Source organism: Halomonas sediminis (assembly GCF_044871105.1).
Taxonomy (GTDB): domain Bacteria; phylum Pseudomonadota; class Gammaproteobacteria; order Pseudomonadales; family Halomonadaceae; genus Vreelandella; species Vreelandella zhuhanensis.
The window spans coordinates 2,121,149-2,178,602 of the sequence record NZ_CP085246.1; the positions used below are offsets into that span (position 1 = coordinate 2,121,149).

The following is a 57,454-nucleotide window of genomic DNA, read 5'->3' on the forward strand; positions in this document are numbered from 1 at the left end:
TTATGAAAACAGAGATGTTTCTATTCGTGGCACTGAAGAGCGAGGCCTGCTGCATTGCATATTGGATATTCCAGGCCAGGCGGAGGTACATGCTATCTGCGTTCACCTTGGACTGCGCCAGACGCATCGCCTAAAGCAATTGGCGCTGCTGTGTGACTTGCTGGATTCGATACCATCAAGTGAACCGGTCATTGTCGCGGGAGATTTTAATGACTGGCGCCTGCAAGCCAATAAAGTGCTGGTCGAATGTAATATGCATGAAGCTTTCGCCTTGCACTATGGACAGTCTGCAAAAAGCTTTCCCGCACGCTGGCCTTTTTTGCGCCTCGACCGGATTTATGTCCGCAATGTCTCGGTCCGCCACGCTGAGGCACTTTACCGCAAGCCTTGGTCACATCTCTCCGATCATGTGCCGCTCATAGCAGAGATATGCCTGTGAACTTCAAATGGCAGGAAGGTAACCATGTCGAGTTATTGATTAATGGCAATCAATTCTTTCCTAGCGTATTCGATGCTATACGCACTGCCAGCCAAGAAATTCTGATCGAAACATTCATTATTTTCAACGATGAAGTCGGAAAGGCGTTGAAAAATGCCTTGCTGGAAGCCGCAGCCAGACAGGTACGAATTGAAGTGACCGTGGATGGCTACGGGACAGCGGATCTCGATGCTGCCTACATCGCGGAATTGAAGGCGGCGGGCGTCCACATGTATGCCTACGATCCGCGGCCGCGCTGGCTTGGCATGCGCACTAATCTGTTTCGCCGCCTTCATCGCAAGATTGTCGTAGTAGATGGGGAGATAGCTTATATCAGTGGGATAAACTTCGCCGCCGATCATTTGCCGGACAAGTATCCCATGGGGAAGCAAGATTATGCCGTGCGCATATGCGGCCCGATAGTGAAGGATATTCGCTCCGCTGCTAAAGCGTTGCTTATGGAGAACCCGGCGGTTCAGGAACTCCCGGAATTTGAGACGACAACCTCTACTGCTGGGGAGGCAGAGATACTAATGGCTGCTCGTGACAACACTAACCACCGCACTGATATTGAAGAACAATATATTCTGGCGATTCGTTCGGCCACTACTCGTATAGTTATCGCCAATGCCTATTTTTTCCCCAGCTATCGTATATCGCGCGAACTACGCAATGCGGTTCGTCGAGGCGTCAAGGTAACATTGATATTGCAGGGGCGACCGGACAAGCCCTGGACTCGGCAATTCTCTAGTTCGCTTTATAGCTACTTACTAAATGCCGGCATATGCATATTCGAGTACACGGAACGTCCCCTGCACGGCAAGATCGCTATCGTCGATCATGAATGGTCAACAGTGGGGTCAAGCAATCTCGATCCGCTCAGCCTATATTTGAACCTGGAAGCCAATCTTTTTATTCGCGATGCCAAGCTCAATCAAGAAATACACGAACATCTTACCGAGCTTATCGATAAGAGCTGCCAAAAAGTCACACCCAAGATGGCTGGAAAAGGACATTGGTGGCGAACCCCCTTGATGGTGGTTAGTTTCCATTTTCTGCGTCACTTTCCCACCATGATAGGATGGCACCCGGCCCATGCTTCGAAGCTTAAATCGCTACCAGTGGAGCAGCCGAAAAAAAAGCGCGAACTGCGTTGAGCCAGAATAGGCATTTATATGAGTGCACCCGCAACCCACAAGACCTACAACCGTAAGCCTTGGCGACACTGGCTCAAGCGCGGTGTGACGCTGTTTTTCTTTATTCTAGTTCCGGTCTTGCTGTTCTGGCTACTCAGAAACGTGGATTGGCCTACGGTGGTCGCAACGTTGCGAAGTTACAGCCCGCTGACACTTCTGGCCGGGCTGGGCATCACCGCCGCCAGCTTTATGGTGTTCAGCAGTTACGATCTCTTGGGCAAAGCCTATACCGGCCATAAGCTGCCGGCCAAACATGTACTTCCCCTCGCTTTCGTATGCTATGCCTTCAACCTGAACCTGGGCGCCTGGGTCGGCGGGGTGGTATTGCGTTACCGCTTGTACTCACAGCTGGGACTGGGCCTGGGAACGGTGACTCGCATCCTGAGCTTGAGCTTGATCACCAACTGGTTGGGTTATATGTTTTTGGCCGGCACAGTATTCTCCTTACGCCTGGTCCCCTTCCCGGTCAACTGGCAAATCGGCACCATGGGGTTACAACTGATTGGCTTCGGGTTGTTGGCTGCCGCCTTTGTCTATTTGGCTGCCTGTCGCTTTTCCAAACGCCGGGCTTGGAAATGGCGGCATCACGAAATCATTTTACCCTCGCTCCGGCTGGCACTGATACAGACTCTCCTGGGCGCAGTCAATTGGTCGTTGATGGCCGCACTGATCTACCTTCTGTTACCCGAGGATGTGTTTTATCCCAATATTCTCGGCATTCTGCTCATCAGTAGCATCGCGGGGGCAGTGACCCATATCCCTGCAGGCTTGGGGGTGCTTGAAGCGGTTTTTATCGCCTTACTCCAGCATCAAGTGCCCACGACCGACATACTCGCTGCGCTGATTGGTTATCGCGCCATCTACTTTCTGTTGCCCTTGGCGGTGGCTTGCATCGTCTATCTAAGATTGGAGCGCAAGGCTAAAAAGCGCCAACACGTCGATTCGAAAGCGGAAATTACTAACAGTGAAGATCGAGAAAGAGCCAAGAAAAACAGCTAGGGGCTGTTGACGTCAATAGCCCCTAGGTATCGCTCGACAAGGTAGGCCGCCCAATCCTCGGAGTCGGCAATCGGCGAGACGCCATAGTTGACTACGACCTGATCGTCTTGGGTCTCTTGAGTCATCAGTACTCCATCAGTACTCCACCACCACGTCGCCCAGCGGCTTGCTGCAGCAGGAGAGGATATAGCCCTCGGCGATATCTTCGTCGGTGATGCCGCCATTGTGCTCCATCTCGACCTGCCCCGAGGCCAGCGGTACCCGGCAAGTGCCACAGATGCCCATGCCGCAGGCCTTGGGGATATGCAGGCCGAGCTTGGCCGCCGCGGAGTGTACCGTCTCGCCAGGCTGGATGCGTACGCTTTTGCCCGAATTGACGAACTCGACGCTGAGCAAGTCGGCATAGACGATTTCCTCGGCCTCTGCTTCGGCCTGTTCGGCCAACTCCAGTACGTCCTCGCGCACGTCCAACGGCGTGGCTCCGAAGGACTCCTCATGATAGTGGCTCATATCGAAGCCATTATCGCGAAGGATACGCTTGATCGCATTCATGTACGGCGTGGGGCCGCAGCAGAAGATTTCACGCTCGAGGAAGTCCGGCGCCATGAGTTCCAGCATCGGCTGGGTCAGATATCCTCGGTAGCCAGCCCAAGCCTCGCCGATGTCGTCCTTGTGCTCGCAGACAATATGTAGCTTGAACTCGGGAATCCGCGAGAACATGTGCACCAGCTCACGATGGTAGATGACGTCGCGTGGTGCACGGGCGCTGTGGATGAACTCGACGTCGACGTTGGCGTTGGTGTCGAAGAGCCAGCGGGTCATAGACATCAGCGGCGTGATGCCGACGCCGCCGGAGAGGAATAGCACCTTGTCGGCAGGGAAGTCGATCGAGTTAAAGTTGCCCACCGGGCCGTGTACCGTCAGCTCGTCGCCGACCTTCATGGTGTCATGCAGCCAGTTGGATACCCGGCCGCCCGGCACACGCTTGACGGTGATCGAGAAACTGTAGGGGACCGACGGCGAGCTGGAGATGGTATAGGAACGCATGATCGGCTCGCCATCGATCTCCAGCTCCAAGGTCACGAACTGTCCCGGCTTGAAGAAGAACAGTATCGGCTGCTCGGCCATAAAGCAGAAAGTACGGGCGTCCCAAGTTTCTTGGATCACCTTGACACAGCGCACCGCATGGCGGCCGTTGGTCCAAGTCTGGGTCGTGACGGGGTTGAGGAAGTCCATTGTCATTATCGTGTCGCCTAGCTGCACCATGGGAGGCTCCGACCGCGGTGCCACCGCCTTGTCGTTGCGCATAATTCTGTGCCAATCGATGGTGCCCCACTTGTCTGTCAGCGACACGGGCATGCCCATGATTTCCACTCGGCGTTCCTTTTCATGATCCGAACGTCGTCCCTGCATCATCGCCTGTCGCCGGCAGATAACTCTGCCCTCGCCAGCTGATCCACACTCATCCTGCTTTTATCCAACACCGCGACTGGCGTGTGCGGCCCATCACACGATGCCATGCCTCTCACAACATCAATAATCCGCCCGATGCCGCACAAGCGGCCTGCACGAGGACGTTTTTCCATGGATCCAATTTTTCACCTCCACCTGGACGATGACTTGTCCCCGGCACGCGAGGCCACCAGTGCCATGCTTGCCAGTCGCGCGCGAAACTTCTCGCTACCTCAGCCCTTCTACAACGATGAACGGCTGTTTCGCCTGGACATGCAGGAGATCTTCGGCAAAGAGTGGCTGTTCGCTGGCATGACCTGCGAGATCCCTACCAAGGGCAACTACATGACCCTGGATATCGGCGACAACCCGGTGATCATCGTGCGCGGCAGCAACGGCGAAGTGCATGCTTTCCACAACGTCTGCCGCCACCGCGGCTCTCGGCTGTGCGTCAGCGACAAGGGCAAGGTGGCCAAGCTGGTCTGTCCCTACCATCAGTGGACCTACGAGCTGGATGGCCGCCTGCTGTTCGCCGGTGCTGACATGGGCGCGGACTTCGACCTCGCCCAGTACAGCCTCAAGCCGGTGCAGGTAAAGACCGCCGGGGGTTTCATCTTCGTCAGTCTGGCCGACCAGCCGCCGGCCATCGATGACTTCCTGGTGACCCTGGAGCACTATCTCGAGCCCTACGACATGGCCAACGTCAAGGTCGCGATGGAATCCAGTATTGTCGAGCAAGCCAACTGGAAGCTGGTGATCGAGAACAACCGCGAGTGCTATCACTGCAACGGTGCCCATCCGGAGCTGCTCAACTCGCTGCAGGAATTCGACGATACCGATGACCCTCGCGCCACGCCCGCCTACAAGGCGCTGGTGGCGAAGAAGCAGGCCGACTGGGACGACCAGCAGGTGCCCTGGCAGCTCAAGCGCTTCGACAAGCGCAACCGCCTGACCCGCACGCCACTGCTGAATGGCGTGGTATCCATGACCATGGACGGCAAACCGGGCTGCAAGAAACTGATGGGTCGGCTGCAGAGCCCTGACATGGGCTCGCTGCGCATCCTGCACCTGCCCAACTCCTGGAACCACTTCATGGGCGACCATGCCGTGGTCTTCCGGGTAATGCCGCTTGGCCCCCAGCAGACCCTGGTGACCACCAAGTGGCTGGTGCACAAGGATGCCGTGGAAGGCGTCGACTACCATACCGAGACGATGCGTCGGGTATGGGACGCCACCAACGCCCAGGACAAGCGGCTGGCCGAGGAGAACCAGCGCGGCATCAACTCGAAGGCCTACGAGCCGGGCCCCTACTCCGAGACTTACGAATTCGGGGTGATCGACTTCATCGACTGGTACAGCGAGCGGATGCAGAAGAACCTGGGACATAGTGTCCCGAGCCTGCAGATGGTCCGCGGCTGAGGCTTTCGCTATTCGCCATACCCGATGGGATTCGGACTCGCCTCGGAAACAAACGCCCCCGGCTCTCTCGAGCCGGGGGCGTCTCGGTCTAGCTCGATCCCTTTATCGCAAAGGCTGCAGGAGTAACCGCTCCAGCATCGCCCGCACCGGAGGCAGCACGATAGCGATCTTCTCACCGAGCTCCTGCATCAACTCCGGCAATCTGGGCATCCCATCTCGATATGCTTGAGCATTGCCATGCGGACGTGCATCTTGCCCTCCTCCCTAAGTAGCGTTTCGCCACGGAACTACGGTCGCGAATACACCTATAATTGTCGTAAATACATACATTTCAATAATGACAATGGACGAAGATGGCATTGTCTAACAATAACTGGAGTACCCTCAATGTTCTTTTTTCGTCCCGCTTCCATGTCTCACCACCTCCATTACAGATTCTTCCGTCCAGGACTAGGCCTTGCATTATGTATCGGCATCGCCGCCTCTGCCCAGGCGGCCACGCGTATGGATTTCTCCAATGAATACAATGCCAACTCCATCCATGCTCAAGGCGATGCCTACTTTATCGAACAGGTCAGAGAGCTCACAGATGGGGAAGTCGATATTACGCTGCACACTGGTGGCTCCTTGGGGTTCAAATCAGGCGATCACTTCTATGCGGTAGCCGACAATGCCATTCAGATTGCCGATACTCTGTCCGGCACCATGAGCGGCATTGACCCCATTTTCCTGCTCTCTTCTCTGCCGTTCGTGGTGGATGGCGTCGAGCAGGCCCATCAACTGTACGAAATCGCCCGTCCCCATTACGATACAGTCTTCGAAGACAACGACCAGATCCTGCTCTATGCCTCTCCCTGGCCGGCCAGTGGCATCTGGTCCCAAGATGCAGTGACTTCCATCGAGGCACTCGAGCAGCTAAAAATTCGCACATTCGACCGCATCGGTACCGAAACCCTGCGCAATGCTGGGGCGTCACCGGTCAGTCTGTCCTGGGCCGATGTAGTGCCACAGCTGGCCACTGGTGGCATTGAGGCGGTGCTGACATCGGCCGAAGCCGGTGCCAACGGCAGCTTCTGGGAACACCTCAATCACTTCAGCGGCATTCAGTACGCCATTCCTCTCAACATGGTGCACATGAACCGGGATGCCTTCGACGCCCTGACGCCGGCACAACAAGACGCCCTGCGCGAAGCTGCTCAACGCACGGATGAACACAACTGGCAGGCCGTTCGCGAGCGTACCGAAATCAACTATGCCACGCTCGAAGAGCACGGCATCGAGATTCACGATCCGGTTCCTGCCGAGTTCCAACAAGCGCTGGTCGATGCCGCTGCACCGGTCATCAGCGACTGGCGGGAAACCATTGGCGAGCGCGGCAAGACCATCTTCGATTCCTTCCATAACAGCAACACCCCGTGATCGGCTGGCTGACCACGTTGTCGCGAGGCTTGAATCGCCTCGCGGCAGGCATCGCCATTGCACTGATCCTGTACATGTTTGTGCATATTCTCCTCGAAATCGTCATGCGCCTGTTCGGATACTCCACCTTCATCCTCGATGAATACATCGGCTATGCGGTCGCCGCCATGACCTTCCTCGGTCTACCTTATGTACTGGAAAGGGGCGGGCTGATCCGGGTCGCCCTGGTCCTTGACCGGCTGCCATCTCGGTGGCACTGGCCGCTGGAGTTGGTGATCGCTGCCAGCACCCTGGTAGCGTTCGGCTGGCTGTCTTATTTCTGGTTTCTCAACGTAGTGCGCAGCTTTCAGCGCGGCATTACCAGCGGCACCATGGTCGAAACCCCGCTATGGCTACCCGAAAGTGCCGTTCTGATTGGCCTGTGGTTGCTGTGCCTGACACTGGTGGTCCGCAGCCTGAAACTGCTGACCCAGCGCTCACACTCGACCTACCCAATGTAAGTTACTGAGGAATCGTAATGGACATAGTATGGATTGCCGCTGGGGTCGCAGCGCTGCTATTGATGGTACTAGCGATAGGCACTTGGGTTTTCGCCGCCTTGGTGATCGTGGCGATGAGTTCGCTGTGGTTGCTGGGAGACTTCGATCTCGATCGAATCGGCCTGATTTTTTCGCGAATTCTGTACCGTGCGGGTAACAGCTGGGAACTGTCTGCTATACCGCTGTTTATCTTGATGGGCGAGCTGATCTTCCGCTCCAACGTTTCCGAACGGCTATTCAAGGGACTGACCCCTCTCACACGTTCCCTTCCCGGCGGCATACTGCACACCAATGTCTTTGGCTGCGCGCTCTTCGCCGCGGTCAGTGGCTCTAGTGCCGCCACTACGGCTACCATCGGCAAAATCACCACCCAGGAACTCGCAAGCCGGGGCTATGACCGGAACCTGTCGATCGGCTCGCTGGCCGGGGCTGGCAGCCTGGGACTGTTGATCCCACCTTCCATCGTGATGATCGTCTATGGCGTGCAGGCCGAAGTCTCGATCAGCAAGCTGTTCATGGCCGGTGTGCTGCCGGGCCTGCTGATCGCTGCGCTCTACAGCGGCTTCATCATCCTGCGCAGTATGATGAAGCCGCAGCTCGCGCCTCGCCAAGCAACAGGTGGTATCAGCCTTTGGCAAGCACTACCACTGCTAGCCCCAGTGGCTGTGCTCATCATTATCGTCATGGGGTCTATCTATTCGGGGATCGCCACCCCTTCCGAAGCCGCCGCTGTAGGTGTCGCCGCCACCTTGGGACTCCTCACCCTGGAACGTCAACTCAGCATCGCGCTACTGATCGACGCTCTCAAGGGAACCCTGATTAGTGCCACCATGGTCTGCAGCCTGCTGGTGACCGCCATGCTGCTGTCCACGGCCATGGGCTACCTGCATCTGCCAAAGGAGCTGGCTGCTTGGATTGCCGCACAGCAGTTCACGCCTATGATCCTACTAATGGCATTGGCAGTGTTCTATATCATATTGGGACTATTTCTGGACGGCATTTCGATTACTGTCATGAGCCTGCCCATCACCCTACCCATTGTGATCCTAGCCGGCTTCGATCCGCTCTGGTTTGGCGTTTTTCTGGTGATCATGGTGGAATTGGGGCAGATTACCCCTCCGGTGGGTTTTAACCTCTTCGTGCTGCAGGGTATGACTGGCGAAAGCATCGGCCGTATTGCCTGGGCCGCCTTTCCCTTCTTCTTGTTGATGTGCCTGGCCGCCGCGATGATAAGCCTGTGGCCGAGTATCGTGCTGTGGCTACCCCAGAAGCTTGCGGGCTAAGACAAGCCACTCTAACGGAGCCGGAGAGCCTTCTCTCAAACGCATAAATTCCGACAACAGGAAATTCCAGCCGCCGGAGGCTTCATCTTCGTCAGTCTGGCCGAGCAGCCAGTCATCGACGACTTCCTGGTGACCATGGAGCACTATCTCGAGACTTACGAATTCGGGGTGTTCCACTTCATCGACTGGTACAGCGAGCGGATGCAGAAGAACCTGGGACATAGCGTCCCGAGCCTGCAGATGGTCCGCGGCTAAGCCGGAACCGTTTCCGATTCAAGGCCCGCCATACTAATCGGCGGGCCTTTTTGTTTTTGTGGGTGTCCCGGCCAGTCAGGAAGGATTTATCGCCTGGGTCCTCCGCCGACGGCGTCCGGTGCCGCGCCCCGGGGCAGGGACGCGTTCGGTGGTGGCCGGCAAGGCGATGTGCTCGCTCAACAGCGGGAAGGCGTCATGGCGGTGGGGAATGGCCATGGCGGCGACGAAGTGTTCCTGGAAGCGCGGTTCGGTGGCTGTTTCCACCTTCTCCACGCGGCGTACCACCTCCTCGATCTCACGGCGCGCCTTGCGGCTCAGCAAGGCGATGCGCGCTCCCGTGCCGGCGGCGTTGCCCGCCGCGGTGACATGATCGAGCTCGCAGTCGGGAATCAGCCCCAGGATCATGGCGTACTTGATGTCGATATGGGCGCCGAAGGCCCCGGCCAGACGAATGCGGTCGACGTGGTCGACACCGAAGTGCTCCATCAGCAGGCGGATACCGGCGTAGAGCGCCGCCTTGGCCAGTTGGATGGCGCGAATGTCGGCCTGAGTGATGGCCAGGGTGCGCTCGCCCTCGTGATGCAGCACATAGGAGAAGGTGCGCCCGTCGGCCACGACCCGCTCGCTGCGCGCCGCCAGACCGCCCTGCACGACACCGTCCTGGTTGATGATGCCGGCCAGGTACATCTCGGCGATCACCTCGATGATGCCCGAGCCGCAGATGCCGGTGACCCCATAGGGCGCCACTTCCTCCTCGAAGCCAGGCTCGTCGGACCACCGCTCACCGCCGATCACCTTGTAGCGCGGCTCGAGCGTCAGCGGGTCGATGCGCACCCGCTCGATGGCACCGGAAGCCGCCCGCTGCCCACCGCTTATCTGGGCGCCCTCGAAAGCCGGCCCGGTGGGGCAGGAACAGGCCAGCAGGCGATGGCGGTTGCCCAGCACGATCTCGGCATTGGTGCCCACGTCGACCAGCAGCATCAGCTCCTCGCCCAGATAGGGGGTCTCGGAGAGGATCATCCCGGCGGCGTCCGCCCCCACGTGCCCGGCGATGCACGGCAGACCGTAGACCCGGGCGTTGGGATGAATGACCAGATCCATTTCGGTGGCCCACAGGCCGTCGATAGCCTCGTCGCTGGCCAGCGCGAAGGGCGCGCCACCCAGCTCCACCGGATTGATGCCGAACACCAGATTGTGCATGATCGGGTTGCCGACGAAGGTCGCCTCGAGGATGGCGTTCACGTGCACGTCCGCCTCGGTGGCCAGTTCCACGGTGATCTCGTTCAAGGCATCGCGCACCGCGCGCGTCAAAGCCTGGTCGCCGCCGGCGTTCATCATGATGTAGGAGACCCGGCTCATCAGGTCCTCGCCGTAGCGGATCTGCGGGTTCATGCGTCCGGCGGAGGCGACCACCTCGCCGGTCTGCAGGTTGCACAGGTGCGCAGCGATAGTCGTCGACCCTACGTCCACCGCCATGCCGTAGACCTGCGACTGGAAGCCCGGCCACACACCAATGAGGCGCCGGTCGTCGTAGACCGCCACCGTCACGCTCCAACCCCCCCCGCGCAGCGCCGGCTGCAGCTGCTGGATGACACGGATGTCGGTCTCCAGATCGGCCAGGTGCCATTCGTAGGCCAGGGCATCCTTGAGGCGGCGCAGGTCGGACGCGGACACGTGCATGTCCGGCTCCTGCACCTCCACGTAGTAGAGACGCACCATGGGGTCGAGCTCGATATCGAGCACCTCAGCGCGCTTGCGCACGATCTGGCGGTGCACCTGGCTAGAGGAGGGCACGTCGATCACGGCATTGCCGAGCAGTTGGGTCGAGCAGCTCAACCGACGTCCGTCGCGCAGCGGTCCGCGGCGCGTCTCCCAGGCCTGCTCGGTGTCGCTCTTGGCGGTCAGGTGATCCGGCCATGATTCGACCCCGTGCTTGGCGAAATGTCCCTCGCAGAGATCCACCTGGCAGCGGCCGCACAAGCCGCGCCCGCCGCACACCGAATCGATGTCGACCCCCAGCGCGCGTGCGGCCTCCAGCACCGGAGTGCCCACCGGGAAGCGCCCGCTGCGACCGGAAGGGGTGAAGACTACTAGAGCATCGTCAGCATCGGACATGGGGACCTCCGTCCGCCAGGAATTCGTTCAGGAGAGCGAAGAGCCTCGTCCGAGGCTCTTGCATTTTCCGTTGTTAATATCTTGTGGCAATCCGGCCTCAGGTGACGGCGCGCCGGCGGCGAGTCTCGCGACGACCGCGCCCCTCGACGCCGTCCGCTCCCGCCGCCGGCGGTTCGCGGAACTTCTGGATCCAGCGCATGCAATCGGGGTCGTGGCCCATCATCACGTCGGCACCCATGATCGCGGTCATGATCTCGGTGTGCAGCGGGTTGGTGATCGCCGAGGTCATGCCCGAGGCGATGGCCATGCTCATGAAGGCCGCGTTGACCCCGTTGCGGTTGGGGAGGCCGAAGCTGACGTTGGAGGCGCCGCAGGTGGTGTTGACCTTGAGCTCCTTCTGCAGGCGGTGGCAGAGGGCGAATACCTGGCGGCCGGCACTACCTACCGCGCCGATTGGCATCACTAGCGGATCGACCACCACGTCGCAGGCGGGGATGCCGTGATCGGCTGCCCGTTCGACGATCCTCTTGGCCACGGCGAAGCGCACGTCGGGGTCGTGGGAGAGGCCGGTTTCATCGTTGCTGATTGCCACCACCGCGGCGCCGTACTTCCTGACCAGCGGCAGCACCGCCTCGAGACTCTCGTCCTCGCCGGTCACCGAGTTGACCAGTGCTTTGCCCCGGTAGACGGCAAGCCCCGCCTCGAGAGCATTGATCATCGAGGAGTCGATGCACAACGGCACGTCAGTCAGTGACTGCACCAATTCGATGGTACTGGCGAGAATCGCCGGCTCGTCGGCCAGGGGAATGCCGGCATTGACGTCGAGCATGTGGGCGCCGGCGGCCAACTGGGCTTTGACATCCTGCACCACCCGGGAGAAGTCCCCGGCGGCCATTTCCGCGGCGAGCTGCTTACGCCCGGTGGGGTTGATACGCTCGCCGATGACCACGAAGGGCCGTTCGAAGCCGATGACGACTTCCTTGGTCTGCGAGCTGATGATGGTATCGGTCATGACACTTCCTCGATGCGGTTGTTGTTGTGGGTGCGGGCGCTAGCCCGCGATATCTTCCGTCTCCCGCGCCAAGGCGTCGGGGGACTCGGGATTGAGGTCGTTCGGGTTGTCGCGGCCGGGGTACCAGGGCACGCGCCCATCGAGCACGCCGGTCGACTCGATGATCTCGGCCACGCTGTGCTCCTGGCGGTAGGCCATGATATGAGCACCGCTGACACCGGGAATCTCGCGGATCTGATGGAGCAGGTCCATGCACAGGCGTTTGCCCTCCTCCTTCTGTTTCGTGGCGCCCTCGAGCCGCGCGACCACCGCGTCGGGGATGTGCACGCCGGGGACATTGTCGCGAATCCAGCGGGCGCTACGCGCCGAGGCTAGCGGGCCAATGCCTGGCAGGATAAAGACGCGATCCGGCCCCTCGAGCAGCCCCAGGTCGTTTATCTTGAGCATGAAGTCCCGCAGCCGGGGAATGTCGAAGCAGTACTGGGTCTGGATGAACTGGGCGCCAGCGGCCACTTTCTTGGCCAGCCGGTGCGGCCGCCACTCCAGGGGCGGCACGAAGGGATTCGCGGCCGCGCCGAGAAAGATCCGCGGGGGCATATCGATACGCCGTCCGCTTTCAAAGCGATGCTCGTCGCGCATGCCGCGAGCGATCTTCAGCAGCGACATGGAGTCGAGGTCGAACACCGGCTTGGCATGGGGATGATCGCCCGCCTGCACCCCGTCACCGGTCAGACACAACAGGTTGCAGGCTCCCATGGCCGCCGCACCCAGGATCTCGCCCTGCATGGCGATGCGATTACGATCGCGGCAGGAAATCTGCAGGATGGTCGCGTAACCGACCCGGGTCAGCAGCGAGCAGACCCCGACACTGGACATATGGCAGTGGGCACCGGAACCGTCGGTGGCGTTGATAGCATCGACGTAGCCGTCGAAGATCGCCGCGCGCTTGAGCACTTCCCCCGGGTCTGCGGAGTCCGGCGGGTCGATCTCGCTGGTAATCGCGAACTTGCCCGCCCGCAGCACCCGCTCGAGACGTCCCGGCGACACGTGGCCCGGCAGGATAGGCAGAGAGTAGCCCGGCACGGGTTCGTCATCGAACTTCATTTAGTGTCTCCCTCATGGAGGACCGACGTGGGTTTGTCGGCCGACTGGCGGACCACGCGCAGCCAGGAAGAGCTTCCCTTGAGGCGGGAGTCCACCGGCTGCTGTACCGCCTGGATGCGATCGCCGTACTTCATCCGGCGACTACCGGCCCAGGCTTCCACCCAGACACACTTCATCCCGGGCTTTACCTCGCAGTGACCGTCGGCGCGCACGCCGCCGCAGGGGCCGTTGCGCAGGGTCTTGGGACAGTTCATGGGACATGCCATGCCAGTGGCGCTAAGCGTGCACTGGCCGCACATCTGGCAGTCGAAGAGCAACCCCTTGACGCGCTTTTCGATAGCTTTCACCGGCGCCTCGACGCGGGCATAGCCGAGCTGGTTCCACAGCGGATGCAGCTTGATCATGACCGGTTCGAAGAGCCGATAGATGATTTCGAACATTCGGGAATGGCGAACCACCCAACGCCTCACCTTGTACATCCTCTTCCTCCTTGCCCGCTGTGCCCGTCACGTGGCAGCAGTCCTGGTTGTTGTTGTCGAACTGTCGCTGTCGCTGCGCCCACTCAGGCGGGCACAGACAGCCCCTTCTGGCGCACCAGCCGCTTGAGTTCCTCGTCGTCGAAGCGCGCCTCGAGCCGTGCCGCTTCGGCGTCGGCTTCCGCCTGCAGGTCGTCGCCGCACTCGCGCGGGGCGCTGCGCTGCCAGTCGGCCATGTACGCATCCGAGCCGCCCTTGCCGGCGCGCATGGCCGCGCGATCGATGGCGTGCTGAAAGCGTGGCGGCAGCAGCACCTTGGCGTGCTGCCGCCCCTGCTTGGCGATCACTTGGGAGGGAATGTCCCGCCAGCTGACGAGAATCAATGTGGCCATGTGACTTCCTCGCTGAGCGCGGCGTCTGTTTCGTCGGTCGTCTCCACCAGACGCATCAGGGTGGTCTCCAGGCTGCCATAGCCGGTATGGCGGTACTCGTAGTCCAGTCCCAGGCGGCAGGCGGCTCGCTGTGCCTGGGCCTCGAGGGCGAGATCACGACGCTGCGACAGATAGACGAGCCGTCGATACTGGCCGAAATAGAGGCTGGTCAGTTCGGGATGGCGCTCAATCCCCAGTTCCTGGATGACCAGCCGATTGAAGTGGCGCACCAGGAAATCGGTCAGGTAGAAGGTGCCCGGCTCCTGCTCCGACAGGGCGGCCATCACCGTTTCCCCGGCATAGACGTCGTAACAGTGCGCTCCCGGCAGCCGCTCGGCGCCGTAGGTGGCGAGGACACGATCGAGCTCCCCACCGGTGCCGCAGTCACCGTAGGCGATGAGAATACGCCCCTCGTGCGACGCCTTCGCCAGCTTGTCGCTCACCGCTGCGGGGATGCGTTCCGGCCGGTTATGGAGGTCTGCCGGCAGACACTCCAGACGCACGTCACGCCAGCCATTGGCATCGATCAAGGCCTTGATTTCCTTGCCCAGTGCACCGCAGGCAATAATCAGCACGGATGACATCGGCAGACCTCCAGGCGTCAGGCCGCACGACGCTGGGCAATAAGTTCCTTGGCCAGGTCGACGGCCATGCCGGCATCGCGACAGTAGACGTCAGCGCCTATCGCCTGGCCGAACTCCTCGTTCAGCGGGGCTCCCCCGACCATGATGATGACATCGTCGCGCAGCCCCTTCTCGACCAAAGTGTCGATGACCACCTTCATATAGGACATGGTGGTGGTAAGCAGCGCCGACATGCCGAGGATGTCGGGCTTGTGCTCTTCCAATGCGGCAAGATAGGTCTCCACCGGGATGTTGATGCCGATGTCGATCACCTCGAAACCTGCCCCTTCCATCATCATCGTCACTAGGTTCTTGCCGATATCGTGGATGTCGCCTTTGACGGTACCTATCACGATCTTGCCGACGGTCTGCGAACCGGCTTGGGCGAGGAGGGGGCGTAGCACATCCATGCCGCCTTTCATGGCGTTGGCCGCCATCAGCACTTCCGGGACGAAGAGGATACCGTCACGGAAATCAACTCCTACGATGGCCATCCCTCCCACCAAGGCTTCGTCCAGCACCCGCTTGGCACTCCAGTCCCGTTCGAGCAGGATTTCGGTCCCCTCGATCACCTCGTCACGAAGACCATTGTAAAGATCATCGTGTATCTGCTCGATAAGCTCTCCATCGTCCAGCTCGGCGAGTTCGAAATCGTCGTTATCATTGAATTGTTCGGTCATGGCAATCAGCTCCTGGTCATGTCACCCGATCGCGGTAAGGGTGAGGTTGCGAGAGCAGAGTAGGCCCACTCCCCAGGGAGCACATCCATGCAAGCGACACTTTCATGTCAAGAAACGCCATGCACCTCACTCCTTCAAACGCTTCAGATATCCCCCTTCAATATCTTGATTTGCATCATTTTTTACGGACATTTTATCTTTTTCCTGCACGGTCGCTAAGACAACGCTTGGTGTCGTCTTCAGGCATGCGCGCCGACGCCACCGGAGTACATTTCGGGGCAGTCACGACACAACAACAATTCCACAATAGAGAGATCTGCCATGTCCGCGGTGACCGAAGGAAAGAACATTCATGTACTCAAGGCCAGTTGTCAGGGCGCAATCGGTACCGTATCGCGCATCGCCACCTACCTGGCCAATCGCCACTGCTACATCATGGAAATGTCACAGTTCGACGAGATTGCCACCGGCAACTTCTATGTACGCTGCGTCTTTTCCACCTCCCCGGGGCTCACGCCGTGCTTCGATGAACTTCGGGACGAATTCGGCAACTGCGTGGCGGAACATGACGTCATGCAATGGGAGATGCACGACACCCTCACGCCCCCCAAGGTGATGATCATGGTGTCGAAATTCGACCATTGCCTCGACGACCTCCTCTATCGTCAACGCACCGGCGAGATCAAGATGGCGATACCGGCCATCGTGTCCAATCACCCGGATCTCCAGTCACTGGCGGACTGGTACGAAATCCCCTTCTTTCACCTCCCCGTCACTCCGGAAAACAAGCACGAACAGGAACGCAAGATACTGGATCTTGCCAAGGAAACCGGTACCGAACTGGTGGTACTGGCGCGCTACATGCAGATCCTCTCCCCCGCCATGTGCGAGGCATTGGCAGGCCGTGCGATCAACATCCACCACTCCTTCCTGCCAGGTTTCAAGGGCGCCAAGCCCTATCATCAGGCCTTCGAGCGTGGGGTAAAATTGATTGGGGCCACCGCCCACTACGTCACCAGCGACCTCGACGAGGGACCGATCATCGAGCAGGCGGTGGAGCGGGTCGACCACACCTACAGCCCCGCACAACTGGCGGCAGTGGGGCGCGACGCCGAGAACATGGCGCTCTCCCGTGCCGTGCGTTTCCATCTGGAGCATCGCGTCTTTACCAATGGCAACAAAACCGTGGTATTCCGCTAAAAGCCGAGGGGGCTACATGACCACCATTATCGACGGCAAGACCCAGGCCACACGTCTGCGCGAAGAGATCGGCCGCCAAGTCGGCGTGTTGCGACAGCGTGACCTGATCACCCCGGGACTCGCGGTGATTCTCGTAGGCGAGGATCCGGCCAGCCAAATCTATGTGCGAAACAAGGCGAATCAGGCACGCGAGGCGGGGATGTCCTCCTTTGAATACCGCCTCGCCGACAGTGTGCCCCAAGACAAGCTGATCGGTCTGATCGAGCGACTCAACGGGGATCCGGAAGTGCACGGCATCCTAGTGCAGCTGCCGCTTCCGCCACAGGTCAGCGAGGCCCGCGTCATCCAGGCGATCCATCCCGACAAGGACATCGACGGCTTTCACCCTATCAACGTCGGCAATGTCGCCACCGGTGGCCAAGGCATCATTCCCTGTACGCCGCTGGGCTGTTTAATGCTGCTTCGCCACCACTTGGGCGACATGAGCGGCCTGCGGGCCCTAGTGCTGGGGCGCTCGAATATCGTTGGCAAGCCCATGGCCAACCTACTACTTCAGGAAAACTGTACGGTCACGGTGGCGCACTCGCGGACCCGAGATCTCGCCAGCGAGTGCCGGCGCACCGACATTCTGGTCACCGCCGTGGGGAAAGAACGCCTGGTTACAGGCGACTGGCTCAAGCCCGGCGCCACGGTGATTGATGTCGGCATAAACCGCATCGAACAGGAGGGGCGAATGCGCCTAGTGGGCGATGTGGATTTCGCCAGCGCCTATGAGGTCGCCGGCGCCATTACTCCAGTCCCCGGCGGTGTCGGCCCGATGACCATCGCCTGCCTGCTGCTCAACACCCTGGATGCTACTTGCCGCCAGCATGGAATCACCTTTCCCGATGACATCATGTCACTGGCCTGGGGAAGCGGAGTGAGCGATGTCGGCATCGCCATGGACGCGGCCGTTGACTGACACGATTGCGCATGCCGAGATCGCAGGAGCCTGCTCCTTGGCATACTGAAGGACAAACAACGACTACACCTGGAGACTTTCCCATGAACAGCCCTACCACTCGCCGCCGCTCACGAGCCGGCGGTACACGCCGCGCCGGTCAGGACAGTGCCCCGTCGGCACCGCCCTATGCCACCCGCCAGCTTCCCTGCCTGGAAGTGCTTGATGACCAAGGTCTTACAATCATCGAACACAACGCCGATACCATCCTCGAGGAGATCGGCATCGACTTTCGCGACGACGAAGAGGCCCTGCAGATCTGGCGCGATGCCGGTGCCGATGTGCAGGGCGAGCGCGTGCGGATCCCGCGCGGCCTGTGTCGCCGGCTGATCCAGGATAGTGCCCCGCGCCAGTTCACCCAGCAGGCACGCAACCCGGCGCGCAACGTCGAGATCGGCGGCCCGCACACCGTTTTCGTGCCCGCCTACGGCTGCCCGTTCGTGTACGACATCGACCAGGGAAGGCGTTATGGAACCCTCGAGGACTTCCAGAACTTCGTCAAGCTGGCCTACCAGTCACCGAGCCTGCATCATTCCGGCGGCACCATCTGCGAGCCGGTGGATCTGCCGGTCAACAAGCGCCATTTCGACATGCTCTACGCCCACATGAAGTACTCCGACAAGTGCTTCATGGGTTCGGTGACCCATCCGGATCGCGCCCGAGACACCGTGGAAATGGCCAAGATCCTGTTCGGCGATCGCTGGATCGACGAGGACACCGGTAGGCCACGCACCTGCGTGATCAACCTGATCAATGCCAACTCGCCGATGACATTCGACGACACCATGCTGGGGGCCGCCAAGGTCTATGCGCGCAGCGACCAGGCCTGCATTGTCACCCCCTTCATCCTCGCCGGCGCCATGTCACCGGTCACCGTGGCCGGTACTGCGGCCCAGTCCCTGGCAGAGACCATGGCCGGCATGGCCTTCATCCAGCTGGTCAATCCGGGTGCCCCGGTGGTAATGGGCAGCTTCGCCAGCTCGATGTCGATGCAGTCCGGCGCGCCCACATTCGGCACGCCGGAGCCAGCGCTAGTGCTCTACGTAATGGCCAATCTGGCGCGGCGTCTCGGCGTGCCCTTCCGCTCCGGCGGCTCGCTGACAGCCTCCAAGCTTCCCGACGCCCAGGCCGCCAGCGAGAGTGCCAACACCCTGCTGCCCACCACCCTCGCCGGGGTCAACTTCGCCCTGCACTCGGCCGGCTGGCTCGAGGGGGGGCTGACCATGGGCTACGAGAAGTTCATTATGGATGCTGACCAGACCGGCATGATGCAGACCCTGCTCAAGGGGGTCGACCTCTCCGACAATGGCCAGGCAATGGATGCCATTCGCGAGGTCGGGCCCGGCAAGCACTACCTGGGCTGTAACCACACCCAGACCAACTTCAAGAATGCCTTCTACCTCTCGCCCATCACCGACAACAACAGCTTCGAGCAGTGGGACGCCGACGGTCGGCTGGACATGGCACAACGCGCCAATGCCCGCTGGAAGAAGCTGCTGGCCGAGTACCAGGCGCCACCCCTGGACCCGGCCGTCGATGAGGCCCTGCTGGCCTATATCGCGCAGCGCAAGGCTGCCTTCCCGGATTCCAATATCTGACCGAACCCACCTCCATCCTGGAGGCGTCCATCCATGTTCTGTTGCTGGGAATGGTGGCCTTCCAGGGTCACCGTTCGCCGTGATCTAACCCGGTCACAGCGCGGCGGTCCCCGACAGGATAGTCGGGCCGGATGAACAGGCGCCCCTCGATGCCTTCGGCACGGGCGGCGCAGCGGATCGCCGGCTGCTTCTCCAGTTCCTCCAGTAATGCCACCAGCCGCGGCCACGCCTTCCAGGGGAGCTCGCGGCAGGCGTCATTCACGGGATAGAGCTGCATCCAGCGGATAAGACAGCCTAGGTAGGGGTCCAGAACGCTGGGGCCTCCAGGCAGCAGCCAGGGTCCCTGGCAGTGTCCAGCCCGGGCCTCCAGCAGCGTCAGATGCTCCTGAAGGCGGTGACGCACGGTCCGACGCAGGCTGCCAGCCTCGTCGGGATTGGCCGCGTAACGTCCCGTGTAGAAGCACAGGCGCAGCTCCGCGTGCAGGGTATTGGAGAGGAAGAACAGCCAGGCCAGCCGAGCGGCACGCTCGTCGTCCGGTACCACGTCGGCGGGGTGATGTTCGTCGAGATGCAGCAGGATCGCCCCGGTCTCGAACAGCGTCAGGGCTCGGGCCTCGTCCTCCAGAACGGGCAGCAGTCCCTGGGGGTTGAGGCGGCGAAAGTCGGGGGCGTCGAGTTCGCCGGCCGCCCTGTCCACCCGCTGGGCGGAATAGGGGATACCCCGGATTTCCAGCACCATGCGCACCACTAGGTTGGCGCTGTCCGGGGAGTAGTAGAGCCGATAGCGTGGCGGGGCGTTCAGCCCCGCTACTCCTTTCATGCCCGGCCCAGTGCCGAGCACCCGCTAGGTCTCGATCGCCGTCCGGCTTAGACGGCGACGCTGCCGTGGGGGTCGATGACGAATTTCTTGGCCGCGCCGCCGTCGAAGTCGGCGTAGCCCTGCGGGGCTTCGTCCAGGGTGATCACTTGGACGTTGACCGCATCGGCAATATTGACCTTGCCGAACAGGATCGCCTGCATCAGCGGGCGATGGTATTGCATCACCGGGCACTGGCCGGTATGGAAGGAATGCGATTTGGCCCAGCCGAGGCCGAATTGCATGCTCAACGCGCCCTGCTTGGCGGCTTCGTCGGTAGCGCCCGGGTCTTCGGTCACGTACAGGCCTGGGATGCCGATCTGGCCGCCGGCACGGGTCAGTTGCATCGCCGAGTTGAGTACGGTGGCGGGGGCTTCCTTGCCATGGTTGCAACCACAGGCATGGGCTTCGAAACCGACGCAATCGACGAAGCAATCGACTTCACGCTCGCCGAGGATCACCTCCAGCTTGTCGGCCATGTCACCTTCCTGGGTCAGGTCAAGGGTTTCGCAACCGAAGCTGCGGGCCTGGGCCAGACGCTCTTCGATCATGTCGCCGACGATGACACAGGCGGCCCCCAGCAACTGGGCAGAGACCGCCGCTGCCAGGCCCACGGGGCCGGCGCCGGCGATATAGACAGTACTGCCCGGCCCCACTCCGGCGGTGACGCAGCCGTGGAAGCCGGTAGGAAAGATGTCGGACAGCAGGGTCAGATCACGGATCTTCTCCATGGCCTGGTCGGCGTCCGGGAATTTCAGCAGGTTGAAGTCGGCGTAGGGCACCATGACGTACTCGGTCTGACCGCCGCCCCAGCCGCCCATGTCGACATAGCCGTAGGCCGCGCCAGGCCGTGCCGGATTGACGTTGAGGCAGATGCCAGTGCGGCCCTCCTTGCAGTTGCGGCAGCGGCCACAGGCGATGTTGAACGGTACCGAGACCAAGTCGCCCGGCTGGATGAATTCGACATCGCGGCCGCACTCGACCACCAGGCCGGTGATCTCGTGGCCCAACACCAAGCCTGGCTCCGCGGTGGTGCGACCGCGCACCATGTGCTGATCGCTGCCGCAGATATTGGTGGTGACGACTTTCAGGATCACGCCGTGGTCGCATTTGCGATTGCCGAGGGCAAGTTCCGGATAGGCGATGGATTCGACGGCGACTTTACCCGGGCCCTTGTAGACGACTCCGCGGTTGGCTGCACTCATGGCTGATTCCTCGATATTGTTGTAACGAATTGCGTTGTGGCGTGGTGGATACTTTCGCTGCTCCAGCCTATACCTTCCTCGCCCGCCGACTTACCCCAAAGAGGCACTCACGTATCCGTGAAAGACATTTTTGTCATCTTCCTGACGGGCTTCACCGATGCCAACGTCTCGCATCGCCCCCTGATGGCGGAGATCTCTCATGCGAAAGCCCCGGCACTGTGGCCGGGGCTCGTACGTTGCAGTGGATCAAGGCGTGGCAGGTAGTCCTAACGCAGGACGCCCTCTTCCTTGAGTAGCTTGAGGATCGCCTCGGCGCCCTGCTCCGGCGTGACATCGGTGAGCAGCTGCCCGCCGCCCCCCTCGGCCTTGGCCGCAGCGGCCTTGAAGCGGTCACGGGCCGAGCCGGCCTTGATGATCTTGAGGCGTTTGGGTCGCTTGCGCGCCGGCATGAGTGTCCACTCGCCCAGGGCCTTGTCCATCACCGCTACTTCGGCGCAGGACTCCAAGCGGGCGCGACGTGCCGGGCCGAAGGCGCTCTGGCGCGCCATGGGCGCGGCACCATCCACGGTGATGATCGCCGGCAGCCGTACTTGAAGGCGTCGCCGCTGGCCCCGAGGCAGGGCCTGCAGCAGAGTCGCCACGCCGTCCTCGATGCCTTCCACCTCGGCCAGGCCATTGACTAACGGCCACCCCAGATACTCGGCCAGAGCATAAGGCAGCAGCCCCGAGCCCTCACCACGCTCGGCACGCGAACCAGCGATCACCAGCTGTGGTGGCGCCGCGGCGAGCCGCTGGGCCAAGGCTGGAACCACATCGGCCCCCTCCGGCTGCTCCACCCGGGTCAGGCGGTCCAATCCCATCCCCAGATACCCCCGCAGGGCCTCCTCGCTACCGTCATCCGCAGGGCCGGCATGCAGCAGGCGCACTCGGGCACCCGGCAGTGTCAGCGCCACCTCGACGCCACGGGCGTCCTGGTCGGCACGGCGTGCCCGGCCGGTAACCGGATGACGGCCCACCGACACCAGCACCGCCACTTCGATCTCTCGTGAATCAGGCTGCATCGCGACGTACTCCTCCGTGTTGTTCCGCTCGCTGTTGTTCTACTTGTTCGACCAGGGCGGCGAGGATCTCGGCGGCGTCGCCGATCACCGCCAAGTCGGCGCGCTTGATCATGTCGCAGCCGGGGTCGCGGTTGATGGTCACCACCTTGTCGCAGCGCTGGATGCCCTGCAGGTGTTGGATAGCCCCCGAAATGCCCACCGCCATATACACCCGGGCGGTGACCCAAGTGCCGGTGGCACCCACCTGACGGTCGCGGGCCATGAAGCCGTCATCCACCGCCACCCGGGAGGCCCCTTCCGTGGCCGCCAGCACCGTGGCGGCATGATGGAAGCCATCCCAATTCTTGACGCCGTTGCCGCCGGAGAGGATGAACTCCGCCTCGGCTAGGGCCACCCCGGCGGGGTCCACCGCCACTTGCCCCAGATCCTCGATACGCGAGAGGATCCTGGGCGGCTCGATAGTTAGCGACAACGGCTCGGCGGAGTGCCGGGTCTCGGCCACCGGCTCGGCGCACTCAGCCAAGGCCAGGGCGACCCGCGGCAGGGGACGCTGGATATCCAGGCTCTCTGCTGCACCGCGGGCGGTACAGCGCCAGCCCAGCGGCGCCTCGCCATCAGCCTCGATCTGCCAGACCCCAGTGGCGGGGCGCTCGTCCAGGCGCAGCGCCAGGCGACGTCCCAGGTCGGCGCCACCCAGCGGCGAGTCGGGCAACAGCCAGTGGTGCGGGGCGAAGTCCCGCTCCACCGCCGCCAGTACCGCCAGCCGTGCCTCGGGCGAGAAGCCGGTGAAAGCCGCGTCCTCGAGGTGCAGCAGGCGGTCGATGCCGGCCTCACCCAGAGTGCTGTCCTTGTGCTCGCCGAAGATCACCGCCAGCACCGCGCCGGGCCGCCCGGGATCGGCGTCGGCCAGCTGTCGGGCCAAGCCCAGCAGGTCGCGGTCGTGGCCCGACAGCCGGCCACCGGTCATGTCCGGCACCACCGCCACCAGGAAAGCGGGATCCTCGATGGTCACCGCCCGGCGACTATCCTGGGCTGCCTGACGGCCTTGTCCCGGGGCCTGGCCACCCTGCTGGATACCGCTGCGATCGATACGCTTCACGCCCTTGGGTCCGATGAAGCCGATGGCATGGGGATTCCGGCGAATTACCCCATTGGGCCCCAGCCACTCGCTGGCGGCCCCGCCACCGCCGATTCCACCCAGTGCAGCAAGTACATTGGCATGCTCGGAATGCAGGCGGTTGCGGGCGATCCACTCACGGCGCGGATCGCGACGAATGCTATCGTTCATGTTCTCTCTCACGGGCAGAACTCCTCAACAGCAGGCTGACGTGGCCGGGACTCGGCCGGGGCGGCGGGCCGCTCCACCAAGGCCTCGGCCACAAACTCGGCGATATCACGCACCTCCGCGCTGGCGTCCACTACCCCTTCAAACATAGCGGTGCACTGGGGACAACCCACCGCCACCAGCTCGGCACCGGTCTCCTTGACGTCGTTCATACGCATATCGGGGATCCGCTGCTTGCCGGGGATATCGGTGATGGGGGCCCCGCCGCCGCCGCCACAGCAGCGCGAGCGGGAACCGGAGCGCTCCATCTCGGCCACCTGGATACCCAGCGCTCGGAGCACCCGACGCGGCGCCTCGTATTCGCCGTTATAACGGCCTAGGTAGCAGGGGTCGTGATAGGTGACACTGCCGCCCTTCCAGGGCGAGAAGGTCAGTCGGTCGGTGTCATATAGCTCCGCGATAAAAGTGCTGTGGTGACGCACTTCATAGTCGCCGCCCAGCTCGCCGTACTCGTTGCCCAGCACGTGGAAGCTGTGGGGATCACAGGTGACGATGCGCTGGAAGCGGTACTTGGCCAGGGTGGCAATATTGCGCTTAGCCAGCGACTGGAAGGTGGCCTCGTCACCCAGGCGCCGCGCCACGTCGCCACTGTCACGCTCCTCGTTGCCGAGCACGGCGAAGTCCACCTGGGCAGCGCGCAGTACTTTCACCAACGCCCTGAGTGTGCGCTGATTGCGCATATCGAAGGCGCCGTCACCCAGCCACAGCAGCACCTCGGCCTGCTTGACGTCGGCCATCAGCGGCAGGTCGAGATCCGCCGCCCAGTGCAGCCGTGAGCCGGGATCGAAACCGCCGGGATTGTCGGTGGCGATCAGGTTGCCGAGCACCTCGGCACCCTTGTTGGGCGTATTACCATGCTCCAAGGTCAGGAAACGGCGCATGTCGACGATGGCGTCGACATGCTCGATCATCATCGGGCATTCTTCGACGCAGGCACGGCAGGTGGTGCAGGACCACAGCGTTTCGGCATCCACCAGTGCCTGTCCCTCACGAGCCACGATGGGCCCCTGAGGACTTCCTTGATGTTCGCCGACGGGTTTACCCGGGTAGGGGCTGCCGGCGTAGCCCGCATCGCTACCCCCGGCCATGCCCACTACCATGTCCTGAATCAGCTTCTTGGGATTGAGCGGTTGACCGGCGGCGAAGGCTGGGCAGACCGCCTCGCAACGACCGCACTGCACGCAGGCGTCGAAGCCAAGCAGTTGGTTCCAGGTAAAGTCGGCAGGTTTCTCGACTCCCAGGGGCGCATCGACGTCATCTAGGTTCAGTGCCTTCAGACCGGTCGATCGTCCCTCCCCTCCCGCCTTGGTGGAAAAGCGCTCGGGACGCCGATGGAAGGCCAAGTGCAGGGCGCCAGCGAAGGCGTGCTTCATGGGACCGCCCCAGGTCATGCCGACGATCATCTCGCCCAGGCCCCAGGCCACCACTGCGGCGAGCCCCAGAGCCAGGATCCAGCCACCGCTCCCTTCGAGAAAGCCTTCAGGAAGCAATCCGACCGTGGGCAGCGTGATCAGGAACACACCCAGCGAAAAGGCCATCAGGCTCTTCCACAGGCGATTCCAGGGGCCCTTGGACAGGCGCGCCGGTGGGTTGCGACGGCGCTTGGCGACGAACAGGCTGCCGACGAACATGGTGGCACTGGCTGCCAGCAACACCCAGCCGAGCACGCCCCCCAGTACTTCTGAAGAGCCCATCCCCAGGCCATGTACCAGGATCATCAGCACCGCGGCGGCGACGAAACCGCCGGCGGTGGCCACGTGGGTATTGGATATCACCTTGTCACGGGCCACCACATGGTGAAGATCGACCAGGTAGCGCCGCGGCATGGCCGCCAGCCCCTTGAGAATCGGGACAGACGATGGCCGCCCCTGGCGCCACAGGCGGTTGCGCCGCCAGGCGCCGATCACTGCCAGTGCCAGGGCGGAGAAAATCAGAATTGGCAATAGCGTCTCGAGCATGGTGCTCTCCTCGATGAGGCGCTGTAAGCCTTAAGCTGTAAGTTACTTCACCCCTCTTACAGCTTTCGGCTTACAGCTTACGGCTGGGGTTAAAAGTCCTTGCAGATCCGCAGGGCATCGTAGATCGCCGCATGGGTATTGCGCGGTGCGCTACAGTCGCCCAGCCGGAACAGCAGGAAACCATCCCCATCCTCGCTCAGGCAGGGCTGTGGCTGGATGGCATAGAGCGCTTCCAGGTCCACCTGCCCCCTGTTGCGGGACCGGGGCTTGAGGGCGTAATAGAGTGCCTCGTCGGGACGCACGCCGTTCTCCACCACCACCTGATCGACCACCCGTTCTTCCAGGGCGCCGGTGTACTCGTTCTCGAGCACCGCCACCAGGCCGTCGCCCTCGCGGTAGACCTTGTGCAGCATCAGGTCGGAGGACATGATCACCTCCTTCTCGTAAAGGCTGCGGTAGTAGGTGGGAAAGGTAGTGCCGCCCACCGCGGCGCCGGGCTTGATATCGTCGGTGACGATCTCCACCTTGGCGCCCTTGTCGGCCAGGTAGTCTGCCGCCGAGACGCCGGAGAACTCGCAAAGGGCGTCATAGAGCAGTACGTTCTTACCGGGTGCCACTTTGCCGGAGAGAATATCCCAGGTGCTGACCACCAGGCTCTCCTCGAGATTTTCCGAGTAGCCCCACTCCGGATACTGGCTCAGGAAGGGTTGACCCCCGGTGGCCAGCACCACGATATCCGGGCGCAGGTCCTCGATGGTGGCCTCGTCGGACCGGGTTCCCAGGCGCAGGTCGACCTTGAGCCGCGCCAGCTCCAGCTGGTACCAGCGGGTGATGCCGGCGATCTGGTCGCGTTGGGGGGCCTGGGCGGCGATGGTGATCTGACCACCGAGCTGCTCCTCGGCCTCGAACAGGGTGACGTCGTGGCCGCGCTCGGCCGCCACTCGGGCCGCCTCCATGCCACCAGGACCGCCGCCGACCACCACCACCTTGCGTCGCGGCCCTTCGGACTTCTCGATGATATGCGGCAGGCCCAGGTACTCCCGCGAGGTGGCGGCGTTCTGGATGCACAGCACGTCCAGACCCTGGTACTGGCGGTCGATGCAGTAGTTGGCGCCCACGCACTGCTTGATCTGATCCACCTGGCCCATCTTGATCTTGGCAATCAGGTGAGGGTCGGCGATTTGCGCCCGGGTCATGCCCACCAGGTCCACGTAGCCACCCTCGAGAATACGCTGGGCCTGGTTGGGGTCCTTGATGTTCTGGGCGTGGATTACCGGCACGCCGACCACTTCCTTGATGCCCGCCGCCAGGTGCAGGAAGGGCTCCGGCGGGTAGGACATGTTGGGGATGACGTTGGCCAGCGAGTTGTGGGTGTCGCAGCCGGAGCCGATGACGCCGAAGAAGTCCACCATACCGGTAGCATCATAGTAGGCGGCGATCTGCTTCATATCGTCGTGTGAGAGACCGTCCGGATGGAACTCGTCGCCGCAGATGCGCATGCCCACCACGAAGTCGTCACCCACCTCTGCGCGCACCGCCTTGAGCACTTCCATGCCGAAACGCATGCGATTCTCGAAACTGCCGCCCCACTCATCCTCGCGCTTGTTGACCCGCGGGCTCCAGAACTGGTCGATCAGGTGCTGGTGCACGGCGGAGAGTTCGACCCCGTCGAGCCCGCCCTCCTTCGCCCGGCGCGCGGCCTGGGCAAAGTCACCGATGATGCGCCAGATATCCTCCTCCTCGATGGTCTTGCAGGTGGAGCGGTGCACCGGCTCGCGGATACCGGAGGGCGATACCAGGGTCGACCAGTCGAAACCATCCCAGCGCGAGCGGCGGCCCATGTGGGTAATCTGGATCATGATCTTGCCGCCGTGCTTGTGGACGGCATCGGCGAGGTTCTGGAAGTGCGGGATGATGCGATCGGTGGTGAGATTCACCGAGCTCCACCAACCTTGGGGGCTGTCGATGGAGACCACCGAGGAGCCACCGCAGATTGACAACCCGCAGCCGCCCTTGGCCTTTTCCTCGTAGTACCTGACGTAACGCTCGGTGGTCATGCCGCCGTCGGTGGCATGCACTTCGGCATGGGCGGTACTGACCACCCGGTTGCGGATGGTGAGCTTGCCGATCTCGATCGGTTGGAAGAGTGCGTCGAATGCCATGATTATCTCTCCTGGTACCCGGGGTTAGCGGGCAGTGTCGGTCAGCGGCTTGACGTCGAAGATGCCCACATCGCAGCCGGGCTCGGCGGCACTCTGTGTCTGCTCGGCGACAGTACGCAGTGAACTTCCACGTGCAGCGAGGATCTGGTCCATGGCGCCGGCAAACCAGCCGGTGAACATGTACTCGACCTTGCGACCCACCTTGCCCAGTTGGTAAACGAAGGCGCTGTTTTCTAGCCGCACCCGAGCCGTGCCGGCATCGAGATCGATCTGTTCAGTGATGAAGTGGCCCCAACCGCGCTGGGAGAGACGCGTCATGTAATGCTCGAAGACAGCCTCGCCCTCAAGGCCATGGCATTCGGCCTCCTTCTCGCACCAGTGCCAGGCGCTCTTGTAGCCGGCGTGGTAGAGGATATCGGCGTACTTCTTGGCACCTAGTGCCTCCTCTACGGCCACATGGTTGTTGATAAAGAAGTGTCGCGGCACATACAGCATGGGCAGAGCGTCGGTCGTCCAGACGCCGGTTTCGCTATCCACTTCGATAGGCAGTGCGGGGGCCAGCTTGGTCACGGTAGTTATCCTCTACATCGTTATTCTTGGCTAAGGAGCGGGGCTTTATCCCGTCGCCCCTATCAATCTTTTGGAGCAGGCGTTTAGGCGCCCCAGACATCCTTGAGTACACGCACCCAGTTCTCGCCCATGATCTTGCGTACCTGAGGCTCGCTGAAGCCACGGCGCAACAGGGCTTCGGTCAGGTTGGGGAACTCGCCGATGGTGCGGATGCCTTCGGGGTTGACGATCTTGCCGAAGCGGGTCAGGCGGCGAGCATAGCCCTTGTCATGGGTCAGCCACTCGAAGAAGTCCTGGTCGTGACCCTGGGTAAAGTCGGTGCCGATACCGATGGCATCCTCGCCGACGATGTTCATCACGTACTCGATGGCTTCGCAGTAGTCTTCGATGGTCGAGTCGATGCCTTTCTTGAGAAAAGGCGCGAACATGGTGACGCCGACGAACCCGCCATGGTCGGCGATAAACTTGAGTTCTTCATCGGACTTGTTGCGCGGATGCTCCTTGAGACCGGATGGCAGGCAATGGGAGTAGCAGACCGGCTTCCGGGACTCGAGAATGACCTCCTCAGAAGTCTTGGCACCGACGTGAGAGAGATCGCACATGATGCCGACGCGGTTCATCTCGGCAACGATCTCGCGGCCAAAGCCGGAGAGGCCGCCGTCGCGCTCGTAGCAGCCGGTACCCACCAAATTCTGGGTGTTGTAGCACAGCTGCACGATACCCACGCCGAGCTGCTTGAAGATCTCCACATAGCCGATCTGATCCTCGAAGGCGTGGGCATTCTGGAAACCGTAGATGATGCCGGTCTTGCCCTCTTCTTTAGCGCGAGTGATATCCGCGGTGGTGCGTACCGGGCGCACCAGGTCGCTGCACTCAGCCATCAACTGGTTGGAGGCGACAATATTATCGACCGTGGCCTGAAAGCCTTCCCACACCGAGACTGTGCAGTTGGCCGCGGTAAGACCACCGCGACGCATGTCCTCAAGCAGCTCACGGTTCCATTTGGCGATGATCAGGCCATCGATGACGATGGCATCGTCGTGCAGATCTTGGGGATTCATCGGATATGCTCCAGTTCGGGGGGTTCGGATTGGCATGACGGCAGCATAGCATCGGCCAGGCGCGACCCGACTCTGGAAGCGACGGCGATAATTCCAAAAACGTCATCTCTGTCGCGACTGCGACGCGCGGTCGGGCGTCGCTCAGGGCAATCGCTGCCTGCCTGCGCAGCACGAGCGCACGAAAGTCTCTCTCACGCAAGCGAGAAAGGGTGGCATCGGCAGGAGGTGGGAAACGACTCGCAGCATTTTGGCCGCGAGCCGCCTGCTTCAATGTTTCAGATGAACGCTGGCGTAGGTGGGCTCGCCTCGGGCCTGGTCGAGTGCCATCAGCGCCGCCGAGATCGGCCGCTCCGACACCGGCTGAAACAGGAGGCTGTCGGACAGCTGCTCGGGGGCGAGTGTTTGCGCCCGCAGTGGGCTCATGCCCAGCCGCTCTTCCCGCGGCGGCAGGCCGAAGGTCTCGCGATAGCACTTGGAGAAGTGGGGTGTGGAGACGAAACCGCAGGTGGAGGCCACCTCGATGATCGATATCGAGGTCTGCTTGAGCAGCTGCCGGGCGCGGGTCAACCGCAGCTTGAGGTAGTAGCGCGACGGTGAGCAGAGCAGGTGTTTCTGGAAAAGCCGCTCGAGCTGGCGACGCGACACGTCAACATAGGCCGCCAGTTCCTCGAGCCCGATAGGTTCCTCCAGATTGGCCTCCATGAGCGCCACGATCTCCAGCAGCTTGGGCTGGGTCGTGCCGAGGATATGCTTGAGCGGCACGCGCTGCTGGTCCTGTTCCCCGCGCACACGGTCACAGATGAACATCTCGGAAATCCCCGTCGAGAGTTCGCGGCCATGATCCCGCCCGATCAGCGTGAGCATCATGTCCAGGGGGGCGGCCCCGCCCGAGGCTGTGGCCCTTTCGCGATCGATGGAGAACAGCCGAGTTGTCAGCACCACGCGGGGGAAGAACTCCTGCATGGCGGCCAGGCACTCCCAGTGGGCACTGGTCTCGTAGCCATCCAGGAGCCCCGCCTTGGCCAGCGCCCAGCTGCCCGTGCAGATACCTCCCAGCCGACGGGAGAGGCGTGCCTGGCCCTGCAGCCATATGACATGCTCGCGCTGCACCGCGCGTGCCGGCCCTATCCCGCCACAGACCACCACCATATCCAGCGCCAGCGGCACCGTGATCGCCACATCCGGCGTAACCTTGAGGCCATCGCTGGCGGAGATCGGCTCGCCATCGATGCTCAGGGTGAACCAGCGATAGAGTTCCCGGCCGGCCAGCTGGTTGGCCATGCGCAGCGGCTCGATGGCCGAGGCCAAAGAGAAGAGGGTGAAGTTTTCCAGCAGCAGAAAGCCGATGGCCTGGGGAGCAGCAGCCGGCTTGTGCGGTGCCTGGGAAGTGGGCGTCATAGCGAGACTCCTGTACACAGGTTGTTTTTATGTGCGTATTCGGACGCCGCCGGTATCTGGCTGTCGCGATCAGGCAAGTCCGTTCCGAAAGGTACCATAAGATGTCGTGATCTGGCATGTCACAATTGCCTATCAGCTGGTGGGTCGCCAGTTGATAACGACTATGGCGTCGCATTCAAGGGGGGGTGGATGTCGCTCCCGGGCATGACCGCTGCCCTCGGACGGGCGCCATCAGACAAACTCGCCGCCGAAGACGATGGCCAAGGGGCTATTTCGACGTCCCGGGCCTTTTATTAATGATTAAGCTGGCGCAGAAGATACGCGCACATGGCTTCTGCAGCAGGTGAGAGGCTTCGTTCAGCGCGTTTAAGAAGGCCAATACGGCGCTCCAGATAGGGTGACGTGAGCGGTACGAAGCGTAGGCGCTCATACTCTTCCGGAAACGCCAAGCGAGGCAGTGTGGTAATTCCGACCCCGGCTTCGAGCATGGCGGTGAGCGAAATCATGTTGGAGATGTAGAGTGTGCTGTGCGTCAGTAGCTCAGCCGCTGGAGACCCTTCCAGCAGGCGCGAAGTGCCGTTGCAGATGAGGGGATAGGGTTTGAGCGTATGCCAATGCAGAGCGGTTTGTTGGGCTAGAGGATGATCATCACGGCATACAACCCCGATATCATCATGCAACAGTTTGGTAAAGCTCAGTGTGTCATCAGGCGCCCACAGACTGGTAATTCCAAGTTCAACCTCGCCTTTGAGTACCATCTCGTTGACCCGTTCGGAGTGGCCATCTTGAAGGCTGATACCGATGCCGGGGTAAGATGCCAAAAAGCCGGCCAGTAGCGTAGGCATCAGGCGGCTGGCAACCGAGGGCACGGCGGCAATATCCACGCGCCCTCGCTGCTGGCGGGTAATTGCCAGCGCATCACTGCACACTCGGTCGTGATGGGCAACCAGCTCGCGAAAACGCGGTTCACACCAGTGGCCGAAAGGCGTCAACATGGCTTTGCCATTGCCTTTCTCGAACAGCGGCTGGCCAAGGCGCTCTTCCAGATCACGCACGGCCATGGAAATGGCTGGCTGACTGCGGTGCAGCTGCTTGGCCGCCGCGTGGAAGCCCCCTTCATCGATGATAGCAAGCACGTAGCGCAACGGCGTCAATTTCAGTTCGGGTAGCATGATCCGCTTTATAGTCCGTTTTGAATGGTAAGATTTTCTTATCATATTATCTGAATTATTGATTACTCTTATCTCTATACCTCCTCTAGCATGTCGTCAATGACTTCAAAGGAGGTAATTATGTCATCCCTACACTCGCTCTATATCAACGGCCAATGGGTCGACGGTGAAAGCCACATCACGAATGTCAATCCTTCCGACCTTTCCGATGTGATCGGCGACTACGCCCAGGCAAGCACGGTGCAGGTCGAAGCCGCCATCACCGCTGCCCGCTCGGGCCAGCGGGAATGGGGCAAAAGTGGGCTGGAGCAGCGCTATAGCGTGCTGATGGTGGTTGGCGACGAATTGATGGCGCGCAAGGAAGAGCTTGGACGTCTGCTGTCACGGGAAGAGGGCAAGCCGCTGGCGGAAGGAATCGGCGAAGTGGCCCGTTCGGCACAATTTTTCCACTATTACGCCGCTGAAGTGTTGCGCCAGATTGATGAACGGGTGGATTCAGTGCGCCCCGGTGTTCAAGTGGAAACTCGCCGTGAACCGGTGGGCGTGGTCGGCATTATCAGCCCGTGGAATTTCCCCATGGCGACGGCGGTGTGGAAGATTGCTCCGGCGCTAGCTTTTGGTAATGCGGTGATTTTCAAGCCTGCGAATCTGGTGCCTGCCAGTGCTTGGGCATTGACCGAGATTATCAGTCGTCAGGCCTTACCCGCGGGTACTTTCAACCTGCTGATGGGTAGCGGCGGACGTGTCGGCGAAGCATTAATCACAAGCCCCGCCATCAATGCGCTGACGTTTACCGGCTCGCTGGAAGTTGGGCGTCGTATTGCCGCTGCCACCGCAGGCAATCTGGTCAAATGTCAGCTAGAGATGGGTTCCAAGAATGCGCTGATTGTCGCCGAAGATGCCGACCTGGATCTGGCGGTGGAGGCCGCATTCAACGGCGCGTATTCCAGTACCGGCCAGAAGTGCACCGCCTCCTCACGGTTGATTGTGCATCAGGCAGTACATGATGTGTTTGTTGACAAGTTGAGTGCGCGGCTAGCGAACGCCAAGGTCGGGCCAGCGTTGGAAGAAGGCGTGCAGATCGGCCCGGTGGCCGATGCCCGCCAGCTGGAATCCAACCTGGCCTGGATCGAACGCGCCAAGGCCGATGGGGCTCAGTTGGCCTTCGGTGGCGAACGGGTGAACTGCAGCAGTGACGGATATTTCATGATGCCAGCCCTGTTCACTGATACCACCAACGAGATGGCCATCAACCGCGAAGAAGTCTTCGGCCCGATTGCCTGCGTGATCAAAGTGACCAATATGGACGAAGCGATTACCACGTTGAACGACACTAACTTTGGCCTGACGGCAGGCATCATCACCGACTCCCTGGCGCTTTCCAGCCGCTTCAAAGCGGAGGCAGAGACGGGCTGTGTGATGGTCAATCTGCCCACTGCAGGCACTGATTACCATGTACCGTTTGGCGGTCGCAAGGACTCTAGTTTCGGCCCGCGTGAGCAGGGACGCTATGCCCGCGAGTTCTACACTGTCGTGAAGACCTGCTACGTGAAAGCGTAAGGAGTGGGCATGTCCAAGCAGATGCTGACCGTTGATGGGCTGCAGTACTCCCACTGGTCCCGCGAAATTTTTGAACAGATGCGCGAGGGCGGTGTGGATGCCGTCCATGCAACGCTGGTCTATCACGAAACCACCCGTGAGACGCTAACGCGCATTGGCGAATGGAATCGCCGCTTTGAAGCCCATAGCGATCTGATCATGCCGGTGCAGGCACCCAGCGATATTCTGCGTGCCCAGCAGGTGGGCAAGGTGGGCATCTTCTTCGGTGCCCAGAACTGCTCGCCGATCGAAGATGATATCGACATGGTGGCCGTGCTGCGCCAGTTGGGGCTTCTGATCATGCAGCTCACCTACAACAATCAGAGCCTGTTGGCGTGCGGCTGTTACGAAAGCGAAGACAGTGGTATTACCCGGTTTGGCCGCCAGGTGATACGCGAGATGAACCGGGTCGGCATGGTGATCGATATGTCCCACAGCAGCGAGCGCTCCACCTTGGAGGCCATCGAGCTTTCCGAGCGCCCGGTGATTATTTCCCATGCTAACCCGAGCTTCTTCCACGCGGCCAAGCGCAACAAGTCTGACAAGGCGCTCAAGGCGATTGCGGAAAATGACGGCTTGCTGGGTTTTTCGGCCTACCCTTTCCACCTCAAGAATGGCCCTGACTGCACGCTGGAAGACTATTGCAACATGATTGCTCGCACCGTTGACCTGATGGGTATCGAACATGTCGGGCTGGGCACGGATCTTTGCCAGAACCAGCCAACATCGGTGCTGGATTGGATGCGCAACGGTCGCTGGTCGAAAGAGATGGATTACGGTGAAGGCAGCGCCAGCAATGCTGGCTGGCCACAGCCGCTTGCCTGGCTGCGCGATAGCCGTGACTTCCCCAATCTGATTGAAGGGCTACGCAACAAGGGGTTTGGTGAAGAGGAGATCGCTCGCATCATGGGGCGCAACTGGCTTGCCCTGCTAGAGCGCACGACCACGCCCATGGTGTGACGATAACGGTTGACCACCACCGGGTATCACCACAAGCCTTCTACCACTACAACAATCAATAACGAGGTTTCCCCATGAACTCATCCCAAGATAAAGCCCCTGCTTCAGGGCTCGGAAAGTTCGGCGACCCGGTTGTGCTCGGGCTCAGCGGCGGTTTTGTTATCCTTTTTGTGCTGCTCTCCTTGGTAAATATAGAGGGCGTCGAAGGGGCTATTTCCGTCGGATTTGCCTGGACCGCCGCAGTACTTGGCTCCTATTTTCAGCTGCTGTTGCTGCTGACATTCTTTATCGCCATTGGCTTGGCGATTTCACCGGCAGCCAGCGCCAAAGTGGGCGGGCTGGAGTCGCCGGAGCTGAGTACCTTTAAATGGCTATCGATCATCATGTGTACCCTGCTGGCCGGCGGCGGCGTGTTCTTCGCCGCGGGGGAGCCGGTGTACCACTTTGTGGTCACACCGCCCGCGTTCGATAGCGAGGCGGGCACGGTGGAAGCAATTGCCGGTGCGCTGGCGCAGTCGTTTATGCACTGGGGCTTTCTGGCCTGGGCGGTACTCGGCTCGCTCACCGCTATCGTGCTGGCTTACTGGCACTACGACCGCGGCCTACCGTTACAGCCGCGTACCCTGCTCTACCCGGTGCTGGGCGAGCGCTTAATGCGTAGCTGGTTGGGTGGCGTAGTCGATGCCTGCTGCGTCATTGCCGTGGTGGCCGGCACTGTCGGGCCGATTGGCTTTCTGGCCACGCAGGTGAGCTTCGGCCTGCATGAACTGTTTGGCTTGAGTTCAGGTTATGCCACTCAGTTGGTGATCCTGGTGGTGCTGGGTGCACTTTATGTGACCTCGGCGGCTACCGGCATTCATCGTGGTATTCAACTACTCAGTCGTATCAACGTGTTTCTGGCGCTGGCCATCGCCGCGGTGATTTTTATCTTCGGTCCTACGCTGTTCCTCACCAATGCCTATCTGCAGGGCTTCGGCGAGTACATCAGCTCGTTTTTCACCATGGCGACCATGACTTCGGAGACCGCGCCGGACTGGTGGATGCAGTGGTGGACGGTATTTTTCTTTGCCTGGTTCATCGGTTACGGCCCGCTGATGGCGATTTTTGTGGCGCGTATCTCGCGTGGCCGCACTATCCGCCAGATGATTCTCGCGGTGGCCGTGATGGCGCCCATCGCCACCACCGTCTGGTTTACGCTGCTAGGCGGTGCCGGTATTCATTACCAGCTGACCGGTGTGATCGACTTGGCTGAGGCGCTCAATAACTTCCAGTTCGATGTGGCGACGCTGACCGTTGCGCAGGCACTGCCGGGTGGCACGCTGATGGCGCTGGCCATCCTGCTGTTGACCACCATCTTTGTGGCCACCACCGGTGACTCCATGAGCTACGCGATTGCCGTGGTGTGCACTGGGCACGATCGGCCGCACACCGCCGTGCGTATTTTCTGGGGCATCACCATGTCGCTAATGGCGGCCATTCTGCTCTACATGGGGGCGGGACAGATCAGCGTACTGCAGCAATTTATCGTAATTACTGCGATTCCGGTTTCTCTGGTGCTGCTGCCATCGCTGTGGCTGGGGCCACAGGCGGCTTACGCCATGGCGCGTGAGCAAGGTTTGACCACACGCAAGAAGGTGATGACACATGAGTAACCGCGAATGGGCGCCGGCGCCTTTGAATCTGCGCCCCGCTGACGAGGTGATGCGTCTCGAGCGCTTGGGCAGCCTGCATGCATGCCGCTTGAGTTTTGTCCGCACCTTGATGCGCCAGATGGGGCGTCAGCGTTGGCAGGTGAGCCGGGTACGTTTCGACCTCGACGATAACGGCTATGGTACGGCGATATATCGTTTGCAAACGCCTTACGGCCGTTACCACGGGGTCATGTTTGCCCAGGCGCTAGATGACGAATGCCGCTCCGACCGAGTGATTGCCGAGGCCTGGGATATCACCTTCGGCCTGGTGGAAGGCGACGTGGACGACAGCCTGCTGGCGCAGATGGCAGCCAACGTGCCGCTTCAGGAGGCGGGTCGCCAGCATTCACAGGTATTGGTGCTTTCCCGTGCCAACAAAAGCCTGCGCAACTTTGCCCACTTTGTGGAAGCGCTAGCCAACGGCAAGCAGCCGGACCCGCAGTGGCTGACACGGGTCGGTTACCTATACCGCACCACGGCTGTCTACGGTAACGGAAAGTTTGGCATTGCCGACTTCGCCCGCCTGTATGACAACCCGGATTTCCGCCGCCCCTTCTCGGCGCAGATGGCCGGTGTCTATCTGCTGCGCCACTTCTCCATTGAGCAGGTGGAGCATTTGGCCCGCTGCCAATCGCCTGAAACCGCCTGCGAGCTTGCCACCGAGCTGCGCCGCTACTTGGGTATCGGTAATTCGACGGGGCTGGGCATGGCGCCGTTTCTGATCAATCATCCGCAGCTAATTGCCCAGTGGGTGACCCAGCGTGAAACGGCGTTGGCGCTGGCCCAGCGCCAGGCACCCAGCGAAGCAGAGCGTGCGCGACTGATGGCACTTACCCGGCGTGCCCAGCAGCATTTAGCGGAAACCGTGACGGAAGATGTCGAGCAAAGCGAGCGCAACGCGGCAACGGTCGCCGCTCTGCCGGATGTGCTGAACTGGTTGGAGAGCGTGCCGCTGGATGATGATCTCTGGGCACAGCTGGTGGCGTGGAGCGAGCGCACCCTGTCGCTGGAAACTCAGGAGCTCATTAACACGCTGCTGCTCGAGCTCTATCCCGAGCAAGTTGATCCCTTGGAAGAACAGATGGGGGTGAATGAAAATCTTGATCTTGAGCCGGATATGCCGCTGATGCGCCTGCGCCAGCTGATCGAGACCCACTACGGCTGGGCGCTGGCCCACGATTATGAAAGCCTTGATGGGGCTTACTGGTTCTGGTACCGCTCGGCAGAAAAGGAAGAACCACGCCTAGGGGTGCGACACGAAGAGCCGGGTGCTGAAAAAGAGATGCCTATTGCCATCGGACCGCGTGTAGCTCATAGCCATGCCGCTATCTGCGCGTTTCTGGAGGCGTCACCGCGAGCCAAAGTAGTCGATTTTTTGCTTGCCAAGCCTCGCCATAAAGAGATTATTCGCCGCGTACAGACGTTGGTAAAAGCTCCGTACGGGGATATCCACGCCAATTTATGGCAACGCGACATGAAGCCGATGCACCTGCTGCGCGCCAAGCTGGCCTTTTTCGGTGCCAGTCGCTTCGATCCGAAGTCGGACCGTTGGGTGCGTATCACCCTGTTTCAGGGGGCACCGTTGGTGGAAGAACTCAACGCCGAACCGAAAGACCTCAGCCACTTCGACGACTGGAGCTTCCCGCTGCAGCCACAGTACATACAAGGTGCCGTGCAGCCTGCCGAACGGTCGCCGCAACATGAAGCTGCTCGTGGAGAAATGTCGCCATGAAAGTCTCTTTTAATGAGCTGCAAGGGCTATGCCGAAAAGCCTTTACCGGGATTGGGTTTGAAGAGGGTGACGCTGCCGATGCCGCTGATATGGTGGCCTGGATGCAGTGCCACGGTTTCAATGCGGTGGATCAGCTCAACCGCGGGCTGGATTACCTGCTAGAGGAAGACCCTGAGGCGCTGCCCAAGGTAATTTATCAGGATGGGGATTTGGCGGTGTTGGATGGCCATGGCCAGAGCGTGCTGCGCAGTATCAGCCTGGCGACCGAGCTAGGATTTGCGAAAGCGCGGGCACGCGGGCTTTCCGTGGTCAAGATTCGACGCTGTCACAACCGTCAGCTGATCATGGGCTATCTGTCGCGCTTGGCCGGGCGCGGCATCAACATTACCGCCTTCTGGCGCAACGCCCAGGAACCTTTAACCGAACAGGTGGTGGGTTTTCGGGCGGGCCATACCACGCCGGAAGTGCGCATCTACTCGGTGCGTGATGTGCCCGAAGAGAACGAACCCAACGACGGTATCACCCTGGTGATGGCCAACCATGTGGAGTTGCTGCCGTCTCTAGGGGCGGATCATGATCTCGACCTGCTGGCCCACCACTCGGAATCCGCGCTGATGGCCTGCCGCGAGCGCATGTTGAAAGAAGGCATCGAGGTAGACGACGCCATCTGGGCACGCCTAAAAACCCTGGCCCATCGCATACTGGTGGAATCTTCTGACGCCTCCCGAGGCGGCGCTGGTGCGGGTGTCAACGACAATGACTGATGGATTAATGAGGGCATCGTAATGATTCAACCGGTAAAGACCGAGCTGTACGCCGCTAAGGCACCACTGGAGTGGGCTGTGATCGGTAATGGCATCCTGTTCACCGCACAGATCCCAATCGGCGCCAATGGCGCCGTGGTAGACGGTGGTATCGAAGCACAAACCCGCCAGACACTGGATAATCTGCAGCATACCTTGGAAAGCGCGGGTGCCAGCATGCAGCAACTGACCCAGGTGTTGATCTACGTGACTCAACGCGAGGATTTGGCCACGGTCAACCAAGTGTATGCAGACTATGTAACAGCGCCTTACCCCAATCGCGCCGCCATTATCGTTACCGGGTTTGCGCGAGAAGAGATGCGGGTAGAAATGGTGGCGTATGCTGCCGTCGACGGTGCCGTTTAGCTATAAAGCATCAACATGCATTATTACTCCGCATCGGTGAGGACTATACCCTGGGAGGCCCTCAACCGCCTTTTGAAATAACGTATCACGCAGCAACGCCAGGATGGCGATCAAATTCGGCTCAGCCAGGCTACGCTGGTGACAAATAAACAGGTAGTCCTCCATTGCCAAGGGAACGAAGTCGAGACCGAAGCGTTGTGCCGCCGCTTCCACCCCGAAGCCCGCATCGGCCATGCCGGCGGCTACATAGGCGGCTACCGCCGAGTGGGTGTACTCCTCCGTTTCATAGCCGTGGATATGCGACGCCGGAATATCCGCCTCCGCCAGCAGGCTATCGAACAGCGCCCGTGTGCCGGAAGCCTCCTGGCGATTTATAAAGCGCACCGTCCTGTCTGCCAGTGCCTTCACCCCGCTGATTCCCCTAGGGTTACCCAGCGCTACCATCAACCCTTGGCGACGGGAAATGAACCCGATCGCCCGGTGGCTGCGCCGCTTAAGCAGGTCGCGATAGTTGCGGCTCACCGCTTTGCCCACCTCTCCCCGAGGCAGGTGGAAGCCGGCCAGATCGCAGGCGCCGCGATTGAGTGCCGCCAAGGCCTCTCGGGGGCTGCAGTACTGCAGGTCGAGGCGCAGCCCCCGAAGATGCTTAGGCAGTAGCTCCACGGCGAAACCGTGGCTGGCATGCAGGCGCAGCACCGGCTGCATGCCCTTCAGCTGCTGCTCGATGGCCAGATTGAGCTCCGAGCCTAGGCTCTCCAGCTGAGGGCCCAGCCGGGCGTTCACCCGCTGCTCGGCCCACAGCAGCTTCTCGCCCAGCGGTGAGAGTCGCGCTCCTCGCCCACGCTCGAGCTCGACCAGGGCGATGCCGAAGAACTCCCCCCACCTCTTGAGCAGGTTCCAGGCGTGTCGATAGGAGATGCCCACGTCCTCGGCGGCCCGGGTCAGCTTGCCATGGCGATGCACCGCCTCGAGCAGCAGGAACAGCGCCGGGGCGATCTGGTTGCCTACCTCATCGCTGAAGCTCCAGGCGGGTGTGATCATGATTCGCTTCATAGGAACAAAGTTTCATATTTTGTGATTTCAGAGCCTATGCTAGCTTTGATCTTTAGCGTAGCGCACGCATTTTTTTAAATATGTAATCGCGTGCATATATAAGCAGAGCCAACAAGAACCGGGGAAGCGCGATGAGAGAATCTCGAGAGTGGACGCCGCAGTCGATCCAGACCGAGATCGACGCCTTAAAGCACAAGCCGGGGGCTCTGCTTCCCATCCTGCATGCCATCCAGGATCGCTTCGGCTTCGTCCCCGAGGGGGCGGTGCCGATCATCGCCGAATCGCTGGGCCAGACCCGTACCGAGGTGCACGGGGTGATCAGTTTTTATCACCACTTTCGCACCTCACCGCCGGGGCGCCATGTGCTCCAGGTCTGCCGTGCCGAAGCCTGCCAGTCGGTGGGCGGCCGCGCTTTGGAGGCCCATGCCAAGGCGCGCCTCGGCATCGACTATCACCAGACCACCACGGATCGGGAGATCACCCTGGAGGCCGTCTACTGCCTGGGCAACTGCGCCTGCGGCCCCTCGATTCGCGTCGGCAACGAGGTATGGGGGCGGGTTACGCCCACCGCCTTCGACGCTCTGGTCGACGAGCTATGCACCCAACCCTTGGAGGTGATCGGATGAGCTTTCGCGTCTTCGTACCCCGCGATACTACCGCCCTCTCCCTGGGTGCCGACGCCGTCGCCGCTCGTCTCGAACGCGAGGCCGCTACCCGCGGCCTCGAGATGACCGTGGTGCGCAATGGCTCTCGTGGTGCCGCCTGGCTCGAGCCCCTGGTCGAGGTCGAGACCGTCAACGGTCGCGTTGCCTACGGCCCCGTCACTCCCAGCGACGTCCCGGCCCTGCTCGACAGCGGCCTGCTCGAAGGCAACGTCAGCCACCCGCTGGCGCGGGGCCTCACGGAAGAGATAGGCTATTTCGCCCGTCAGCAGCGCCTGACCTTTGCACGTATCGGCATTACCGACCCGCTTTCGATTGACGACTACTTGGCCCACGACGGCTTCCGCGGCCTGGAGACGGCGCTCGCCCGCGAGCCCCAGGACATCGTCGAAGAGGTCAAGGCCTCGGGGCTTCGCGGCCGCGGAGGCGCGGCCTTCCCCACCGGCATCAAGTGGCAGACGGTTCTCGACACCCCGGCTAACCAGAAGTACATCGTCTGCAACGCCGACGAGGGCGATTCCGGTACCTTCGCCGACCGCCTGGCGATGGAATGCGACCCCTATATGCTGATCGAGGGCATGACCATCGCCGGGCTTGCTGTCGAGGCGACCCAGGGCTATATCTACCTGCGTTCGGAATACCCGCTGGCCAAACAGATTCTTGACGAGGCGATTGCCCGCGCCGAACAGGCCGGCTACCTGGGTGACAAGCTTTGCGGCAGCGACCGTGCCTTCCACCTGGAAGTACGCCTCGGTGCCGGGGCCTATATCTGTGGCGAGGAAACTTCGCTACTCGAAAGCCTGGAAGGCAAGCGCGGCATGGTGCGCTTCAAGCCCCCCCTGCCCGCCATTGAGGGGCTGTTTGGCCTTCCCACGGTGGTCAACAACGTCCTGTCGCTGGCCGCCGTGCCGTTTATCCTCTCCGAGGGCGCCGAAGCCTACGCCTCCCATGGCATGGGCCGCTCCCGGGGCACCCTGGCGCTGCAACTGGCGGGCAACGTTCAGCGCGGTGGCCTGGTGGAGCTGGCCTTCGGCACCACCCTGCGCACCCTGATGGAAGAGTTCGGCGGCGGCACTGCCAGCGGCCGGCCGCTGCGCGCTGTGCAGGTGGGCGGTCCGCTGTGTGCCTACCTGCCCGAGAGCCAGTGGGATATGCCATTGGACTACGAAACCTTCGCCGACGTCGGTGCGGGCGTCGGCCACGGTGGCGTGGTGATGTTCGACGAGAGTGTGGACATGGCCGAACAAGCCCGTTTCTCAATGGAGTTCTGCAAGGTGGAATCCTGCGGCAAGTGCACGCCCTGCCGTATTGGCTCGACCCGCGGCGTGGAGGTGATCGACCGCATCCGCGCCAACCAACATCGCGAGGCCAATCTCGCCCTGCTCCATGACCTCTGCGAAACGATGGTGGATGGCTCGCTCTGCGCCATGGGTGGCATGACCCCCTTCCCAGTGCAAAGCGCGCTCAAATATTTCCCCGATGACTTCCAGCGGACGGCGGACGGAGACAGATCATGATTGAACATTTCGATCCCAAGCAGCATTCCAGAAACGCCGAGTACGCCAAAGATCTCGGCACGCCCTTCCCGACCCAGGCCGTAGGCGCAGTCTCGGTTAGCCTTGAAATCGATGGGGTGGCGATCACGGTGCCTGAGGGCACCTCGGTGCTGCGTGCCGCGGCCCTGGTCGACATCAATATTCCCAAGCTGTGCGCCACCGACAGTCTGGAGCCCTTCGGTTCCTGCCGGCTGTGCGCCGTCCAGGTGGCAGGCAAACGCGGCTACCCAGCCGCCTGCACCACGTCGGTGGCCGAGGGCATGCAGGTCACCACTCAGAACGAGCGGCTGGCCAAGCTGCGCCGCAACGTCATGGAGCTGTACATCTCCGATCACCCCCTGGACTGCCTGACCTGCCCCGCCAACGGCGACTGCGAACTGCAGGACATGGCCGGTAGCGTGGGGCTACGCGAAGTGCGCTACGGGTTCGAGGGCGAGAACCACCTGCAGGCCACCATAGACGAGTCCAACCCCTACTTCAGCTTTGACCCCAGCAAGTGCATCGTCTGCTCGCGCTGCGTGCGCGCCTGCGAGGAAGTCCAAGGCACCTTTGCCCTGACCATCGACGGGCGGGGGTTCGAATCCAAAGTCTCGGCGGGACAGGCGGATGCGTTCATGGACTCGGACTGCGTCTCCTGCGGCGCCTGCGTCCAGGCCTGCCCCACGGCCACGCTGATGGAGAAGAGCGTCATTGATCACGGCGTGCCCGAGCACAGTGTTGTCACCACCTGCGCTTACTGCGGCGTGGGCTGCTCGTTCGAAGCCCAGATGAAGGGCGACCAGCTGGTGCGCATGGTGCCTTACAAGGGCGGCGACGCCAACCACGGCCACTCCTGCGTCAAGGGGCGCTTTGCCTTTGGCTACGCCACCCACCCGGATCGTCTGACGACGCCGATGATCCGCGAGACCATCGACCAGCCTTGGCGCGAGGCAAGCTGGGAAGAAGCCATCGGCTTTGCTGCCTCCCGTTTGACGGCAATTCAGGCAGAACACGGCCGCGAAAGCATCGGAGGCATCACCTCCTCGCGCTGCACCAACGAAGAGACCTATCTGGTGCAGAAACTGATTCGCGCTGCCTTCGGCAATAACAACACCGATACCTGTGCGCGGGTCTGCCACTCGCCCACCGGCTATGGCCTGAAGACCACACTCGGCGAGTCGGCGGGCACTCAGACCTTCGACTCGGTCATGAAAGCCGACGCGATTATCGTGATTGGTGCCAACCCCACCGACGCCCACCCGGTGTTCGGTTCGCTGATGCGCAAACGGCTGCGTCAAGGCGCGAAGCTGATCGTCGCCGACCCGCGGCACATCGACCTGCTCAAGACTCCCCACCTACGCGACGCCCAGCATCTGCCGCTGCGCCCTGGCACCAACGTGGCGCTGATCAATGCCCTGGGGCACGTCGTAGTGACGGAAGGTCTCGAAGACAAGGCGTTCGTCGCCAAGCGCTGCGATGCCGGTGCCTATCAGAGCTGGCGTGAGTTTATCGCCGACCCGCGCCACTCCCCCGAGGCCAGCGAGGCGATCACCGGCGTATCCGCCGAGGCCGTGCGCTGCGCCGCACGCACTTACGCCACGGCCGGCAACGGTGCCATCTACTACGGTTTGGGCGTCACCGAGCACAGCCAGGGTTCCACCATGGTAATGGGAATCGCCAACCTGGCCATGGCCACCGGCAATATCGGCCGCGAGGGCGTGGGGGTGAATCCGCTACGCGGCCAGAACAATGTCCAGGGCGCCTGCGACATGGGTTCCTTCCCCCACGAACTGCCCGGCTACCAGCACGTTGCCGACCCGGTGGCTCGAGGCCGCTTCGAGGCCGCCTGGGGGGTGACGCTTGACGACGAGCCGGGGCTGCGCATCCCCAACATGTTCGACGCCGCCCTCGAGGGCAGCTTCAAGGCGCTTTACGTGCAGGGCGAGGACATCGCCCAATCCGATCCCAACACCCAGCACGTCGAGGCCGCGCTGCGTTCGCTGGACTGCCTGATCGTCCAGGACATCTTCCTCAACGAGACCGCCAAGTATGCCCACGTGCTGCTGCCGGGTTCGTCTTTCCTGGAGAAGGACGGCACCTTCACCAACGCCGAGCGGCGCATTAACCGGGTGCGCAAGGTAATGCCGCCGGTTGCCGGCAAGCAAGACTGGGAAGTGACCCAGGACCTGGCCAATGCGCTGGGCTACCCGATGAACTACGCCCATCCGTCCGAGATCATGGACGAGATCGCCGGGCTGACGCCGAGTTTCGCCGGGGTCAGCTACGCCAAGCTCGAGGAACAGGGCAGCCTGCAGTGGCCCTGCAACGCCGAATACCCGCTGGGCATGCCGACCTTGCACGAGGTCGACTTCCCCATTGGGCTGGGCCGCTTTGCGATTACCGAGTATGTGGCTACCGAAGAGCGTGCCAACCGCCGCTTCCCGCTGTTGCTGACCACCGGACGTATTCTCAGCCAGTACAATGTCGGTGCCCAGACGCGGCGTACCGACAACCAGCGCTGGCACGACGAGGATGTGTTGGAGCTGCACCCCTCCGACGCCGAGCTGCGCGGTGTCCGCGATGGTGATTGGCTAGGCATCACCAGCCGCGCTGGGCAAACGGTGCTGCGCGCCCGGCTTAGCGAGCGCATGCAGCCAGGGGTGGTCTACACCACCTTCCACCACCCGGGCAGCGGTGCCAACGTGATCACCACCGATAACTCCGACTGGGCTACCAACTGTCCCGAATACAAGGTCACCGCAGTGCAGGTGGAAAAGGTCAGCCAGCCCTCCGCCTGGCAACAACGCTTCGATGCGTTCGACCAGGCGCAGCGCGGCCACCTGACCGGCGCTCGGGAGACGTCGGGCAAGGCAGCCACTCCATGAAACGGCACCCCGGCACCTATGGGCCGGCGATGGAACACCACCCGGTGGAAATACGCCGTGGCAGCTCCGGCTGGCATGGCGATGGCGACGATGATGTCCTGGCCAGAGAGGTGCCGGTAGCCATGGTCTACAACGGCATTTCTCATGCGGTGATGATGGCCACGCCCCAGGATCTGGAGGACTTCGCCCTGGGCTTCAGCCTCTCCGAGGGCATCCTGGCGCATCACCACGAGTGCTACGACTTGGAGGTGCTGGAAGAGCCCCAAGGCCTGACGATACATCTACGCATCGCCAGCCAGCGGCTGGCGGCGCTCAAGGCCCGACGCCGCAACCTAACCGGACGTACCGGCTGCGGGCTGTGCGGCACCGAAGCCTTGGAACAGGCGATTCGCCCGATCCCCCGGGTCATGGCGCCGGTCTTGGGAGATGACGCCATCCAGCGAGCCCTGGCGAACCTGGCCGAGCACCAGGCTCTCCAGGCTCTCACAGGCGCCTGCCACGGCGCCGCCTGGTGCGATGGCCAAGGACGCATTCAACTGGTGCGCGAGGATGTGGGACGCCATAACGCCCTGGACAAGCTGATCGGCGCTCTGGCCTGCCGCGGCGGTCCTCCGCCGGACGGCTTCGCCCTAGTCTCCAGCCGTGCCAGTTACGAGATGGTACACAAGAGCGCCAGCGCTGGCATTGGTGCCCTGGTGGCTGTTTCGGCGGCCACGGCGTTGGCTGTGGAACAGGCCCGGGCAGCCGATCTGTTGCTGGTGGGCTTCGCCCGCCCGGGACGCCACCTGATCTATCATCGCCCTACCGCTTCCACGGCGGCCCGGGCCCATTTCTGAGGAGTCGAATATGTCACTGCACCACGACGCGCATCTAGTACGCATGGTCAACCAGATCGCCGCCAACCTGAAAGGCGGCCGGGACGACGCCCAGGCCGTGGCAGACATCTGCCATCACTTGGAAACCTTCTGGGCCCGGCCGATGAAGCAGAGTCTGATCGCCTATTCGGAGCGTGAAGAGGTCGAGCTGGCACCCTTGGCACGACGTGCCATACAACAGCTCAGCGAACGTCAGATAGCGCAGAAGATCCAGGCCGATAAGGTCTAAAACCATGGATTATGGAATTGCTGATCAATTCGTCCCCGGACAACTGGTCAGCGGACCATTAATACTTTGAAACCAATTACTTAGCATTTTATAGTATTAATTGCCAATCCGCCTCTTGATGCTTCCTTGTATTTATCGAGCATATATTTTCCTGTATCACGCATTGTTCGGATGATTTTATCCAAAGAGATAAAATGAGTCCCATCACCTCTCAAAGCCATTTGAGGTGCTTCGATATCAGCGTCGTCATCGCGGCCCCGGTTTCGCTGTGAAACCTCCGTTCTAGTGCTGATCGACCACCGCCCGCACCAGCACGAGGCGTAACGCGAGCCGTCAGAGCGATAGATGCTCCTTGAACACCTGCATCAGTTCACGCTTGTCCTCGAAGCCGATTCCCGGCATGTCGGGCAGTGCGATCGTCCCTTCCTCTACCGGCGTGGAGTCGGCGAAGCCCCCGAAAGGAGCGAACACCCTGGGATAGGACTCGTTGCCGCCGAGCTTCAGGCCGGCGGCGATATTCAGCGCGAACTGGTGGCCACCATGGGGAATGCACTGGCGTGACGACCAGCCATGGGCACGCAGCACCTCGAGCATGCGCAGATACTCCACCAGGCCGTAGCTGAGCACCGGATCCATCTGCAGTATATCGCGGTCGGGGCGCATCCCCCCGTAGCGCAACAGGTTGCGCACGTCCTGGTGGGAGAAGAGGTTCTCGCCGGTGGCCGTGGGTGCGGCGTAGTGCTCGCCGAGCTGCTGCTGCATGGCGTAGTCGAGCGGATCGCCGGCCTCCTCGTACCAGCGCACCCCATAGGGTGCCAGCCCATCGGCGAAGGCCAGGGCGGTCCTGAGGTCGAAGCGGCCGTTGGCATCCACGGCCAGCCGGCCAGCCTCGCCCACCACCTCGATGGCCGCCTCAACCCGCGCCAGGTCCTCGCCCAGGGGCACCCCGCCGATCTTCATCTTGGTGCAGATGTAGCCTTGACCGAGGTAGTCACGCATCTCTTCCTGCAAGGCGCTGACCTGCTTGCCCGGATAGTAGTAGCCGCCCGCTGCATAGACCGGGACCCGAGCATCCGGCTTGCCGTCGTCGAAACGCTCGGCGAGCAATTTCGCCAGGGACTTGTTCTCCACTTTCGCGACAATGTCCCAGATCGCCATGTCGATGATACCCACCGCTACCGAACGCTCGCCGTGGCCGCCGGGCTTCTCGTTGGCCATCAATACCGACCAGACCTTGAAGGGATCGAAGTTAACCCCACTCTCGTCGAGCAAGGCGGCGGCGTCGGCCTCCCTGAGCCGCGGCAGGAATCGCTCGCGCAGCAGGCCGCTCTGGGCATAGCGGCCATTGGAATTGAAGCCATAGCCCACCACTTGGCGGCCATCAATCTTGGCATCGGTATAGATGGCCAGCACCGAGACATCCATCTTCGAGAAGGAAATGTAGGCGTTGGCGATGTCGGAGGCAATGGAGACGCGCGCTTCGCGAATGTCGGTGATTTTCATCATTATTTCCTAGAACAGCAGGCCTGAGGGCAGGCGGACATTGAGAACCTGGGTGAAGATGGCATAGAAGCCTCCCACCATGACGGCGATGATAGGGATCCAGAGCAGGAGGCGCTTCCAAGAGACCGGGCCTTCGACCCTGGCCAGGAACCAGGTGATGAAGAACATGATCAAAAAGCTCGATACCATGAATCCCAGCTTGCCGATGGCGAACCACCAGACCAGCAGCAGGAGGATCAGGACCAACAGCCGCCAAGGGCTACCCGATATCACGATGGAGCGCCCCCCCGGCCTGAAGAACCCCTTGACGAACAGCAAGAGGGACAAGGCGAACAGAATCACCAGAATAGCGCGGGGAAAGAGTATGCTGAGACGACCGATGTCACCCCGTCCCAGCCACAGCACGGCAGCGAAGGCCAGACCGATGGCCCCTGCCGCCATATCGGTATTCAGGCGAATGATCATTTATCTTCCCCTCGGCTCGATTCGCCCTTGTCGAGTCGACCGCTCCGTTCCAGCCAGCCCGGCAGCAGCGCTGTCGCGGCCCCCAGCAGCACCAGTGCGGCCAGCACCTTCGACAAGGGATTTTCGACCAGGCGCAACCAAGGGATCGGATCGACCACCGCCGCAAGCATCGTCTGCACATAACCCTGTTCGGCGATGCCCCCGAGTATCAACCCCAGTACGATGGGTGCCGCATGGATGCCGATCAACCGTAGGAAAAATCCCGCGATGCCCATGATCATCATGATGCCGACGTCCAGCAGGCTGTTGCGCAGGGCAAAGGTGCCCAGGATGGTCACCATGGCAATGGCGGGCACCATGAAGTGGTAAGGGGTCTTGATCACTATCTTGTGGATGAGGCGAGCGCCGAGAAGACCAACGGGAAGCAGCATCAGGGCAGCCAGACCCATGGAGAGGATAAAGCCATTGGTCAGGACGCCGGACTCGGTGAAGAGGCTCAACCCCGGCCGCAGGCCATGCATCAGCAACACGCCGAGGATGATGGCATCCGGCGGTGCACCGGGAATGCCCAGGGTCAAGAGGGGAATCATGCTTCCCGCGACCATGACGTTGTTGCTGGACTCTGATGCCACCACGCCGTCGATATTGCCCTTGCCGAAACTCTGCGGGTCCTTCGAGAACCGCTTCGCCTCGTTGTAGGCCACCAGGCTGGTCACATTGCCTCCAGCCCCGGGGATGATGGCGATGACCTGGCCGATCAGACAGGAGCGGATCAGGTTGACGGGTTTGCCGAGGATATGGCGCGCAACCTGGCGGATACCGACCTTGGTCTTGCCGAGTTCGGCACTTTCAGTAATATTGCTGCGCCCCTCAGCGGCCATGCTCAGCAGTTCGGGGATCACGAACAGTCCGATCAACGCAACGATCAGTTCGATTCCCCCCTGCAACGGCGGGAAGCCGAAGGTGAAGCGGGTCTCCCCGCCCACCGGGGACACCCCGACGGTACTCAACAGCATGCCGATGCAGCCGCCGATCATGCCCTTGAGCAATGAGCCGCTGGACAGGCTCGCCACCAACGTCAGGCCAAGCATCGCGACCCAGAACATCTCCGAGGGTCCGAAGGCCACCGCCCAGCGGGCCAACGGCGGCGCCAGCAACAGCAGGAAGGTCACCCCCACCAAGCCGCCGATCACCGAGGCGATGGTCGCCCCGGCCAAGGCTTCGTAGGCACGCCCCTGGCGGGCCATGGGATAGCCATCGAAGGTCGTGGCGATTGAAGAAGGTGTCCCCGGCGTATTGATCAGGATGGCGGTAAAGGCACCGCCATAGATGGACCCCATGTAGACGGCACCCAGGGCCATCAGGCCCTGCAGTGGCTCCATGGAAAAGGTGAACGGCAACAACACGGCCAAGGCCATGGTCGCCGTGAGGCCCGGCAGGGAGCCGATCAGCAGCCCCGCCGAGACCCCGACCAGCACCGTAATGAGACCCTCGAAGGTCATCAGCGATGCCAGTGCCTCGAGCAGCATATCCATGAATCAGCACTCCCGACGGCTCCCTCGGAAGCCGCAACGATGAACACAGCAAAAGCCAAGACCCCGTGATCAGGGTCTTGGCAGAAGGGACGGCAGTATTACTCGGCTGATTCGAGGATCGGAGCGTAGGCATCCTTGAGTTGTGAGATGACCTCATCGACCTGGTCACCGGTGATGTATTCCATCACGAAGCCCAGCGGTTCCTGTTTCTCGGCAATGCGACGGTTGGCCTCGGCAAAGGCATCTTCGAGCACTGTGATGATCTCGTCCGGCGTGCCTGCGGGCGCGGCGACACCCCGATAGGCCCCGCCCACGATGTCGTAACCCTGTTCCTTGAAGGTAGGTGCATCAGGTAGCGCCGGCACTCGTTCCTCGGAGGCCACAGCCAGCACCTTGACCCGATCCTCCATCTGCACGCCGAGCATGGTGTAGTTGAAGACACCAGCAACGTGGTTGCCTTCCAGCGCCGCCGGAAGGGGCCCGGTGCCACTGAAGGGGATATAGGTCAGATCGATGTCGGCCTCACGCTCCAGTCGCAGCATGTCCAGGTGGTTGGCGCTGTAGGTACCGCTGCCGCCCAGGGTCACGACTTGGGGATTCTCTCGGGCATAGTCGACGAGATCCTCGAGAGTATCGAAGGGACTGTTGGCCGGGACGATCAGGGCATTGGGCGTGGAATGGAAGAAGGTAATGATTTCCCAGTTGTCGGTCTCGTAACCGGCATCGGAGCGCAGAATCGGCTGAGCGATAATGTGCGGGATATTGACGCCGATCAGCTCGTAACCGTCGGGTTCGGCATTGCTCTGGAACTCGCTCCAGGCGACGGCACCGCCGCCACCGGGACGGTGAGAGACATTGACGCTAACGCCGAGGATCTCTTCAAGGACCGGCTCCTGGAAACGCGCCGTGATGTCCGACTCACCACCCGGGTTAAATGGGATCACGTAGGAAATCGGCTCTTCCGGGTAGTCTGCCTGGACTTGACCGGCGATGCCCGCGAGGGCGATGGCCGACACGGCACTAACGAGGATGGACTTGGAGAATTTCATGGCATGCTCCGACGTAGTTGTATTGTTTTGTGTAGTATTGTATTCGTCGTTGGTGGTAGCTGGGCCAGTGTATGGCCTCGCTGTAGTCTGCCTGTGGGCTACCAGGGCGCTCCACCTTCGACCAGCGTGGACAGCCTCATTACTCAAGCTAGCAAAGTTGTAAAAGTTGTCAATTTTTATCCCTCGAAGACGCGCCGACGTGAATTGCTCAAGTGGCACTGCATGCAGTGCGAGGCGCGTTCGGCATCGCCGGTCAGGATACTGTCGTGGATGCGCCGATGCTCCTGCTGGACCTCGGGGAGGTGGAAGCCGGGGCGACGCTGGCCCAACCCTCGTGCCAGGCGCTGCCCGTAGATGATGGGAGCCTCGAGGGAGACCAGGGTATCGGCGAAGAAGCGGTTGTGGGTGGCGTGGGCAATGGCCAAGTGGAACCCATAGTCGGCATCAACCCCCAGCGCATTCTCGCGGATCCGCTGCTCGAGCAGGGCGAAGGCCGTCGAGATGGCTGCCCGGTCCTCGGCCGTGGCGTTGAGTGCTGCCAGTCGTGCCGCCTTGGTCTCCACGGCGATGCGGAATTCCAAACAGCGCTGGATGTCGGCCAGGCTCTCCAGCGGCGCGAAGTCGAGCATCGCCCGATCGGGACGCAGGCTCACGAAGCTGCCGGCACCACGATGCGAGCGGATCAGGCCATCCTCACGCAACCTGGCTAGGGCCTCGCGCACGATGGGACGCGAGACCCCGTGCATCTGTGCAAGCTTCTCCTCCGAAGGCAAGCGTTGTCCCTCACGGTACTCACCCTTGATGATGTGGTCGATAATGTCGCCGTAGACCCGGTCACCCAATTTCTGCCCTTGACGCCCCTGCTGATCGGGGAAGGTGCCCGGGATGACGCCTGTGTCGCTGCGAGAACTCATGCCGTACTCCCTTGGCCGCTGTTCCCTTCATGATACGCGAACTTGCCCAAGGGCTCCTTCTCCCCCATTACCCATGGGACACTTAATAGTGGTTGCATTGGGGAAAGCGCGAGTTACACCTTACTGTTGCTCGATGTCAGAACAAATAGACTGAGTCACATCGCGAGTAGTCGCAGTACCACCGAGATCCTTTGTTTGTAGGCCAGAGGCAGTCAATCGCTCAATTGCCGCCATAAGTCTTTCAGCCGCAGTAGCTTCCCCTAAGTGTTCCAGCATCATGGCAGCTGTCCAGAATGAACCCACTGGGTTGGCAATGCCTTGCCCGGCGATATCAAATGCTGAACCATGGATTGGCTCAAACATGGAAGGGAAAACCCTTTCTGGATTCAAGTTTGCGGTGGGTGCAATACCTAGACTGCCTGAAAGAGCAGCCGCCAAGTCAGACAAGATGTCTGCGTGGAGGTTGGTTGCTACAATGACATCCATCGTTTCCGGCTTAAGAACCATACGAGTAGTCGCGGCATCCACAAGCTCTCGATCAATATTCACATCTGGGAAGTCTTTTGCGACCTCGAAGAACACCTCATCCCACAGCACCATGCCGTGTCGCTGCGCGTTGGACTTGGTTACCAGTGTCAGCTTTTTGCGAGGGCGACTTTGGGCGAGATTGAATGCAAAGCGATGAATACGCTCAATCCCCTTTCGAGTGAATACAGACACCTCAGTACCGACTTCCTCAGGATGTCCTTGATGAACTCGGCCACCGTTGCCTGAATATTCGCCTTCACTATTTTCTCTAACGATGATCCAATCGATCTCATCGGCACCTTTTAGGCGGCTTTTAACACCCGGTAGCACCCGAGCTGGACGTACATTCGCATATTGATCAAAACCTTGGCAGATGGCAAGCCTAAGCTCCCAGAGAGAAACGTGATCTGGCACATCTTGACTACCCACGGCACCAAAGTAGATAGCATCAAATTTTGACAACTTTTCCAGCCCACCTTTGGGAATGTACTCACCCTTACTAAGGTAACGCTGAGAACTCCAGTCAAAATCCTCGAATTCAAACTGAAAATCTCCACTCTTTTTTGCCAAAGTTTCTAGCACCTGCTTGCCAACCTCAATCACTTCAAGGCCGATCCCATCTCCTGGAATAACTGCAACACGATGACTTCGCATATTTAATGTTCCTGATTACCTAAATTTTATATGTAAAATACTTTTTTCTTGGCGCTACAGATGTTAGATGATAAGGTGAAATGGATTCAATATACTTTCAGTTAATACTGAATTAACTATGAGTTGAAGGTTATGTCTAGCAATGATTTCAAGTTTTTTATTTTCATTTGCCAATCTGGAAGTATTTCTAAAGCGGCTAAAGACTCTGACATTACTCCCGCAGCTGCAAGTAAGCGTCTTTCCAAAATTGAAAAAAGTGCTGGGTGTCAACTTTTATCAAGATCTACCCGTTCTTTGAGCTTAACACCTAATGGAAAAATTTACTTAGAGTACGCCCGCAAGGTTACATCAACAATAGAAGAGATGAGTGCCGCATTACGTCAAACAACTAACGAAGCAGAAGGGCCTATTAGGATTAATGCACCTTTCGGTTTTGGAAGAAAATATGTCTCAAGATTTGTTTCAGACTTTATAGAGGAAAATCCTAAAATTGAATGCCATCTGCACCTCTCTGATCATCCTTTAAATCTAATCAACAACTCCTTTGATATCGGCATTCGATTCGGATCACTTCCCGACTCTGGTTTACACGCTAGAAAAATTGCCTCACATAGACGATTTTTATGTGCTTCACCAGACTATTTAGAAAACAAAAATGAGCCTAAAAGCCCTCAAGAACTTACTCACCACAATTGTATAGTACTCAGACAAAACGACGAAACTTACGGAAACTGGCATTTCACCAAAGAAGACCAAATTTATCATGTCCGTGTCGGAGGAAATTTAAGCTCAAACGATGGAGAAAGCGTTTTAAGCTGGACTTTAAAAGGTCACGGTATCGCTATACGAGCGGAATGGGACGTTTATAACCATATAAAAAAAGGGACTTTGAAAAAAGTTCTAAGCGACTATCATCTTCCTAATGCAGATATATATGCTGTTTATCCTTATAAGCAAAGCATTCCTAATCGCCTAAGAATTTTTATCGATTACTTAGCAGAAAAAATGAAAATAGTCCCGTTTTAACAACAAAGGTCTAAAATCATGGATTACGGATCGCTGAACAATTCGTCACCGGGCAACTGATCAGCGATTTCTTAATACTTTGAGACCAATCACTCAACACTCTATGGCATTAACTGCCAATCCACCTCGTGATGTTTCCTTGTATTTATCGAGCATGTCCTTTCCTGTATCACGCATCGTGCGGATGACTTTATCCAAAGAGATAAAATGAGTCCCATCACCTCTCAAAGCCATTTGAGCCGCATTGATCGCTTTTACAGTGGCGATAGCATTGCGTTCAATGCAGGGAACCTGGACTAAGCCGCCGACGGGATCACATGTCAGGCCCAAGTTGTGTTCAAGCCCAATTTCCGCAGCATGCTCTATTTGCTCAGGAGTTCCTCCCATTACTTCTGCCAAGCCGGCCGCTGCCATGGCGCAAGCAGAACCCACTTCCCCTTGGCAACCGACTTCTGCCCCCGAGATAGACGCATTCTTTTTACAGAGAATGCCAATGGCGCCAGCAGCCAAGAGAAACTTCACTATGTCCTTCTCGCTAGAACCCACTTGAAATTTCATATAGTAATGTAAAACAGCGGGGATGATACCTGCCGCACCATTGGTGGGGGCCGTCACCATACGCCCTCCCGCCGCATTTTCCTCATTAACGGCCAAAGCAAAAATATTGACCCACTCCATAGCGGAGAACGTCGAAGCAATCAGGCAGGTGTTCTGCTCAGCAGATTGAAGTCGCTGATGGAGTAGCCTTGCTCGTCGCTTAACGTTTAGGCCGCCAGGCAGTATTCCTTCATTGCTTAATCCATTATCAATACACTCACACATGACTTGCCATATTTTCCAAAGTCCGCTTCTTATCTCCTCCTCGCTCCGCCAGACCTTTTCATTCTCCAGCATTATATCGCTAATACTCATGCTCTCTTTTTGACAATAAGAGAGCAGCTCCGCAGCATTTTTGAAATTAAAAGGTATCTCTGCAATGTCTGAATCCACCTGCCCAGTATCTACTTGGGCTTGATCGATAACAAACCCACCTCCTACCGAATAGAAGGTATTCTCGTAAAGTATTTCCCCCACGTTTGTGTAAGTGATAATACTCATTGCATTGGGGTGGTAGGGCAAACATTTTTCATGAAAATACAGATCCTGCTGCCAGCGGAAAGGAACGTCAGCTTGCTGGCCTAACTGCAATGTATTTTCTTCTTTTAACTTCTCGATACGGGGCGTAATAACACATGGATCAATGGTATCGGGGCGCTCCCCCATCAACCCCATAATAATCGCCTGGTCGGTTCCATGCCCAATTCCTGTCGCCGATAGCGATCCATAAAGGTGAATTTCCAGGCAAGAAACTTTATCAATAAATCCCCTTTCACGTAACGAGGTTACATAGTTAAAAGCAGCTAGCATGGGGCCGACGGTGTGTGAGCTGGAAGGCCCCACACCCACTTTAAAAAGTTCAAAAACGCTAATTGGCATTGTAGACCCCTAATTATTATCGCTAAATATATCGTTTTTATAACTGATAGCGGTAACATCTTAACCAGAAATTAAAGTTATTTAATATAAACCAACATCCTAAATTCTCAGGATCGAAGATTTATAAATAATTAAAAAACAACATTATACTAAATAACTACTAAAGCTATCGCACTTGTCAATTTCCAAGTACTACCGTTCGCCCCCCATGAAGAAAAACACGCCGTTCAAGGTGGTAGCTAACTCCTCGAGCCAAGGTTAGGCATTCGATATCCCGCCCTTTCGCGACTAAATCCTCTGGATAATGCGCATGATCAACCGACTCGACGCCCTGAGCAATAATGGGCCCTTCGTCAAGGTCATTATTAATATAATGGGCTGACGCTCCCACTAGCTTAACGCCTTTCTCATATGCTTGATGATAGGGTTTGGCACCCTTGAACCCCGGCAATAGTGAGTGGTGGATATTGATGGCACGTCCTGCCAACCGCTCACACATGGCCGGAGACAGCACCTGCATGTAGCGCGCCAAAATCACAAGCTCTGCCCCGGTGCTCTCGATGACCTTTTGTATTTGTGCCTCTTGTTGCGCCTTAGTTTCAGGTGTGACCGGTAAGTAATGAAAGGGAAGCCCATGCCAGGCGGCAAGTGGCTCAAGATCCGGATGGTTGGAAACGACGGCACGAATGTCGAGAGGCAACTGGCCAATACGATAGCGATACAGCAGATCATTCAAACAATGATCCGCTTTAGAAACGAGTATGACGGTCCCGGTGCGTTTTCCGGGTGGCGTCAGTTCAAATTTCATGGCGAACTCAGCCGCGCGTGAGGCAAAGGCATCATGGAAAGTCTCGCCACAAAAGTCGTCTAACTCGGGTCGAAACTCGGCACGAATAAAAAAACGCTCGCTCAGCCGATCATCGAAAGAGTTGAGTTCGGTAATGTAGCATTGCTGCTCTTTCAAAAAGCGCGTCACAACGTCGACCGTTCCAAGGCGGCTAGAGCATTGCGCGGCAAGAATCCAAGTATCGGCCATTCGGCTCATAACACCCCCCACTTGTTATCGGTTTGCTAGAGAAAAGGCCGGCACTCGACCGGCCTGTCGACTTAACGCTCTACGATGGCGCCATACTCAGCCGCAGCATCCAATAGCCAGCGATAGCAGTAATCGGCAAAACTTCTGCGCACCACCAGCTCCCAGCTGTCTTCGTTGGGCCGGCGCAACACAACAGTGCTCTTGGCAAAGACCGTCGATACACCCTTGCCCACCGCGAACGCTTGCGTGTGCACATCGTAGAGTGTTGACTTCATGAGTACTTCTCGCGCTTTCTCACCCTGTAGCGTGAATACGGTTTGCCCACCGCTCACGTTGATGATGCTGTAATGCGCCTGCCCCATGGCCTTGCGCAACCGGCTTTCTAGCGCAAACTCTTCGCCACCCGGGACAATGACGAGCCATTCATCGGGAGACAGCCACTGGATCGAACGCTCACCGCTCTCATCCAGCGTTAACGTGTTGGGCCGGGCAGGCAATGCCATGCCCAGCACCTCGCGCACGGCCTCATCCAGAATGATGGCACCACCGCGTAGGATTAGATGCCCCAGAAAGGACTTCTCACGAAGCCTCACTCCCGCATTGGCGTCGCGTGGCAGCACTCCTTGGCGATGAAAAGTCCACGCTAGCGGCGATTCAGCACTCGGGTTTCCGGCAGGCCGGGTATCAAACTCTTTCACGTCAGACATGCTGGCGCTCTCCTTTGGGATCGACGAATACAGGGCTGACAATCTCGGCTTCGTAAACTGTTCCATCCACCATGGGCAAATAAACAGTCTCGCCCATTCGCTGA

At 60.1% G+C, this 57,454-nt stretch carries 53 protein-coding genes and 1 pseudogene (2 of these 54 cut by a window edge); 23 read left to right on the plus strand and 31 right to left on the minus strand.

Going from position 1 to position 57,454, the window contains the following annotated elements; all coding sequences use genetic code 11:
* The 3 genes in view from LG290_RS10125 to LG290_RS10135 are tightly spaced (at most 18 nt apart) and all read left to right on the plus strand, a layout consistent with a single transcriptional unit that may run on beyond the window.
* Positions 1–439, plus strand: the 3' portion of a protein-coding gene (locus LG290_RS10125; RefSeq protein WP_499834728.1) for an endonuclease/exonuclease/phosphatase family protein. The gene continues 317 nt to the left of window position 1, outside the view; only the last 439 of its 756 coding nucleotides appear in the window; the start codon falls outside the window, past its left edge; it ends in the stop codon at positions 437–439.
* Positions 430–1,635 carry a cardiolipin synthase ClsB gene (gene clsB / locus LG290_RS10130; RefSeq protein WP_499834729.1) on the plus strand — a complete coding sequence of 402 codons (1,206 nt, stop codon included), beginning with the start codon at positions 430–432 and terminating at the stop codon, positions 1,633–1,635. The genes LG290_RS10125 and clsB overlap by 10 nt, the downstream gene beginning before the upstream one ends.
* Positions 1,636–1,653: 18 nt before the next feature.
* A complete protein-coding gene (locus tag LG290_RS10135) occupies positions 1,654–2,673 on the plus strand; it encodes a lysylphosphatidylglycerol synthase domain-containing protein (RefSeq protein WP_499834730.1) in 1,020 nt (339 codons plus the stop codon).
* Here the strand turns inward: LG290_RS10135 and LG290_RS10140 are convergent.
* Positions 2,670–2,798, minus strand: a complete 129-nt coding sequence (locus LG290_RS10140; RefSeq protein WP_499834731.1) for a hypothetical protein — start codon at positions 2,796–2,798, stop codon at positions 2,670–2,672. The genes LG290_RS10135 and LG290_RS10140 overlap by 4 nt on opposite strands.
* Before the next feature lie 10 nt (positions 2,799–2,808).
* Positions 2,809–3,915 (minus strand): glycine betaine monooxygenase reductase subunit, encoded by a 1,107-nt coding sequence (gene gbcB, locus LG290_RS10145; RefSeq protein ID WP_499837082.1) that lies wholly within the window; start codon positions 3,913–3,915, stop codon positions 2,809–2,811.
* A gap of 342 nt (positions 3,916–4,257) precedes the next feature.
* On the opposite strand from gbcB, the gene gbca reads away from it, so the two are divergent.
* From gbca to LG290_RS10170, 5 genes are all read left to right on the plus strand, one after another.
* Positions 4,258–5,544, plus strand: coding sequence for a glycine betaine monooxygenase oxygenase subunit (gene gbca / locus LG290_RS10150; RefSeq protein ID WP_499834732.1), 1,287 nt, complete (start codon positions 4,258–4,260; stop codon positions 5,542–5,544).
* Between the two features lie 387 nt (positions 5,545–5,931).
* A complete protein-coding gene (locus LG290_RS10155) occupies positions 5,932–6,963 on the plus strand; it encodes a TRAP transporter substrate-binding protein (RefSeq protein ID WP_499834733.1) in 1,032 nt (343 codons plus the stop codon).
* Positions 6,960–7,463 carry a TRAP transporter small permease gene (locus LG290_RS10160; protein ID WP_319928124.1) on the plus strand — a complete coding sequence of 168 codons (504 nt, stop codon included), beginning with the start codon at positions 6,960–6,962 and terminating at the stop codon, positions 7,461–7,463. The genes LG290_RS10155 and LG290_RS10160 overlap by 4 nt, the downstream gene beginning before the upstream one ends.
* 17 nt (positions 7,464–7,480) lie before the next feature.
* Positions 7,481–8,785, plus strand: coding sequence for a TRAP transporter large permease (locus tag LG290_RS10165; protein WP_499834734.1), 1,305 nt, complete (start codon positions 7,481–7,483; stop codon positions 8,783–8,785).
* A gap of 129 nt (positions 8,786–8,914) precedes the next feature.
* Complete coding sequence (locus LG290_RS10170; RefSeq protein WP_499834735.1) at positions 8,915–9,040, plus strand: hypothetical protein; 126 nt, start codon at positions 8,915–8,917, stop codon at positions 9,038–9,040.
* Between the two features lie 75 nt (positions 9,041–9,115).
* On the opposite strand, the gene LG290_RS10175 is transcribed toward LG290_RS10170, so the two are convergent.
* The 7 genes from LG290_RS10175 to LG290_RS10205 all read right to left on the minus strand — a co-directional run bounded on the left by LG290_RS10175 (position 9,116) and on the right by LG290_RS10205 (position 15,481).
* Positions 9,116–11,155, minus strand: a complete 2,040-nt coding sequence (locus tag LG290_RS10175) for an ASKHA domain-containing protein (protein WP_499834736.1) — start codon at positions 11,153–11,155, stop codon at positions 9,116–9,118.
* Positions 11,156–11,252: 97 nt separating this feature from the next.
* Complete coding sequence (locus LG290_RS10180; RefSeq protein ID WP_499834737.1) at positions 11,253–12,167, minus strand: dihydropteroate synthase; 915 nt, start codon at positions 12,165–12,167, stop codon at positions 11,253–11,255.
* Between the two features lie 39 nt (positions 12,168–12,206).
* Positions 12,207–13,271: a methylenetetrahydrofolate reductase gene (locus tag LG290_RS10185; RefSeq protein ID WP_499834738.1), complete on the minus strand. Its 1,065-nt coding sequence runs from the start codon at positions 13,269–13,271 to the stop codon at positions 12,207–12,209.
* Positions 13,268–13,750 carry a methylenetetrahydrofolate reductase C-terminal domain-containing protein gene (locus LG290_RS10190; RefSeq protein ID WP_499834739.1) on the minus strand — a complete coding sequence of 161 codons (483 nt, stop codon included), beginning with the start codon at positions 13,748–13,750 and terminating at the stop codon, positions 13,268–13,270. The genes LG290_RS10185 and LG290_RS10190 overlap by 4 nt, the downstream gene beginning before the upstream one ends.
* A gap of 83 nt (positions 13,751–13,833) precedes the next feature.
* Positions 13,834–14,139, minus strand: a complete 306-nt coding sequence (locus LG290_RS10195; RefSeq protein WP_499834740.1) for a virulence factor — start codon at positions 14,137–14,139, stop codon at positions 13,834–13,836.
* Positions 14,127–14,762: a DUF1638 domain-containing protein gene (locus LG290_RS10200; protein WP_499834741.1), complete on the minus strand. Its 636-nt coding sequence runs from the start codon at positions 14,760–14,762 to the stop codon at positions 14,127–14,129. The genes LG290_RS10195 and LG290_RS10200 overlap by 13 nt, the downstream gene beginning before the upstream one ends.
* Before the next feature lie 17 nt (positions 14,763–14,779).
* Positions 14,780–15,481 (minus strand): corrinoid protein, encoded by a 702-nt coding sequence (locus LG290_RS10205; RefSeq protein WP_499834742.1) that lies wholly within the window; start codon positions 15,479–15,481, stop codon positions 14,780–14,782.
* Between the two features lie 321 nt (positions 15,482–15,802).
* Here LG290_RS10205 and purU (LG290_RS10210) point away from each other — a divergent pair, with 321 nt between their 5' ends.
* The 3 genes from purU (LG290_RS10210) (at position 15,803) to LG290_RS10220 (ending at position 19,279) form a co-directional block, all read left to right on the plus strand.
* Positions 15,803–16,681 carry a formyltetrahydrofolate deformylase gene (purU, locus tag LG290_RS10210; protein WP_499834743.1) on the plus strand — a complete coding sequence of 293 codons (879 nt, stop codon included), beginning with the start codon at positions 15,803–15,805 and terminating at the stop codon, positions 16,679–16,681.
* A gap of 16 nt (positions 16,682–16,697) precedes the next feature.
* A complete protein-coding gene (folD, locus tag LG290_RS10215; protein ID WP_499834744.1) occupies positions 16,698–17,642 on the plus strand; it encodes a bifunctional methylenetetrahydrofolate dehydrogenase/methenyltetrahydrofolate cyclohydrolase FolD in 945 nt (314 codons plus the stop codon).
* 83 nt (positions 17,643–17,725) lie between these two features.
* Positions 17,726–19,279, plus strand: a complete 1,554-nt coding sequence (locus tag LG290_RS10220; protein WP_499834745.1) for a trimethylamine methyltransferase family protein — start codon at positions 17,726–17,728, stop codon at positions 19,277–19,279.
* Positions 19,280–19,346: 67 nt separating this feature from the next.
* Here the strand turns inward: LG290_RS10220 and LG290_RS10225 are convergent, their stop codons facing one another.
* The 10 genes from LG290_RS10225 to LG290_RS10270 all read right to left on the minus strand — a co-directional run bounded on the left by LG290_RS10225 (position 19,347) and on the right by LG290_RS10270 (position 32,067).
* Positions 19,347–20,099, minus strand: a complete 753-nt coding sequence (locus LG290_RS10225) for a glutathione S-transferase family protein (protein ID WP_499834746.1) — start codon at positions 20,097–20,099, stop codon at positions 19,347–19,349.
* A gap of 47 nt (positions 20,100–20,146) precedes the next feature.
* Positions 20,147–21,340, minus strand: a complete 1,194-nt coding sequence (fdhA, locus tag LG290_RS10230; RefSeq protein ID WP_160419413.1) for a formaldehyde dehydrogenase, glutathione-independent — start codon at positions 21,338–21,340, stop codon at positions 20,147–20,149.
* 266 nt (positions 21,341–21,606) lie between these two features.
* Positions 21,607–22,401, minus strand: coding sequence for an electron transfer flavoprotein subunit beta (gene etfB, locus LG290_RS10235; RefSeq protein ID WP_499834747.1), 795 nt, complete (start codon positions 22,399–22,401; stop codon positions 21,607–21,609).
* Positions 22,391–23,689, minus strand: a complete 1,299-nt coding sequence (etfA, locus tag LG290_RS10240; RefSeq protein ID WP_499834748.1) for an electron transfer flavoprotein subunit alpha — start codon at positions 23,687–23,689, stop codon at positions 22,391–22,393. The genes etfB and etfA overlap by 11 nt, the downstream gene beginning before the upstream one ends.
* 8 nt (positions 23,690–23,697) lie before the next feature.
* The gene (locus LG290_RS10245) at positions 23,698–25,704 is read right to left on the minus strand and encodes a (Fe-S)-binding protein (protein ID WP_499834749.1); all 2,007 of its coding nucleotides are present in this window, start codon (positions 25,702–25,704) and stop codon (positions 23,698–23,700) included.
* Positions 25,705–25,793: 89 nt separating this feature from the next.
* A complete protein-coding gene (gene dgcA / locus LG290_RS10250; RefSeq protein WP_499834751.1) occupies positions 25,794–27,866 on the minus strand; it encodes a dimethylglycine demethylation protein DgcA in 2,073 nt (690 codons plus the stop codon).
* 24 nt (positions 27,867–27,890) lie between these two features.
* Positions 27,891–28,436, minus strand: a complete 546-nt coding sequence (locus LG290_RS10255) for a DUF5943 domain-containing protein (protein ID WP_160419418.1) — start codon at positions 28,434–28,436, stop codon at positions 27,891–27,893.
* A gap of 83 nt (positions 28,437–28,519) precedes the next feature.
* A complete protein-coding gene (locus LG290_RS10260) occupies positions 28,520–29,497 on the minus strand; it encodes a dipeptidase (protein ID WP_499834752.1) in 978 nt (325 codons plus the stop codon).
* A gap of 267 nt (positions 29,498–29,764) precedes the next feature.
* Positions 29,765–30,895, minus strand: a complete 1,131-nt coding sequence (gbdR, locus tag LG290_RS10265; protein WP_499837083.1) for a choline metabolism transcriptional regulator GbdR — start codon at positions 30,893–30,895, stop codon at positions 29,765–29,767.
* Positions 30,896–31,188: 293 nt separating this feature from the next.
* Positions 31,189–32,067, minus strand: a complete 879-nt coding sequence (locus tag LG290_RS10270) for a LysR family transcriptional regulator (protein WP_499834753.1) — start codon at positions 32,065–32,067, stop codon at positions 31,189–31,191.
* Positions 32,068–32,187: 120 nt separating this feature from the next.
* On the opposite strand from LG290_RS10270, the gene LG290_RS10275 reads away from it, so the two are divergent.
* The 6 genes from LG290_RS10275 (at position 32,188) to LG290_RS10300 (ending at position 39,218) form a co-directional block, all read left to right on the plus strand.
* Entirely contained in the window at positions 32,188–33,627 is a 1,440-nt protein-coding gene (locus tag LG290_RS10275) for an aldehyde dehydrogenase family protein (protein ID WP_499834754.1), read from the plus strand.
* A 9-nt stretch (positions 33,628–33,636) separates the two neighbouring features.
* Positions 33,637–34,626, plus strand: coding sequence for a dipeptidase (locus tag LG290_RS10280; protein WP_499834755.1), 990 nt, complete (start codon positions 33,637–33,639; stop codon positions 34,624–34,626).
* 74 nt (positions 34,627–34,700) lie between these two features.
* Positions 34,701–36,278: a BCCT family transporter gene (locus LG290_RS10285; RefSeq protein WP_499834756.1), complete on the plus strand. Its 1,578-nt coding sequence runs from the start codon at positions 34,701–34,703 to the stop codon at positions 36,276–36,278.
* Positions 36,271–38,049, plus strand: coding sequence for a hypothetical protein (locus tag LG290_RS10290; protein ID WP_499834757.1), 1,779 nt, complete (start codon positions 36,271–36,273; stop codon positions 38,047–38,049). Before LG290_RS10285 ends, LG290_RS10290 begins: the two co-directional genes overlap by 8 nt.
* A complete protein-coding gene (locus LG290_RS10295) occupies positions 38,046–38,813 on the plus strand; it encodes an Ldh family oxidoreductase (protein WP_499834758.1) in 768 nt (255 codons plus the stop codon). Before LG290_RS10290 ends, LG290_RS10295 begins: the two co-directional genes overlap by 4 nt.
* Positions 38,814–38,834: 21 nt before the next feature.
* A complete protein-coding gene (locus LG290_RS10300; RefSeq protein ID WP_499834759.1) occupies positions 38,835–39,218 on the plus strand; it encodes a RidA family protein in 384 nt (127 codons plus the stop codon).
* Here LG290_RS10300 and LG290_RS10305 read toward each other — a convergent pair whose 3' ends face one another.
* Positions 39,219–40,271, minus strand: a complete 1,053-nt coding sequence (locus LG290_RS10305) for a substrate-binding domain-containing protein (RefSeq protein WP_499834760.1) — start codon at positions 40,269–40,271, stop codon at positions 39,219–39,221.
* Positions 40,272–40,402: 131 nt separating this feature from the next.
* On the opposite strand from LG290_RS10305, the gene LG290_RS10310 reads away from it, so the two are divergent.
* The 5 genes from LG290_RS10310 to LG290_RS10330 are packed head-to-tail and all read left to right on the plus strand — an operon-like array spanning position 40,403 to position 46,457.
* Entirely contained in the window at positions 40,403–40,897 is a 495-nt protein-coding gene (locus LG290_RS10310; protein ID WP_160419427.1) for a formate dehydrogenase subunit gamma, read from the plus strand.
* Complete coding sequence (locus tag LG290_RS10315) at positions 40,894–42,450, plus strand: formate dehydrogenase beta subunit (RefSeq protein ID WP_499834761.1); 1,557 nt, start codon at positions 40,894–40,896, stop codon at positions 42,448–42,450. Before LG290_RS10310 ends, LG290_RS10315 begins: the two co-directional genes overlap by 4 nt.
* Positions 42,447–45,353 carry a formate dehydrogenase subunit alpha gene (fdhF, locus tag LG290_RS10320; protein ID WP_499834762.1) on the plus strand — a complete coding sequence of 969 codons (2,907 nt, stop codon included), beginning with the start codon at positions 42,447–42,449 and terminating at the stop codon, positions 45,351–45,353. Before LG290_RS10315 ends, fdhF begins: the two co-directional genes overlap by 4 nt.
* Positions 45,350–46,189 carry a formate dehydrogenase accessory sulfurtransferase FdhD gene (gene fdhD, locus LG290_RS10325; RefSeq protein WP_499834763.1) on the plus strand — a complete coding sequence of 280 codons (840 nt, stop codon included), beginning with the start codon at positions 45,350–45,352 and terminating at the stop codon, positions 46,187–46,189. Before fdhF ends, fdhD begins: the two co-directional genes overlap by 4 nt.
* 10 nt (positions 46,190–46,199) lie before the next feature.
* A complete protein-coding gene (locus tag LG290_RS10330; protein ID WP_499834764.1) occupies positions 46,200–46,457 on the plus strand; it encodes a formate dehydrogenase subunit delta in 258 nt (85 codons plus the stop codon).
* Positions 46,458–46,537: 80 nt separating this feature from the next.
* On the opposite strand, the pseudogene LG290_RS10335 reads toward LG290_RS10330, so the two are convergent.
* From LG290_RS10335 to LG290_RS10365, 7 genes and pseudogenes are all read right to left on the minus strand, one after another.
* Positions 46,538–46,693: pseudogene (locus LG290_RS10335) on the minus strand (L-serine ammonia-lyase, iron-sulfur-dependent, subunit alpha); the annotation flags it as partial.
* 97 nt (positions 46,694–46,790) lie between these two features.
* Positions 46,791–47,960: a mandelate racemase/muconate lactonizing enzyme family protein gene (locus tag LG290_RS10340; RefSeq protein WP_499837084.1), complete on the minus strand. Its 1,170-nt coding sequence runs from the start codon at positions 47,958–47,960 to the stop codon at positions 46,791–46,793.
* Positions 47,961–47,969: 9 nt separating this feature from the next.
* Positions 47,970–48,425 (minus strand): tripartite tricarboxylate transporter TctB family protein, encoded by a 456-nt coding sequence (locus tag LG290_RS10345; protein WP_499834765.1) that lies wholly within the window; start codon positions 48,423–48,425, stop codon positions 47,970–47,972.
* On the minus strand, positions 48,422–49,960 hold the full coding sequence (locus tag LG290_RS10350; RefSeq protein WP_160419434.1) for a tripartite tricarboxylate transporter permease: 1,539 nt from the start codon (positions 49,958–49,960) through the stop codon (positions 48,422–48,424). Before LG290_RS10350 ends, LG290_RS10345 begins: the two co-directional genes overlap by 4 nt.
* Before the next feature lie 98 nt (positions 49,961–50,058).
* A complete protein-coding gene (locus tag LG290_RS10355; protein WP_160419435.1) occupies positions 50,059–51,009 on the minus strand; it encodes a Bug family tripartite tricarboxylate transporter substrate binding protein in 951 nt (316 codons plus the stop codon).
* 176 nt (positions 51,010–51,185) lie between these two features.
* Positions 51,186–51,923 (minus strand): FadR/GntR family transcriptional regulator, encoded by a 738-nt coding sequence (locus tag LG290_RS10360; protein ID WP_160419436.1) that lies wholly within the window; start codon positions 51,921–51,923, stop codon positions 51,186–51,188.
* A gap of 120 nt (positions 51,924–52,043) precedes the next feature.
* Positions 52,044–53,105 (minus strand): tartrate dehydrogenase, encoded by a 1,062-nt coding sequence (locus tag LG290_RS10365; protein ID WP_160419437.1) that lies wholly within the window; start codon positions 53,103–53,105, stop codon positions 52,044–52,046.
* A gap of 132 nt (positions 53,106–53,237) precedes the next feature.
* Here LG290_RS10365 and LG290_RS10370 point away from each other — a divergent pair, with 132 nt between their 5' ends.
* Positions 53,238–54,131, plus strand: coding sequence for a LysR family transcriptional regulator (locus LG290_RS10370; RefSeq protein WP_499834766.1), 894 nt, complete (start codon positions 53,238–53,240; stop codon positions 54,129–54,131).
* A gap of 93 nt (positions 54,132–54,224) precedes the next feature.
* On the opposite strand, the gene LG290_RS10375 is transcribed toward LG290_RS10370, so the two are convergent.
* The 4 genes from LG290_RS10375 to LG290_RS10390 form a co-directional block, all read right to left on the minus strand.
* The gene (locus LG290_RS10375) at positions 54,225–55,607 is read right to left on the minus strand and encodes an L-serine ammonia-lyase (RefSeq protein WP_499834767.1); all 1,383 of its coding nucleotides are present in this window, start codon (positions 55,605–55,607) and stop codon (positions 54,225–54,227) included.
* A 178-nt stretch (positions 55,608–55,785) separates the two neighbouring features.
* Positions 55,786–56,652 (minus strand): formyltetrahydrofolate deformylase, encoded by an 867-nt coding sequence (gene purU, locus LG290_RS10380; protein ID WP_160419440.1) that lies wholly within the window; start codon positions 56,650–56,652, stop codon positions 55,786–55,788.
* Between the two features lie 62 nt (positions 56,653–56,714).
* Positions 56,715–57,350: a sarcosine oxidase subunit gamma gene (locus LG290_RS10385; protein WP_499834768.1), complete on the minus strand. Its 636-nt coding sequence runs from the start codon at positions 57,348–57,350 to the stop codon at positions 56,715–56,717.
* A protein-coding gene (locus LG290_RS10390; protein WP_160419442.1) for a sarcosine oxidase subunit alpha crosses the window boundary here: on the minus strand, positions 57,343–57,454 show its 3' end. The gene runs 2,930 nt beyond the window's last position; the window shows 112 of its 3,042 coding nt (coding positions 2,931–3,042); the start codon falls outside the window, past its right edge; it ends in the stop codon at positions 57,343–57,345. The genes LG290_RS10385 and LG290_RS10390 overlap by 8 nt, the downstream gene beginning before the upstream one ends.

Excerpts from the sequence above, each read along its gene's own strand:
- fdhA (WP_160419413.1), bottom strand. The coding sequence starts at position 21,340 with ATGAGTGCAGCCAACCGCGGAGTCGTCTACAAGGGCCCGGGTAAAGTC.
- etfB (WP_499834747.1), bottom strand. The coding sequence starts at position 22,401 with ATGCAGCCTGATTCACGAGAGATCGAAGTGGCGGTGCTGGTGTCGGTG.
- LG290_RS10260 (WP_499834752.1), bottom strand. The coding sequence starts at position 29,497 with ATGAATCCCCAAGATCTGCACGACGATGCCATCGTCATCGATGGCCTG.
- LG290_RS10285 (WP_499834756.1), top strand. The coding sequence starts at position 34,701 with ATGAACTCATCCCAAGATAAAGCCCCTGCTTCAGGGCTCGGAAAGTTC.
- LG290_RS10295 (WP_499834758.1), top strand. The coding sequence starts at position 38,046 with ATGAAAGTCTCTTTTAATGAGCTGCAAGGGCTATGCCGAAAAGCCTTT.
- purU (WP_499834743.1), top strand. The coding sequence starts at position 15,803 with ATGTCCGCGGTGACCGAAGGAAAGAACATTCATGTACTCAAGGCCAGT.
- LG290_RS10300 (WP_499834759.1), top strand. The coding sequence starts at position 38,835 with ATGATTCAACCGGTAAAGACCGAGCTGTACGCCGCTAAGGCACCACTG.
- LG290_RS10135 (WP_499834730.1), top strand. The coding sequence starts at position 1,654 with ATGAGTGCACCCGCAACCCACAAGACCTACAACCGTAAGCCTTGGCGA.
- purU (WP_160419440.1), bottom strand. The coding sequence starts at position 56,652 with ATGAGCCGAATGGCCGATACTTGGATTCTTGCCGCGCAATGCTCTAGC.
- LG290_RS10355 (WP_160419435.1), bottom strand. The coding sequence starts at position 51,009 with ATGAAATTCTCCAAGTCCATCCTCGTTAGTGCCGTGTCGGCCATCGCC.
- LG290_RS10180 (WP_499834737.1), bottom strand. The coding sequence starts at position 12,167 with ATGACCGATACCATCATCAGCTCGCAGACCAAGGAAGTCGTCATCGGC.
- LG290_RS10375 (WP_499834767.1), bottom strand. The coding sequence starts at position 55,607 with ATGCCAATTAGCGTTTTTGAACTTTTTAAAGTGGGTGTGGGGCCTTCC.
- LG290_RS10275 (WP_499834754.1), top strand. The coding sequence starts at position 32,188 with ATGTCATCCCTACACTCGCTCTATATCAACGGCCAATGGGTCGACGGT.
- LG290_RS10370 (WP_499834766.1), top strand. The coding sequence starts at position 53,238 with ATGTCTAGCAATGATTTCAAGTTTTTTATTTTCATTTGCCAATCTGGA.
- LG290_RS10190 (WP_499834739.1), bottom strand. The coding sequence starts at position 13,750 with ATGTACAAGGTGAGGCGTTGGGTGGTTCGCCATTCCCGAATGTTCGAA.
- LG290_RS10310 (WP_160419427.1), top strand. The coding sequence starts at position 40,403 with ATGAGAGAATCTCGAGAGTGGACGCCGCAGTCGATCCAGACCGAGATC.
- gbdR (WP_499837083.1), bottom strand. The coding sequence starts at position 30,895 with ATGACGCCCACTTCCCAGGCACCGCACAAGCCGGCTGCTGCTCCCCAG.
- LG290_RS10195 (WP_499834740.1), bottom strand. The coding sequence starts at position 14,139 with ATGGCCACATTGATTCTCGTCAGCTGGCGGGACATTCCCTCCCAAGTG.
- LG290_RS10155 (WP_499834733.1), top strand. The coding sequence starts at position 5,932 with ATGTTCTTTTTTCGTCCCGCTTCCATGTCTCACCACCTCCATTACAGA.
- LG290_RS10365 (WP_160419437.1), bottom strand. The coding sequence starts at position 53,105 with ATGCGAAGTCATCGTGTTGCAGTTATTCCAGGAGATGGGATCGGCCTT.
- folD (WP_499834744.1), top strand. The coding sequence starts at position 16,698 with ATGACCACCATTATCGACGGCAAGACCCAGGCCACACGTCTGCGCGAA.
- LG290_RS10200 (WP_499834741.1), bottom strand. The coding sequence starts at position 14,762 with ATGTCATCCGTGCTGATTATTGCCTGCGGTGCACTGGGCAAGGAAATC.
- clsB (WP_499834729.1), top strand. The coding sequence starts at position 430 with ATGCCTGTGAACTTCAAATGGCAGGAAGGTAACCATGTCGAGTTATTG.
- gbca (WP_499834732.1), top strand. The coding sequence starts at position 4,258 with ATGGATCCAATTTTTCACCTCCACCTGGACGATGACTTGTCCCCGGCA.
- fdhD (WP_499834763.1), top strand. The coding sequence starts at position 45,350 with ATGAAACGGCACCCCGGCACCTATGGGCCGGCGATGGAACACCACCCG.
- etfA (WP_499834748.1), bottom strand. The coding sequence starts at position 23,689 with ATGAACGATAGCATTCGTCGCGATCCGCGCCGTGAGTGGATCGCCCGC.
- LG290_RS10360 (WP_160419436.1), bottom strand. The coding sequence starts at position 51,923 with ATGAGTTCTCGCAGCGACACAGGCGTCATCCCGGGCACCTTCCCCGAT.
- LG290_RS10330 (WP_499834764.1), top strand. The coding sequence starts at position 46,200 with ATGTCACTGCACCACGACGCGCATCTAGTACGCATGGTCAACCAGATC.
- LG290_RS10315 (WP_499834761.1), top strand. The coding sequence starts at position 40,894 with ATGAGCTTTCGCGTCTTCGTACCCCGCGATACTACCGCCCTCTCCCTG.
- LG290_RS10385 (WP_499834768.1), bottom strand. The coding sequence starts at position 57,350 with ATGTCTGACGTGAAAGAGTTTGATACCCGGCCTGCCGGAAACCCGAGT.
- LG290_RS10290 (WP_499834757.1), top strand. The coding sequence starts at position 36,271 with ATGAGTAACCGCGAATGGGCGCCGGCGCCTTTGAATCTGCGCCCCGCT.
- dgcA (WP_499834751.1), bottom strand. The coding sequence starts at position 27,866 with ATGGCATTCGACGCACTCTTCCAACCGATCGAGATCGGCAAGCTCACC.
- LG290_RS10140 (WP_499834731.1), bottom strand. The coding sequence starts at position 2,798 with ATGACTCAAGAGACCCAAGACGATCAGGTCGTAGTCAACTATGGCGTC.
- LG290_RS10350 (WP_160419434.1), bottom strand. The coding sequence starts at position 49,960 with ATGGATATGCTGCTCGAGGCACTGGCATCGCTGATGACCTTCGAGGGT.
- LG290_RS10175 (WP_499834736.1), bottom strand. The coding sequence starts at position 11,155 with ATGTCCGATGCTGACGATGCTCTAGTAGTCTTCACCCCTTCCGGTCGC.
- LG290_RS10185 (WP_499834738.1), bottom strand. The coding sequence starts at position 13,271 with ATGAAGTTCGATGACGAACCCGTGCCGGGCTACTCTCTGCCTATCCTG.
- LG290_RS10220 (WP_499834745.1), top strand. The coding sequence starts at position 17,726 with ATGAACAGCCCTACCACTCGCCGCCGCTCACGAGCCGGCGGTACACGC.
- LG290_RS10280 (WP_499834755.1), top strand. The coding sequence starts at position 33,637 with ATGTCCAAGCAGATGCTGACCGTTGATGGGCTGCAGTACTCCCACTGG.
- LG290_RS10305 (WP_499834760.1), bottom strand. The coding sequence starts at position 40,271 with ATGAAGCGAATCATGATCACACCCGCCTGGAGCTTCAGCGATGAGGTA.
- LG290_RS10345 (WP_499834765.1), bottom strand. The coding sequence starts at position 48,425 with ATGATCATTCGCCTGAATACCGATATGGCGGCAGGGGCCATCGGTCTG.
- LG290_RS10225 (WP_499834746.1), bottom strand. The coding sequence starts at position 20,099 with ATGAAAGGAGTAGCGGGGCTGAACGCCCCGCCACGCTATCGGCTCTAC.
- LG290_RS10245 (WP_499834749.1), bottom strand. The coding sequence starts at position 25,704 with ATGCTCGAGACGCTATTGCCAATTCTGATTTTCTCCGCCCTGGCACTG.
- LG290_RS10270 (WP_499834753.1), bottom strand. The coding sequence starts at position 32,067 with ATGCTACCCGAACTGAAATTGACGCCGTTGCGCTACGTGCTTGCTATC.
- fdhF (WP_499834762.1), top strand. The coding sequence starts at position 42,447 with ATGATTGAACATTTCGATCCCAAGCAGCATTCCAGAAACGCCGAGTAC.
- LG290_RS10165 (WP_499834734.1), top strand. The coding sequence starts at position 7,481 with ATGGACATAGTATGGATTGCCGCTGGGGTCGCAGCGCTGCTATTGATG.
- LG290_RS10340 (WP_499837084.1), bottom strand. The coding sequence starts at position 47,960 with ATGAAAATCACCGACATTCGCGAAGCGCGCGTCTCCATTGCCTCCGAC.
- LG290_RS10205 (WP_499834742.1), bottom strand. The coding sequence starts at position 15,481 with ATGACCGAACAATTCAATGATAACGACGATTTCGAACTCGCCGAGCTG.
- gbcB (WP_499837082.1), bottom strand. The coding sequence starts at position 3,915 with ATGACAATGGACTTCCTCAACCCCGTCACGACCCAGACTTGGACCAAC.